The organism is Vibrio sp. Vb1018 (genome assembly GCF_033338775.1).
Taxonomy (GTDB): Bacteria; Pseudomonadota; Gammaproteobacteria; order Enterobacterales; family Vibrionaceae; genus Vibrio; species Vibrio alginolyticus.
In genome coordinates this window covers 1-57,671 of sequence record NZ_JAWOTI010000010.1, presented here as the reverse complement: position 1 = coordinate 57,671, position 57,671 = coordinate 1, and the positions used below count along the sequence as shown (strand labels likewise).

The window sequence follows — 57,671 nt, the reverse complement described above, 5'->3', positions numbered from 1 at the left end:
ACTTGTTTAGTTATGCCGCTAACATTCTCGATTGCAGAAGGTATCACGTTAGGCTTTATCGCATACGCGGCGATCAAGTTATTCAGCGGTAAGGGCCGTGAAGTGTCGATGAGTGTATGGGTGATGTCAGCCATCTTCATCGTTAAATACCTCGTCGGTTAATTTCTCGAGCAAAAAGCCAGTGTGGATTTATTCACGCTGGCTTTTTCTTTTTTACGTTGTTCACAGAAGACGGTTTTTCTGCGGAATAGGCAGAGAATTTTGATATCACCGTTGGTATTAGCGGTGTGTTTCGGTAGAATAATCGTTTGCGCAGCTTGAAATCCTCGTCTCCAAACATTTTGGAGAAGTTAGTGAGCATTCCGCTTTTGAGTGACTTCGCTAGATTTTGAGGATGCATATTTTCAAATTATTAGGTTATTACAATGAGTAAAAAATTCATTATCACTTGGGATGCAATGCAGACTTACTGCCGTGAACTGGCTGAGAAACAAATGCCAGCTGAGCAATGGAAAGGAATTTGGGCGGTAAGCCGCGGCGGTTTGGTTCCTGGCGCTATTTTAGCTCGTGAACTGGGTATTCGTTACGTTGATACAATCTGTATTTCAAGCTACGACCATGATCATCAGCGCGATATGACGGTACTAAAAGCACCTGAAGGTGATGGCGAAGGTTACCTAATCGTTGAAGACCTAGTAGACAGTGGTGATACAGCGCGCAAACTACGTGAGATGTATCCAAAAGCGAAAATGATCGCTGTGTGTGCGAAACCATCAGGCAAAGAGCTGCTGGATGATTACGTTGTAGATATTGCTCAAGACACTTGGATCGAGCAGCCTTGGGATATGTCAATCCAGTATGCTGAGCCAGTAAACCGCAAGCAAAAATAAGCGCGGTTAAAGAATATTGAGAAATGCCCCTTTATAGGGGCATTTTTTTTATTATGATATTAAATCATGCTAATAGCCTAGGGTTCTTCCTATGTCTGAAGACGTCAGTAAAAATCTTTCCGAAACTTTGTTCGTGAAACATAAGCAAGCAAAAGAAACCTCCGCGCTTACCCAGTACATGCCGACCAGTAAAAAAATACTTGATGAACGAGAAGCGCAGGGTGATCGTGCTTGGTATCGTCATTTGCGTCGCTTGCAATGGGCTTGGCAAGGATTGTCTCCGATCGAAATGGAAGGCGTACTGTCCAAAATTGCTTCATCATCTCACTCGCGAACCAATGATGATTGGTTAGACACTGTAATGGGTTATCACAGTGGTAACTGGACATTTGAGTGGATCAAGCTTGGTATGGATCATCAGAAGCGAGCAAATGAAATGCAAGGAGAAGAGGCAGCGGATGAACTCTTCACTGCTTCTTTGTGTTTTAGTATTGCAGGCTACCCACATTTAAAAAATGATAACTTGGCATCGCAGGCTCAAGTACTGGCAAACAAAGCGTATTCTGACGGCGCAGAAAAAACTAAGTACACCATCAAGCAAATTGAAGTGCCTTACCAAAATCGCAAAATCATCGCGAACCTCCATTTACCAAGAACGGATAAACAGTTGCCTGTGGTCATGGTGAGCGCTGGTTTGGATACTCTACAAACCGACATGTGGCGTTTGTTCCGTAATCGTCTTGCACCGCGAGATATTGCGATGTTAACCGTAGACATGCCTTCGGTAGGGCATAGCTCTCATTGGCCCTTGACCGAGAATTCAAGTTGCCTACATCAAGCGGTATTGAATGAGCTTTACTCGCTACCTTGGGTTGATCATCACAAAGTGGGGTTAGTTGGGTTTCGTTTTGGTGGTAATGCCATGATCAGACTCTCTTTTGTCGAGCAGGAAAAGATCAAAGCTTGTGTCGCTCTAGGCGCGCCCGTACATGATATTTTTACTTCCCCTCAGAAGTTACAAAAAATGCCGAAGATGTATTTAGATCTTTTGGCTTCCCGTTTGGGGAAAAATGCGGTTGATATTAATAGCATGGCTGGTCAGATGATGGCGTGGTCATTGAAGGTTCAGGGCTTCCTGAGCAGTCGAAAAACCAAAGTGCCTATTTTGGCTTTGAGTCTTGAAGGCGATCCAGTGTCGCCACACAGTGATAATCAACTTGTTGCTCTATTTAGCCAGTATGGTAGAGCGAAAAAAATCAGTTCCAAAACAATTACAAAAGGATATGAGCAATCCCTCGATTTAGCCATAAAGTGGCTAGAAGATGAATTATTAGGGTGACAATTCTCCTAAATTAGTTAAGAGTGATATATCTGAGCAAAAAATAAGCTCATGATAATTAAAAATAATAATCATTCTTGGGTGTTTACTTTTAACTATGAAAACGGAGATTCATATGTCAGAGACGACTCAGGGCCCGACTCACTTTCGCTTGATGTCAAAGTTGAAGGCGATAGGGCCTTACCTGCGCGAACCACAATCGCAAGAAGGGCGCTATTATTTTGATTGTTTATCTGTATGTGTAGACGACAAAAAATCGCCTGAGAAGCGTGAATTTTGGGGCTGGTGGATGGATTTGGAATCCATCGAGGGAGGCTTTACTGCTAAATATCATATTGGCAAGTACAACAAAGAAGGGCAATGGGTATCTGAAGCCCTTCCCAAAAAAGTGGTAGAGGAAGTGTATCTCACGCAGAGCACATTCCATCAAAAGCTGGTTGATACTTTAGAAGAACACTTCAAATTAGAAGTCGAATATCACACGGAGTCTTTCGATTTCGCTTAATTTGGTTGTTTTCATTTAATACCAAACAAAAAGGTGCGAAAACGCACCTTTTCTCTTGTTAATTCCCTATTTGATTGTTAAAACATCCTCTCTTTATTTGTTTTTCACTTCAGAAGACATCATGACAACGAATCAACAAAATGCAGTTGTTTCACAACCACAAACTGTCGTTGTGAAACTGGGTACAAGTGTGCTGACAGGCGGCACTCTGGCACTCGACCGTGCACACATGGTTGAGTTAGCACGCCAGTGTGCTGAGCTTAAAAAACAAGGCCATTCAATCGTAATGGTTTCGTCTGGTGCGATTGCAGCAGGCCGTGAGCATCTTGGTTACCCCGCATTGCCCAACGAGATGGCGAGTAAGCAGTTACTTGCCGCGGTGGGGCAGAGTCGCTTGATTCAAACATGGGAGTCTTTGTTTGGTATTTATGGTATCAAGATTGGCCAAATGCTACTAACCCGTGCCGATTTAGAAGATCGTGAGCGATTCCTTAACGCGCGTGACACTATTAATGCGCTCGTTGCGAACGATATTGTTCCTATCGTAAACGAAAATGATGCCGTTGCGACTAGCGAGATTAAAGTTGGCGATAACGACAACCTTTCCGCTTTGGTAGGCATTTTATGTGGTGCAGATAAGCTCTTGCTTTTAACGGACCAAAAAGGTCTGTTTACTGCTGACCCTCGTAAAGATCCGAACGCAGAGCTTATCAAGGAAGTAAAAACCATCGACGATACGCTGCGTAAAATCGCAGGTGGAAGCGGTACAACATTGGGTACTGGTGGTATGGCAACGAAGCTGCAAGCCGCAGACATCGCTCGCCGCGCAGGTATAGAGGTTATTATTGCTGCTGGTAGTGCGCCGAATGTTATCTTTGACTCTTTAAGTGCTGAACCTCAGGGCACGCGCTTCCTACCTTGCGCTGAAGCCTTAGAGAACCGTAAACGCTGGATTCTAGCGGGACCTGCGGCATCGGGCGACATCATTATTGATGATGGTGCAGTCAATGCTGTGGTCGGCAAGGGCAGTAGCCTACTTGCTAAAGGGGTCATCAAAGTTAGTGGTGACTTCGCACGAGGCGAAGTGGCGCGTGTAACAAACGCTCACGGTAAGTTGGTGGCTCGTGGCATCAGCGCCTACTCAAGTGATGACCTAACTAAAATTACGGGTAAGCACAGTAAAGATATCATCTCTATTTTGGGTCATGATTATGGCTCTGAGGTGATTCACCGCGATGATTTGGTCGTCATTCAGGAATAGAATTAGAGGGAAGCAAAGTGGATTTAACGAATATGGGTAAAGCTGCTAAAGATGCAGCTTTCGAATTAGCGACAGCGTCAACTGCGCAAAAGAACCAAGCATTAGCCATCATTGCTGATGAGCTAGAAGCAAACTCTGCTGCTATTTTGGCGGCAAACGCTAAAGACATCGAACTTGGTCGTGAAGCGGGTTTAACCGATGCGCTGCTCGATCGCCTTTTGCTTAATGAAGAACGACTGACTGCAATTGCGAATGATGTTCGCAACGTCATTAGCTTGAACGATCCTGTAGGCAGCGAAATAGACAGTAAGGTACTGGAAAATGGGATGTCACTGTCTCGTCGTCGTGTGCCGCTTGGTGTCGTGGGCGTAATTTATGAAGCGCGTCCAAACGTAACCATTGATATCGCAGCGTTGTGCTTGAAAACCGGCAACGCAAGCATTTTACGTGGTGGCAAAGAGACCTTTTTCTCGAATATGGAATTAGTGAAGGTTATTCAGTCTGCGCTCGCAAAGGCGAACCTTCCAGCCGCTTCTGTGCAGTACATTGAAAAAACAGATCGTGAGCTTGTTTCTCAATTGCTTAAGTTGGACGATTACGTCGACATGATCATTCCACGCGGTGGTGCTGGCCTACACAAAATGTGTAAAGAAAACAGCACGATTCCGGTGATTATTGGTGGCTTTGGTATCAGCCATATCTTTGTCGACGAATCCGCTGATCTAGAGAAATCCCTGAATGTGGTTGAGAACTCTAAAGTTCAACGTCCATCTGCGTGTAACTCATTAGATACGCTGCTCGTGCATGAAAAAATTGCAGCGCAATTCCTACCAATGATCGTAGAGCGCATGAACGATAAAGTGACCTTCGTGACAGAGCCTAAGGCAAAAGCACTGATGGCTCAAGCAACACAAATTCGCGATGCTGTTGAAGGTGACTTTGATACGGAATGGTTGAGCTACACTCTTGGTGTAAAAGTTGTGTCTGATGTGAAAGATGCCATTGATCATATGCGTGTCCATAACGCGAGCCACTCAGATGCGATCATGACCAATAGTTTGGAAAATTCAGAACTGTTCATCAATTCTGTCGGTTCGGCGGCGGTTTATGTGAATGCTTCAACGCGCTTTACAGACGGTGCGCAATTTGGCCTTGGCGCAGAAGTCGCAGTATCTACGCAAAAGCTACATGCACGCGGTCCGATGGGCTTAGAAGAGCTAACTAGCTACAAGTGGGTTGGTAAAGCGAACTACTTAGCACGCAGTTAACACATTCGACGAGATATTGAGTGAAAAAGGGGCCTTTGCGCCCCTTTTTGTTTTGTCTAACATACCAATTCCGCTACACTACATGAGCTTTTATTTCGGTTTGAAAGCGTTATACCCAAATAGCTTTAATAGAGTCCGTATAACCATGAACGCGTGGTTTCCGTGATTGCTCATGAGGTTATTTTGGTATAGATATGGAGGTGATATGCATTGTCCTTTTTGTTCCGAGAACGATACCAAAGTTATTGATTCCCGCTTAGTGGCTGATGGCCATCAAGTTCGACGTCGCCGTCAGTGCTTGGCGTGTAGCGAGCGTTTCACTACGTTTGAAAGCGCAGAGTTAGTGATGCCTAAAGTGATCAAATCGAATGGCAACCGTGAACCATTTGATGAAGATAAAATGGTTGGCGGTATTCAACGCGCTTTAGAGAAACGCCCAGTGAGTGCCGATTCTATAGAGTTAGCGATCAGTATGATCAAATCACAACTGCGTGCGACGGGTGAGCGAGAGGTTCCGAGTGAAATGATTGGTAATTTAGTCATGGACCAGCTCAAAGAGCTCGATAAGGTGGCTTACATTCGTTTCGCTTCCGTTTACCGCAGCTTTGAAGATATTCGCGAGTTTGGCGAAGAGATTGCCCGCCTAGAAGACTGAGTAGCTCATGACTCAACACACTCCTGAAAGAGCGTTTTCTGATTTAGATTTCGCCATGATGTCACGAGCTATTAAGTTAGCGAAACGTGGCATTTATACCACCGCCCCTAATCCAAATGTAGGGTGTGTCATCGTTCGTGATGAAGAAATTGTCGGTGAAGGCTATCACCATCGTGCTGGTGAGCCGCATGCCGAAGTGCACGCGATGCGCATGGCGGGTGAAAAAGCAGTTGGTGCAACCGCTTATGTGACGCTAGAACCTTGCTCTCATTACGGCCGTACACCGCCATGTGCCGAAGGGCTGATTAAAGCCAAAGTGGCACGTGTGGTTTGCGCCATGGTAGACCCAAACCCGAAAGTTGCAGGTCGCGGCATCCAGATGTTACGTGATGCCGGAATTGAAGTACAAATCGGCTTGTTAGAGCAAGATGCCCTTGCCCTTAACCCTGGTTTTATAAAGTACATGCGTACAGGCATGCCGTTTGTTCAATTAAAAATGGCAGCCAGTTTGGATGGGCAAAGCGCACTCAGTAATGGTCAGAGCCAATGGATCACCTCCCCAGCGGCCCGCCAAGATGTGCAGCGTTATCGAGCGATAAGTGGTGGCATTCTTTCTACTAGCAAAACGGTGATTGATGATAATGCATCACTCAATGTGCGCTGGGATGACTTACCTAATAGTGTTCAAGCGCATTATTTACAAGAAGAGCTTCGTCAACCAGTACGTGTAATCTTAGACCGTCAGAACCATTTAACTGATGCGCTCAAGCTGTTCCATACCGATGGAGAACGAGTTATTGTTCGCTCTGATGGAGACTGTATCCCTCTATTGGACAGCGCTGACCAAATTGACTTATCAACGACATTAAAACGTATCTCTGATGAGCACCATATCAATCACTTATGGGTTGAAGCTGGAGCTACGCTAGCGAGTGCGATGATAAAGGCTAATCTTGTAGATGAGCTCATTGTTTACCTTGCGCCAAAACTCATGGGCAGCGATGGTCGGGGGCTTATAGGTGCTTTAGGGTTAAGCGCTATGGCTGACGTCATAGATTTAAACATTACAGACGTTCGTATGGTTGGGGTAGACATTCGCATCACCGCCACCATAAAACGTAATGAAATTAGATAAGAAATAGTATGTTTACAGGAATAGTAGAAGCAGTTGGCAAGTTAGCTGCGATTACGCCGAAGGGCGAAGACATCACCGTCACGGTTGAAACGGGTACGCTTGATATGTCAGACGTTAAGTTAGGCGATAGCATTGCGACCAATGGTGTTTGCTTAACGGTAGTTGACTTCGGAAGCCACTATTACAGTGCTGATCTGTCATTAGAAACCTTGAAGAAAACTGGGTTTTCTGAATACCAAGTAGGCGATAAGGTGAATCTAGAAAAAGCCATGCTGCCAACAACGCGATTGGGTGGACATATCGTTTCTGGCCATGTCGATGGGGTTGGTGAAATTGTCGAACGCAATTCAGTTGGCCGTGCGATAGAATTTTGGGTTGCAATGCCTGCGGAAATTAGCAAGTACGTTGCAGAGAAAGGCTCGATTACTGTTGATGGTATTAGCCTAACCGTCAACGACTTACGTAAAAATGCTTTTAAGCTGACGATCGTTCCTCATACGAGTGAAGAAACTACGATTGACCAGTTTCAAGTGGGGCGCAAAGTCAACTTGGAAGTTGATGTACTTGCGCGTTATATGGAGCGTTTACTGCAAGGACAACAAGAAGATAAGGCCGAGTCTCGTATCACGATGGACTTTTTACAGCAAAACGGTTTTGCATAAGTCTTGGGAGTGGCTGCGTGAGGCATGCAATAAAGAGCAGACTCACAGAACACCGCGAGATTCATTGACTTGCTTAATGCAAAGCTCAAACTATTGACCTAACTAGCATTCACTGCAACGTGATTTTTCATTGCTGTCGCAATAACAAATTTAGAATAACGGGATAACAGACTATGCCAATCAGTACGCCACAAGAAATTATTGATGATATTCGCGCAGGCAAAATGGTCATCCTAATGGATGATGAAGACCGCGAGAATGAAGGTGACTTGATCATGGCTGCCGAGCATATTACGCCGGAAGCCATCAACTTTATGGCAACCTATGGCCGTGGCCTGATTTGTTTAACCATGACCAAAGATCGTTGCGAAAGTCTAGGTCTGCCACCAATGGTGCAAGACAATAATGCGCAATACACCACCAACTTTACTGTTTCGATTGAGGCAGCAGAAGGGGTAACGACTGGTATTTCAGCCGCAGATCGCGCACGTACCGTTCAAGCAGCAGTCGCGCCAAACGCTAAAGCTGCGGATTTAGTGCAGCCTGGTCACATCTTCCCTCTCGCAGCTCAAGACGGCGGTGTACTGACTCGTGCAGGTCACACTGAAGCTGGCTGTGATTTGGCTCGTCTTGCTGGTTTAGAGCCAGCATCGGTGATTGTTGAGATCTTAAATGACGACGGCACGATGGCTCGTCGCCCAGATCTAGAGATCTTTGCAGAGAAGCACGGTATTAAATTGGGCACTATTGCCGACCTAATTGAGTACCGCAATAACACTGAGACAACGATTGAACGTGTGGCAGAGTGCAAGTTACCGACAGAGTTTGGCGAGTTCACGTTAGTCACGTACAAAGACACCATTGATAATCAAGTGCACTACGCAATGTGCAAGGGCGATTTGAAAGAAAAAGCGCCACTGGTTCGCGTTCATCTTCAAGACGTTTTTACCGACTTACTACGTAGCGATCGTAATGCAGAGCGCAGCTGGACACTAGATAAGGCAATGAAACGCATTGGTGAAGAAGGCGGTGTGCTGGTTGTTCTTGGCCATGAAGAATCGACCGATCTACTTATTCATCGCGTGAAGATGTTCGAAGCGCAAGACAAAGGTGAAGCCCCAACGCTTGCTAAAAAACAAGGCACGTCTCGCCGTGTTGGCGTTGGTTCACAGATTCTTGCGGATCTCGGTGTACATGATATGCGCCTTCTGTCATCGACCAACAAAAAGTACCACGCGTTAGGTGGTTTTGGTCTGAACGTTGTTGAGTACGTCTGCGAGTAACAACCGAACAATAAGTTCCTAGTCTTTGACGTGCTTAACTCGTCAATGGCTAGGAACCGGTGATTTGCCTCCAATTTCCATTAGATATTGCTCACAAATTTGTGCTAGAATCCGGCGATTCTCACTTGATGAACATATTTCACTTATAAATAGAGTTAAAGGAAAGCTTATGAAAGTGATCGAGGGTGGCTTCCCAGCGCCAAATGCAAAAATTGCTATCGTTATTTCTCGTTTCAACAGTTTTATTAACGAAAGCCTACTTTCTGGTGCGATCGATACACTAAAGCGTCACGGACAAGTAAGCGAAGACAACATCACGGTTGTGCGTTGTCCAGGTGCCGTAGAACTACCTCTAGTAGCTCAGCGTGTTGCTAAAACTGGCAAATTCGACGCTATTGTTTCTCTAGGGTCTGTTATTCGCGGTGGAACGCCTCACTTTGACTATGTTTGTAGTGAAATGAACAAAGGTCTAGCACAAGTGTCTATGGAATTCAGCATTCCAGTAGCATTTGGTGTTTTGACTGTTGATACGATCGATCAAGCGATTGAACGCGCAGGAACCAAGGCTGGTAATAAAGGTGCAGAGGCTGCACTAAGCGCACTTGAAATGATTAATGTACTATCTGAAATTGATTCCTAATGGGGGCCAGTGTGAAACCAGCCGCACGTCGTAACGCACGTCAATTCGCTCTACAGGCGATCTACTCATGGCAAATTACTAAAGAGAATGTTGCCAAGATTGAAGAACAGTTTTTGTCTGGCGACAAATACGATGAAGAAGAACTTCATGCATCTGAGCCAGCGCTTGCTGCTCCAGAGACAGACGTAGCTTACTTCCGTGAACTATTAAGCGGTGTTGTACTTAGCCACGCTGAGCTAGATAGCAAAATTCGTCCATACATCTCTCGTCCTATGCAGGATTTAGATATGATGGAACTTGCTCTTCTTCGCCTTGCTATGTACGAGATGACTCGTCGCGAAGATGTTCCTTACAAAGTTGTTATCAATGAAGCGATTGAACTTGCAAAAGTTTTCGCAGCAGAAGATAGCCACAAGTTTGTGAATGGTGTACTTGATAAAGCAGCACCTCACATTCGTAAGAAATAACGATTTCTTCAATGAAAAGGTCAGCACATGCTGACCTTTTTTGTATCAAAAGCTTTTACATCAAAAAGTAAGTGAATTATGTCTGGTGAATTTAATCTGATAGACAAATACTTCGTCGGTCGTCAGAGCCAACGTAAAGATGTCCATCTAGCCGCTGGTGATGATTGCGCTTTGGTCAAAGCGCCAGCTAATGTTCAGATTGCGATTAGCACGGATACATTGGTAGCTGGAACGCATTTCTTAGCCGACGCGAACCCAGCATGGGTCGCACACAAAGCATTGGCTTCTAACATCAGTGATTTGGCAGCGATGGGCGCAACGCCTGCATGGGTGAGCTTTGCATTAACGATGCCCGAGCCAGATGAAGAATGGCTTGCACCTTTCTGTGATGCATTTTTCGAACTGGCTGATTACTATGGTATTCAGTTAATTGGCGGTGATACCACCAAAGGGCCATTGTGTCTGACACTCACGGTGCAAGGTTTTGTACCTGAAGACAAAGCGCTCACGCGATCCGGCGCAAAGCCTGGGGATTGGGTATACGTAACGGGAAACCTTGGCGATGCAAAAGCTGGCTTGGATGTGATTCTAGATGACTCTCTGCGCAGCAGAGCCGGCGCGGAAGCTCTAGAGCGAGCTCATTACCTTAGTTCTCCGCGTGTGCTTGCTGGACAAGCTCTTGTTGGCTTAGCCTCTTCTGCGATAGATATTTCAGATGGTTTAATCTCTGATATTAAGCACATTTTACAGCGATCTCAGGTTGGGGTGAGTATTGATGTCTCTCAGCTACCGATCTCTTCAGAATTAGTCCAGTTTTTAGATGATAAGATCAGCGCGCAGCAGTATGCTTTAGCAAGTGGCGAAGAATACGAGTTGTGTTTTACCGTGCCGGAGCAAAATCGAGGCTCGTTACAAAGCGCTTTATCTCATACTGGCTGTAAGGTCACATGTATTGGTCAAATCCGACCAAATGGAACCTTCGAGCTGCATGATAACAATCAACCACTTGATTGGGACTTAAGTGGCTTCGACCACTTTAAATGATCTAAGCTAAGCTCTAGCCAAGAGCCTGTTATTATTGAGCAACTCACAGGCATGACGATTGAAACCAAACTAGCAGTATAGGTTTAAGGATATGACCAACCCTCTTTCTCTGATTTCATTAAAGAACCCGTGGCATCTATTGGCGACGGGTTTTGGCAGTGGATTATCCCCGTTTATCCCTGGAACAATGGGCACACTGGCGGCCGTGCCTTTCTTTTTGTTGTTGGCACAATTACCATTTACGGCGTATGTCATTGTTGTTCTGATTTCGTGTGTGATCGGCATTCAAATATGCCAAGTGACCTCTGCAGACATGAAGGTACATGATCATGGTTCAATCGTATGGGATGAGTTTGCAGGCTTTTGGATTACGATGAGCATTGTACCTGCACTGAATATTCCACTCACTGAATGGAAGTGGTTGATCACTGGCTTCATCTTATTTCGTTTTTTCGATATGGTAAAACCTTGGCCAATTGGGTGGCTAGATAAGCGAGTTCACGGTGGGCTGGGTATTATGGTTGATGATATCGTGGCGGGAGTTATGGCCGGTGTTGCCCTGTTTCTAGTCGCAAAATATGCGGGCTGGATGAATTAAACGTTGACCGTAAAAAAAGGGATGCTATGAGCATCCCTTTTTACATTCTATTTTGCTAAATAATCCAAGATGGATTTTTCAATTCCTTTTGCATCAAGACCAAGCTCTTCATGCAGTTCATCTTGTGTTCCCTGATGAATAAACTCATCTGGTAAACCTAGGTTCAACACAGGTTTAATGATTTTATCTTTCATCATGAACTCAACGACACCAGCACCAGCACCACCCGCGATAACATTTTCTTCTAACGTCACGAGCACGTCATGATCTGCGGCTAGTTGACGAATCAATGCCTCATCGAGCGGCTTCACAAAGCGCATATCAGCAACAGTGGCGTTAAGGTATTCTGCCGCTTCTAGCGCGTTACCCAAGAAAGTACCAAAGTTCAGAATAGCAACTTTTTCACCTTGGCGAACCATGCGTCCTTTACCGATTTCTAAAGCCGTAAACTCAGTTTCGATTTCTACGCCCATTCCGCTACCACGAGGGTATCGAACCGCACTAGGGCCAGTATGTTTATGGCCAGTGTAAAGCATTTGTCGACATTCGTTTTCGTCACTTGGCGCCATGATCACCATGTTCGGAATACAGCGCATAAAGCTCAAATCGAACGCACCTTGGTGAGTTTGACCATCTGCGCCAACGAGACCTGCGCGGTCGATCGCAAACATCACTGGTAAGTCCATGATCGCGATGTCGTGGATCAATTGGTCATAACCACGTTGCAAGAAAGTCGAATAGATAGCAACGATTGGATGATCGCCCGCAATTGCCATGCCTGTTGCCAGTGTCACTGCGTGCTGCTCAGCAATCGCCACATCAAAGTATTGGTCTGGGTACTCTTTTGAGAAACGCACCATACCTGATCCTTCGCGCATTGCTGGCGTAATTGCCATTAGCTTAGGATCTTGGGCCGCCATGTCACATAAAAAGTCACCAAAGATCTTTGAGTAAGTTGGCTTACCGCCACTGCTTTTCGGTAGACAGTTATGTGTTGGATCGAATTTAGGAACACCATGGTAGCCGATAGGATCTTTCTCGGCAGGCTCATAACCTTTGCCTTTCTTGGTCATGATGTGCAGGAATTGAGGGCCTTTGAGCTCACGCATATTTTTCAGCGTTTTGACGAGTTCGTTGACGTCGTGCCCATCAATCGGACCTATGTAATTAAAGCCGAACTCTTCGAACAGAGTACCAGGTACTACCATGCCTTTTAGGTGCTCTTCCGTACGGCGAACCAACTCTTTAATAGGTGGAACACCAGACAGCACTTTCTTGCCGCCTTCACGGATAGAAGTGTATAAGCTACCAGAAAGTACCTTTGCAAGGTGGTTATTCAGGGCGCCGACGTTTTCTGAAATCGACATTTCGTTGTCGTTCAAAATCACCAACATATCAGGATGAACGTCGCCAGCGTGGTTCATGGCTTCGAATGCCATGCCTGCTGTAATTGCGCCATCACCAATCACACTGACGATTTTGCGACCTTTACCTTCTTTTTGTGCGCTGATGGCCATGCCAAGACCTGCACTAATCGATGTCGAAGAGTGGCCGACAGATAAGGTGTCATATTCACTTTCTTCACGCCAAGGGAAAGGGTGTAGACCATCCTTTTGGCGAATTGTTGGCATTTTATCGCGACGTCCGGTGAGGATTTTGTGCGGGTAAGCCTGATGACCAACATCCCAGATCAATTTGTCGATAGGGGTGTTGTAAACATAATGCAGAGCGACAGTTAGCTCTACGGTGCCTAAGCCAGACGCTAAGTGTCCGCTAGATTGGCTCACTGAATTTAGCAGATACGTTCGCAGTTCATCACACAGATTTGGTAATGTTTCTTTCGGAAGAAGACGTAATTCTTCCGGTGTATTTGCTAACGCCAGTGTTGGGTACTTTGAAATATCAAGAGTCATATAAATGCGCGCTTATAGTGTTAATTTTTGCGCTCGATGACATATCGGGCGAACTCTTCGAGTAACTGAGTATTGTATGGGATAGCTTCCAATGCTTGAAGTGCTTCCTGTAACAGAGTGTGAGCTTTCTCTATGGCTCCCTCTAAACCCAGCAGGGAAGGATAAGTGCTCTTATTCAGACCTTGGTCGGAACCTTGAGGCTTACCCAGTGTTTCTGTGTCACTGATGATATCAAGAATATCGTCTTGAACCTGAAACGCCAAACCAATTGCTTTTGAGTAGCGCTCCAAGTGAGGTAGAACCTCGATACCTTTCTCACCAGCAGCTAATGCACCTAATTTTACCGCACAATCAATCAGAGCTCCGGTTTTTTTACGGTGTATCTCTTCCATTTCTTCAAGAGAAACTTGGCGATTTTCCGCGCCTAAATCTAAGGCTTGCCCTACACACATGCCGCTGGCACCAGAGGAATGCGCTAAGGCTTTGATCATGTTGATGCGTTGAGCTTCTGCCGCCGAGCTTAATTGACCATCAGCAATAATAGTGAAGGCAAGGGTTTGTAGTGCATCACCTGTCAGTATTGCGGTTGCTTCATCAAACTTAATATGACAAGTTGGTTGACCTCGACGCAGTTCATCATCGTCCATGGCTGGCAGATCATCATGAATGAGTGAGTAGGCATGTATACATTCGATAGCAGCGGCGGGGGTGTCTAAGTCTTCAGGTTTACAGCCGAGCATTTGACCTGTGATGTAAACAAGAAAAGGGCGAACGCGTTTTCCACCTAGCAAAAGGCCGTATTTCATTGCTTGAATCAATGGCTGCTCTTGATATGGAAGCTGATCGAGCCACAAATTCAATTGCTGATTGTTTCTTTGTTGAAAAGACGTCAATGTCTGTTGCATCACATTGCTCACTACTGATTGTTATTCTGAATCTGGTTTGAAGTCACTCAGTTGTGCTTCATCATCTTCACTAAGAAGAATGCTCACGCGCTGTTCGGCGTCGCTTAATTTAGTTTGGCCTGCACGAGCTAAGGCAATGCCTCGTTCAAACTTACGCAGGGCATCATCTAGAGCAAGATCGCCATTTTCTAATTGATCAACCAAGCTATCAAGCTCTTCAATGGTTGCTTCAAAGGTCATGTTTTCTGGTTTCTTGACCGCCATCTTTTTTCTGCCTTAATCAAGCCTCGGGTAAGATGCACGAAAGTTACCTTAGCCTAGTAACTTGGTCAAATTTAACCTCATATAATTGTCACAAAATTAGCGTTCAACGAGTCTAAGCGGTGAAACCCCATATTTTGGTTGAGGTTGTTAGGTGTAATTTGTGATCCATTAGCTAAGATTTTTCTAAAAATTCTGCGCGAGTTGTCGATACAGGTAATAATCCGCCCAATGGCAGTATTTGAGTATAGCGTGAGGAGTGCTTTGTGGATTTAGCAACCCTATTAGGTTTGATTGGTGGTTTTGCATTCGTCATTATGGCGATGGTGCTTGGTGGCAGCATCGGCATGTTTGTCGATGTCACGTCGATCCTTATTGTCGTTGGTGGCTCAATATTCGTCGTGTTGATGAAGTTCACAATGGGACAGTTTTTTGGTGCGACAAAGATTGCTGGCAAAGCCTTCATGTTTAAAGCGGATGAACCCGAAGACCTGATCGCAAAAATTGTGGAAATGGCCGACGCGGCGCGTAAAGGTGGTTTTCTTGCTCTTGAAGAGATGGAAATAAACAACACATTCATGCAGAAAGGCATTGATCTACTGGTTGATGGCCATGATGCCGACGTTGTGAGAGCGGCACTCAAAAAAGACATCGCGCTTACGGATGAACGACATACGCAAGGTACTGGCGTATTTCGCGCCTTTGGCGACGTTGCTCCTGCGATGGGAATGATTGGCACCTTGGTTGGTCTTGTTGCGATGCTTTCAAACATGGATGACCCTAAAGCGATTGGACCAGCAATGGCCGTTGCACTCTTGACCACATTGTATGGCGCGATCCTGTCCAATATGGTGTTTTTCCCTATTGCGGATAAGCTTTCTCTTCGCCGTGACCAAGAAACGCTAAATCGCCGTTTGATCATGGATGGCGTATTAGCGATTCAAGATGGCCAAAACCCGCGAGTGATCGATAGTTACTTGAAGAACTACCTCAATGAAGGTAAACGTGCCCTTGAGATTGACGAGTAACTTGGAGAGTCGTGATGGATGATGAAGATAACAAATGCGATTGTCCGCCACCTGGCCTCCCGTTATGGATGGGGACATTCGCAGATTTGATGTCGCTACTGATGTGTTTCTTTGTTCTTCTGCTCTCGTTTTCTGAGATGGATGTACTGAAGTTCAAACAAATTGCAGGATCAATGAAATTTGCCTTCGGTGTGCAAAATCAGCTTGAAGTGAAAGACATTCCCAAAGGTACTAGCATTATTGCACAAGAGTTTCGACCGGGTCGGCCGGAACCAACTCCGATTGATGTCATCATGCAGCAAACCATGGACATTACTCAGCAGACGCTCGAATTTCATGAAGGGGAGTCTGATCGAGCTGGTGGCACAAAACGTGATGAAGGCAAGTTAACGGGTGGGCAATCGCCAGAAACGTCAACTCAAAACAATGAGTCTGCCGAAGCGGACATGCAACAACAGCAATCTAAAGAGATGTCGCAAGAGATGGAGACCTTGATGGAAAGCATCAAGAAAGCCTTAGAGCGAGAGATTGAGCAAGGCGCCATTGAAGTTGAAAACCTCGGTCAGCAGATTGTTATACGTATGCGTGAAAAAGGTGCATTCCCAGAAGGTTCGGCCTTCTTGCAGCCTAAGTTTCGTCCTTTAGTTCGTCAGATTGCAGAGCTAGTAAAAGACGTGCCAGGCATTGTTCGAGTATCTGGCCATACAGACAATCGACCGCTAGACTCGGAACTTTATCGTTCTAACTGGGATCTCTCTTCTCAGCGTGCAGTATCAGTCGCGCAAGAGATGGAGAAAGTGAGAGGCTTCTCTCATCAACGTTTGAGAGTGCGGGGTATGGCGGATACGGAGCCCTTGTTACCGAATGATTCTGATGAAAATCGTGCGCTTAACCGACGGGTTGAAATCAGCATTATGCAAGGCGAGCCTCTCTACAGTGAAGAAGTGCCAGTAATTCAATAACTAGGCTTTAGTTTTAAGTCAGTAAAGAGATAAGAAAGCGAGCAGATTGCTCGCTTTTTTTGTTTTTCCAATCCGCTTGGGTGTATAATCTTGCGCCTTAAAAGTGAGCTCAGACTACTTTTTGTGACTGAAACGCGGTTTTACTGCGTATGAAGTATTGAAGTTGAGTGTCACTCTTTGTTGATTGCGAAACTAACCTGCGAATTAGACTATGAAATTTATTGTAAAGCCCCATCCAGAAATTTTTGTAAAAAGTGAATCTGTGCGTAAGCGCTTCACAAAGATTTTAGAGTGCAACATTCGTAACATCATTAAGAGCCGCACGGAGTCTGTCGCGGTATTTAACCGTCGTGATCACATTGAAGTGACCTCTGAGAGTAACGAATTCCACGCTGAAGTTCTTGAGGTTTTGACTCATACACCAGGCATTCACCACGTACTGGAAGTGAAGCAAACTGAATTTAAAGACTTGCACGATATCTTCGAGCAAGTGCTAGAACTCAACCGTGCTGCACTCGAAAATAAAACCTTTGTTGTACGTGCGAAGCGTCGTGGCAAGCATGACTTTACCTCTATTGAACTAGAGCGTTATGTAGGCGGTGGTTTAAATCAAGCGATTGAAAGCGCTAGTGTTAAGCTACGAAACCCAGACGTGACGATCAAGGTAGAAGTCTCGAACGACAAGCTAAACCAAGTATTGTCTCGTCATAAAGGCCTAGGTGGTTTCCCTCTGGGTACGCAAGAAGACGTGTTAAGCCTGATCTCGGGTGGTTTCGATTCTGGTGTTTCAAGCTATCTTCATATCAAGCGTGGTTCAAAAGTACATTACTGCTTCTTTAACTTAGGTGGTCCAGCACACGAAATCGGCGTTAAGCAGGTTTCTCACTACCTATGGAACAAATACGGTTCTTCAGCAAAAGTACGTTTTATCTCAGTTGATTTCGAGCCTGTGGTTGCGGAAATCCTAGAGAAAGTCGATGACGGCCAAATGGGCGTGATCTTGAAGCGTATGTTTATGCGTGCAGCAGGCATGATCGCTCAGAAGATGAAGATCGAAGCATTGGTAACAGGTGAAGCACTAGGTCAAGTATCGAGCCAAACGCTAACCAATCTACGCCACATCGATAACGTAACTGACACGCTGATTCTGCGTCCACTTATCAACTGGGATAAAGAAGACATCATCAATCTAGCACGTGAAATCGGCACAGAAGATTTCGCCAAGACAATGCCAGAATACTGTGGTGTTATCTCTAAGAAGCCAACCGTGAAAGCGGTGAAAGGCAAGCTAGAAGCTGAAGAAGAGAAATTCGACTTTAGTATCCTTGAGCAAGTGGTTCAAGAAGCTCGCATGATGGACATTCGTGATATCGCGAAAGAGTCTGAGCAAGCCGCACCAGAAGTAGAGCAAGTTCAAGCGGTAGAAGAGCACGCGGTTGTGCTAGATATTCGTAGTCCTGAAGAGGAAGACGATAACCCACTTGAAATCGAAGGTGTGGATGTGAAACATATCCCTTTCTACAAGCTGGGTACACAGTTTGGTGACTTAGACCAGTCTAAGACATACTTACTTTACTGTGACCGCGGTGTGATGAGCCGTCTGCAAGCGCTTTACTTGCAAGAGCAAGGCTTCAGCAACGTAAAAGTTTACCGTCCATAGCTGACTGATAAAATACGTTAAAAGGCGCAAATTGAGACATCAATTTGCGCCTTTTTTGTTTTTGATCGCGTTACAGACAACCATTACTTAGCATAATGTTGAGGCTTATCGCAAAGCCATACACTTTGTGTTGATATAACGATAATTAATCCGAAAGAAGAGTAATAAAGTGATATTGCTGCCAGATATGCGGATGAGATTTTTGATAGATAAAAAAACACCGCCTAATTTAGGCGGTGTAACAAATTTGACAGACAGGTCAAAAATAAATACAGGAAGTATATGTTTTGTCACAGGGAGTGTGGACAAAACATTATGGTAGAAATCTACCTAACTCGAAATACGAGTTTGCAAACACAACATCGCAACAACGAAGCCAATTGATTTCCAAAGAAATCAAGCCGTTCAGGCCCGTGTTGCGGGGTGAAATATAGAATTTATCTGGCTGTTCGACAACGGACATTTTATAATGTTTCAGATTAAAAAAACTAATCCTATTAGAGGTCCCATATGTCTCGCAGATTGCCTCCATTAAATTCGCTTCGAGTCTTCGAAGCGGCTGCTCGTCATCTCAGTTTTACACGAGCAGCAGAAGAGTTATTTGTTACTCAAGCCGCGGTCAGTCACCAGATTAAAGCGCTTGAAGAGTTCTTATCATTGAAGCTCTTCCGTCGACGTAATCGTTCTTTGTTGTTAACAGAAGAAGGCCAAAGTTACTTTCTCGATATCAAAGATATTTTCACCTCGATTGCGGAAGCGACAGATAAGGTGTTGGAACGTAGCGAAAAAGGGGCATTGACGATTAGCCTACCGCCGAGTTTTGCTATCCAATGGCTTGTACCTCGTTTGGCCGATTTTAATGCTCAAGAGCCCGATATCGATGTACGTATTAAAGCCGTAGATATGGATGAAGGCTCACTGACTGATGATGTTGATGTGGCGATCTACTATGGCCGTGGGAACTGGCCAGGTTTGCGAGCAGATAAATTGTACCAAGAGTTTTTGATCCCACTTTGTTCACCTTCATTACTTTTGGGTAACAAACCATTAGAATCTTTAAGTGACCTCAAATTACATACTTTGTTACACGATACTTCGCGTAAAGACTGGAAGCAGTTTGCTCGTCATTACAACATTGAAGGCATCAACGTAAACCACGGTCCTATTTTTAGTCACTCAACGATGGTGCTACAGGCTGCTGCGCACGGTCAGGGGGTCGCGCTCGGTAACAACGTACTCGCCAAACCTGAAATGGAAGCCGGACGACTCATTGCACCATTCGACGAGGTGTTGATATCTAAGAATGCATTCTATGTGGTGTGTCATGAACAGCAGGCAGATATGGGCCGAATCGCAACGTTTAGAGACTGGATGTTAGCAACCGCGAGAAAAGAACAAGAGGAAGTATTGGATGAATCACTGGATAGCTGAGGGGCCTGAAAACGGACCGCTGTTTATTTTTGCTCACGGCGCAGGTGCGGGGATGGAGCATGACTTCATGACAGCTGTCGCCAAAGGATTAGTGGAGCAAGGTATTCGTGTAGTGCGTTTTAATTTCCCTTACATGGTGAAACGTTCGGAAGATGGCAAAAAGCGTCCGCCCGATCGCGCGCCAAAGTTGCTCGAAGCATACAGCGAAGTGATCGCTCACTTTACTTCTTCTCCCGTGGTTATTGGTGGTAAGTCAATGGGCGGTCGTATGTCGAGCTTGTTGGCTGAAAATGAGCTGGTGGCGGGCATTGCCTGTTTAGGGTTTCCATTTCACCCACCAGGAAAGCCAGAGAAATACAAAGGCGAGCACTTAGCAACCATTGAGAAACCTACGCTGATTCTGCAAGGGGAACGAGACACCTTTGGTAAGCGTGAGGAATTCGATGATTTCGTCCTTTCGTCACAAGTAACGGTGAGCTTTTTACCTGATGGTGACCACAGCTTCAAACCGCGCAAGATCTCAGGTCATACTGAAGTGGGTAACATTGCACTCGCGATAGAGCAGTTAGCGGCGTTTATAAAAGAGGTGTACAGTGAAAAGTAAGTGGTTACTCTCATTCTCTGGATTGTCTGGGCTGATTTCGGTCGCTCTTGGAGCATTTGCTGCTCATGGGCTAAAAGCGACACTGGCCCCTTATTTGCTCGGTGTATTTGAGACCGGAGTTCTGTATCAATTTATTCACACGTTGGCGATTGTGTTTTGTGCCATTCTGCTTCTGCTCAATTTGGGACAAAAAGCACAAAAATATTTTTTCATTGCGGCGATTTGCTTTATTATCGGCATCTTTTGTTTTAGCGGCAGTCTTTACGCGCTGGCGCTGACGGGCATTAAGTGGTTTGGGCCAATTACTCCTGTGGGAGGATTACTGTTCATGATTGGTTGGTGTCTGTTCTTTTTTGCTGCGTTCAATATCAAAGAGGTCTCCAAGTGAAACAACTAATGCTCTATTGCCGTTCTGGCTTTGAGAAAGAGTGTGCTGGTGAAATTCAGGACAAAGCGACACAGTTGGAAGTGTATGGCTTCCCTCGTGTGAAGAGAAACTCAGGTTATGTTGTCTTCGAGTGCTACCAAGATGGAGATGCCGACAAACTTGCGAGAGGTTTAGACTTTAAGTCTTTAATTTTTGCTCGACAAATGTTTGCGGTAGCAGCTGAGTTTCAATCGTTGCCAAGTGATGACCGAATTAGTCCAATTCTGAATGAACTAGCAGACATCGAAGCATTCCCTCGTTGTGGTGATTTGAGAATTGAAACGCCAGATACAAATGAAGCGAAAGAGCTACTGAAATTCTGCCGTAAGTTTACCGTCCCAATGCGTCAAGCGTTGCGCGGCAAAGGCTTAATGCTGAACAAAGATAACGCGAAAAAACCAGTACTGCACATTTGCTTTGTTGAGCCTGGCCACTGTTACGTTGGTTACTCTTACACTGACAACAACTCACAGTTCTTCATGGGTATCCCTCGCCTTAAATTCCCAGCAGACGCCCCAAGTCGTTCAACACTTAAACTGGAAGAAGCATTTCATGTCTTTATTCCACGTGAAGAGTGGGATGAGCGTTTGGCACCAGGTATGTGGGGTGTGGATTTAGGTGCATGTCCAGGCGGTTGGACGTACCAATTAGTGAAGCGCTCAATGTTCGTTCACTGCGTTGATAACGGCATGATGGCAGACAGTTTGATGGAAACTGGCCAGATCAAGCACCATATGGTGGATGGTTTTAAGTTCGAACCAGACCGCAAGAACGTAACATGGATTGTTTGTGACATGGTGGAAAAGCCAGCTCGTGTTGCTCACCTGATGGGACAGTGGCTGTTAAAAGGTTGGGCAAAAGAGGCCATCTTTAACCTTAAGCTGCCAATGAAAGGGCGTTATGACGAAGTGCTGCAAGACCTTGAAAATCTGAAGCAGTTCCTCATTGATAATAAGGTAAAGTTCAAGCTACAAGCTAAACATTTGTATCATGATCGTGAAGAAATCACGATTCATATCCAATGTCTGTCGAATATTTCACCTTACTAACTTTATTCCCCGAGTCTTTTGGGAATAGTGATTAGAATAGAAAAAGCGCCTTCAAATGGCGCTTTTTTAATATCTGAGGGTTTCATGGTGTGAAACTACCATCGGACACTACTCCGCTTTGTTTGGCCCTAAAAAGCGAATATCTTGCAAGTTAAAGCCTAGTTCGATGTCGCACTTTAAAGCGGCGACGCGTTTACATAAACGAGCAGACTCAATGTGCTCATCCAATTTTATACGGTATTTCGGTACGAGATCTTCACTAGCGTAGGCAGCTTCAATACTCTCAAACTGAGTGAGAATCTCTTTCGCTGTTTTCGGGCCAATTCCAGGTACGCCCGGAACCTGGCTAGAGCTTATCCCTGTTAATCCCCAGTAATCCGCTAGTTGATTTGGTTTTACGCCGAACTCTTTTTCGATAAATGGTTCATCTAACCAACGATGTTGGAAATAATCACGGATTTGTAGGGTAGGGGAAAGTAGCTGGCAGTAACCTTTGTCTGTGGAAACGATGGTGACTTTTTCACCATGGCTGGCCACTTTCGTTGCGAGTGTAGCAACCAAATCATCTGCTTCATCGCCTTCAGAAAGCAATGAATCAATACCTTGCTCCCACCACGCTTGTTGAATCGCATCTAACCCTTGCAGTAGTGGCTGAGGCATTGGTTTTCGGTTTTGCTTATAGTCAGGGAGAATTTCAGCGCGCCAACCTCTGTCTTGTTCGTGGTGATCAAAAACCGCGATGATGTGTGTCGGGTTGGCCTCTGACAGAATGCGAGTGAGGGTTCTTTGCGTTGTGGTTATGGTTCTTGCTATGTCGGTTGGATCTGGTTGTGCTGAGTGCACTCGGCGGATCAGGTTTAGGGCATCAATGATAACAAGATGAATAGACATAGTGACTTAGCAATAAAAAGGGGCGTAATGCCCCTAGTGTAACGAATGCTAGCCTGACTATCGACCACCAATTTCCGGGTGAGCGATTCGATAACACGGTTCGTAGTCTGAACCGCCAGGTAATTTCATTCGGTGCTGTTCGACAAAGTCTTTTAGCAACTTATCGAGTTTTTTCATGAGGACTGCGTCGCCATGAATGGTGAAAGGCCCTCTACGTTCTATTTCTCGAATGCCTTCAGCCTTTACGTTACCTGCCACTATGCCAGAGAAGGCTTGACGCAAGTTGGCCGCTAAAACTTGCGGTTCTTGATCTAGGCTTAAATCCAATTGTTCCATCGACTCATGAGTAGGCTCGAATGGCAGTTGGAAGTTTGGCTCAATTTTCAATGACCAGTTAAAGCTGTACGCATCGCCTTTCTCTTTTCGGTGAAGGCGTACCGAGTCCATGGAGCGTTTCATAATACGAGCGACTTCTGCCGGGTCGTCAATGATGATCTCGTAGTGCTTTTGCCCTTCCTCACCAAGTGTGTCGCGAATGAACTCATCAATAGAGCGGAAGTACTCTTCACTCTCTTTTGGTCCTGTTAATACGATAGGCATTGGTTGATCGGCGTTATCCGGGTGCATCATGATGCCAAGAATGTACAGTAGCTCTTCCGCTGTGCCCGGGCCTCCTGGGAAAATAACGATACCATGAGCCATACGGACGAAAGCTTCCAAGCGCTTTTCGATGTCGGGCATGATGACCAGTTCATTTACTATTGGGTTTGGTGGCTCGGCCGCAATAATCGAGGGTTCGGTTAAACCAAGATAACGTTGCTGAGTATAACGTTGCTTTGCGTGCCCAATTGCTGCACCTTTCATCGGCCCTTCCATTGCGCCAGGGCCGCAACCTGTACAGATGTTAAGTTCACGCAGGCCCAGTTCGTTACCCACTTCACGTGTGTACTGATACTCCACTCCATTGATAGAGTGACCACCCCAACATACGACAAGATTCGGTGCGATACCTGGAGTTAATGCTCTGGCATTACGAAGAATGCCGAACACGAGGTTCGTAATGTGAATTGGGTTAGTAAGGTTGAGCCGTTGGGCGTCTGCCAAATGCATGTTTACGTAAACGATATCACGCAATACGGAGAACAGATGCTCTTGGATACCTTTAATTATTTCGCCGTCAACAAAAGCGTGCTCTGGCGGATTAGTCAGCTCAAGCTTAATACCACGCTCACGACGCACGACGTTGACATCAAACGATTGGTATTTATCGAGCAGTTCTTTCGAGTTATCGGTATGGCTACCGGAGTTCAACACCGCTAATGTGCAATTACGGTACAGCTGATAAAGTTCACTCGAGGCTGTGTTCTTTAAGCGCTCTACTTCTAGTTGAGATAGCAAGTCCATGCTACCAGCGGGGCTTATATGGGTAATCATAACGCCTCCTTGTGTTGCATTAATTTGAGGGAAAGTACCAACTTACCTTTTTGGTGTTATACGTATGGTTTGATGAAAGGTAGTTGGCCGATTTGGTTTTATGGTTATCAACTCCCAAGCAACCTCAAGATGATACATTTGCCTTTTATAAATACATCATCTTGAAGTGACTTGGGTTTTTACAGCTTAGCAGACTAAAAGGGAAGAAATGTGATAACTCGTTGAAAATGGGTGGTTATAAAGCGCAGATTGCACCAAACTTGGTTTGTTTGCTCGCTTTTTGTACGAATCTTAGCTCCAGTTAAGCTGGTTTGTTCCACGTTTTTTAGCGTCCGCAAGCATCTTGCCAAGACGATCGAGCACATACTCTGGCGTATCGGACTCTTTGAAAGACGTCGATACAGCAGCTAAGGTAATCATGATATTTTGCTCACGGAACTTAAAGGGTAATTGGCTAATATCACGCTGGATATGCTTAATCAGATCCAGTGTGTATTCTTCAGATTGTTCCGGGACGAGTAGAATGAACTCCTCGCCACCAAAGCGAGCCACTGTTTCCGTTTCTGATACGCGCTTGTTAATAGTACGAGCGATAATCTTCAGCGCTTTATCGCCAGCCGTATAACCATAGCTATCATTCACCGCTTTGAAATTGTCTACATCAAACAGCACAACACGAAGGTTTTGCTGAGAGCGAATCCAACGGCGATACTCTAGCTCTAGTCGATCGTTAAATGCAGTGCGGTTATAAACTTTAGTCAGCGGGTCGAGCAACATACGCTGAGCTTGGTCATCTAAGCGTCGACGATAATCTTGCGTAGTTTCAAATACCTCTTCGAGTTGGTTCTTACTGTAACTTAACCGTTCTTGCAGCGCTTGCTCTCGCTCTTCCGTCATTTTCAGTCGCTCTGTCAGCGACGCCATTTTTTCGAGAAGAGGCGTGATTTCTTTTTTCACAACCGCGATATCTTGAGCTTGATTAAGTGACTTTTGGCTTAATTCAACCAAGCTGTTCATTTCTGTGTTGAGCTCTTGGCGGTGTTCAAAGTAGGTATGATGCTGGTCGACGTTCTGATGAACGGTTTTTAGGTTACTTGCGAGAGAAGTGTTCAGCTGATCAAGGAATTGGCTAGACGCCTCGCGCTCGAACTTTGTTGCTTCGACAACCAATTTCAGCGTTGAGAGCGTAAGCTCAATGAGAGACTCGGCACTCACGCCAAGGAGCAACTTAGCGCGAATATCCAGCAATCTATCGCCTGATTCTCCCTCGAAATCCAGCTCTGTAATAGTATGTTGGAGGTCGCTGGCTAAGCACTCAAGCTGAGATCTGTCGGGATTGTTTTCAAATTCACTAAGATGTAGACGTGAATTAGACGTGATGATTTTCAGAGCGCGTTCGTAAATACTCAGTAGCTTAGTGGCTTGATCAGCTTTATTGCTGGCGTGAACTTCAGAGAAACTCATCAGGTTCCGTAGTTCACGTTTTAACTGCGCAGGTAAGCCCGTGACACGTTGCAGTGTTTCACCACTGTGCTTGATTTGTTCGTTAAGGTAACCGTTCTGTTTATCCATCGTCTTCGACTGCTGTTTGAGCATCCTCTCTAATACCGCTAAACGCGGGATAAGAGTGCTGATATCTTTTTGATGTTGCAGCTCTTGTTGGATTTCAAATAGGTAGTTGGATACCTGAGTATTCGAACCCTGGCAAGCTGAAGACAATGATGCCACAACGCGTTTAAGAACTTGTTGTTCACGTTTGAATTTGAGTGAAGTATCACGATGAGTCAGTCTGAGTTGGTCAAGTTGACAACTCAGCTGATGCAGCTGCGACTGAATATCGGATTCCAAGATTCCCATGAAGTGACTACGGTTAAGTCCATGTACTACTGACAATTATCTGATAATAACAAAAAACTTTATAGCGTCATTAGTTATTACGTTCAACAGGCGTTTAATTATCCATTTTTTAATATTTTCTTGATGTCGTCCTCATTCTTGTAGGACGAATGGATCTTGATCAGGCCTTGGCTAATGGCATGTTGACAAGCAGTTCTTATGTTACCTGTTGCAAAGCTAGCAGCAGGCGCATTATCGATGGCTTTTAAGAACACCCAGTGGCTTTGCTTATCCTTCAAGCTGACTTCTCGTGCGATGTGAGTAGCAAGCAATAACAGATCGAGTAATTCCTCATCGTTAATTGCAGTGTAGGCTCGGGGTAAGAACGGATAATCGCTGATGCCCATACGAATAATACGATTGACGTTGTGCTGCTGTGCGAACTCATCCACCCAAGTCTGGAATTTTTCGAACATGACTTCGGCAGAAGCATCACGGTCAGCGTTCGGTTCTATGTAGAGTAAGTTCGCATCTGAGAAATGATAAAGACGCGACGGTTTTTCTATTTTTTCCGCAAGGAAGTCGCCAAATGCACGTTCTAGTTCTAGACCTGCCTTATAGCCGTTATGGACGTACATGCTTCGTAAGAATGGCAAATCGATCATAACAAAGCGTAGGCGATCATTAAGTGGTTCGTGGATCAATTCACCCATTTGCCATTGCTCGAAAGTTTCGCTCGACTTTTTCAATGAGCGAGACAGCTTAACGTTCAGCATACGCAAGTTACGTAAACGAGAGCGAGAGTGGGTGAAGAGGTCGTTACGCAGTTTTTCGATTTCACTTGCTTGGCGCTGCATAATAACACCGCGGCGCATAATGAACAAAAACATGACCAATACAGTAATAAACAATGCAAATGAGATTTTTTGGAATTTACGATGCTCTCTTTCCACTTGCTCTAAGCGTTCTGATTGACCGATGTAATGGATGGTTTGTTCGGCAAATTCTTTTTGCTGACGGAACGCATCTTCACTGATTTGGTTAAGCTGCTTTTGTTCTAGACGAACGAGGTTGGTGTATTTTTTATAAGCTTGCAGAGAAAGTTTGTATTCGCCTGCCTGCTCGTAACCTAACCCAAGTAAACGGTATGATTGCTGCTTAATGAAGTTGTTATTTTCAGGTGACTTTTCAGCAAGCGCTAACGCCAGCTTTGCATTAGTAATGACGTCTTTACTGTCATTTTGATGATAAGCCAGACCTGACTGAAGCAGGGCAGCCTTTGCTTCAAGCTTAGGAATATTAGTGTATTCTAAAAGCTCTTTAGAGCGGTCTAAGTACTGCTCTGCTAGCGCGTAGTTATAGAGTTGTAGGTAGGTAGCCGCCAAGCTTAAGCGAATTTTAATGATTCTATTGATGTTCTTACTGGTACTTTCATGGTCAAGTACGTTGAAGTAATGCACTAATGCAAGGTTAAACTTACCCTGATAAAAGTAGATGTCGCCCATTTGCTCTAGGACGTCCGCTAGGATCGGAGAGCTAGGGTAAGAGTCATAAAAATCTGCGGCTTGAGATAAGTATTCGATCGCTTTGTCGTACACTCGTCGCTCCTGGAAGAGCCTAGCCAAAAGGCGATTCACTTTTGCTAATCTTGCACCACTGTTACTTTCAATAGATTGCCAATAACCGTATAGCAGTTCTGACAAAGCCAAATTGTATTTCTTGCTATTGAGGTAAAACTCGCCGACGGCTGTGTAGTAGTCGATCAAGGCTAACTCAGAGCGGCTATCGTCAAGCATGGTCTTTGCTTCAGAGTACAAGTTTTCCGCTTTAATGATATCGCCACTATGTGAAGCGAGGAGTGCTCTTTGCATCACTAGTCGGTAGCGAACACTGTCGGTGCGTTGTAATACGGCATCGGCTTCATCGAGCTGTTGTTCAATTTGGTTAAGCGTATCTTCCGCTTTTGAGTAGTTTTCGTCGTACATCCAAATCATTTGGTTGCGCATCAGCTGGAGATCTAAGTCCATGTACGGCAATTGATATTCTTGCGCTAAGCGTTCCGCTTTATTTAGGTGCTCGATAGCCGAACGAACATTACCCATGGCGTAATCTGCCTGAGCGATAATCTTGTGCGCTTCGATGGTGCTGCTTGGTGTGCGAACGCTACGATCTGTTTCGTCGCGAGACATGGCTGAAGGGCTGTCACTTTCTTTGCGTTCTGTTAGTTCACGCTGTGACAAATAGTTGGTTGCCGCTTGTTTTGCTTGTGATGGCTCTATTTCCGCCAATTGTTGTGCTTCGTTGAGTAACGCGGACGATAAAATGGTTGCATGAAGTGGCTGTACAAACAGCAAGCAAAGAAAGCCAATCAATTTGAATAGACGCGAACTGTCCCAAAACATCCTTTCGTTCCCTCGAACTGTTTTTAGATATGGCGATAACGGCGAAAAGCCTCAGTTAGCCGTTTAAATGCGGGTTGAAGCCATTTGATATAGTAACATGCTTGGACAATAAAAACGTCCGGCAACCCTTTAGATTGCCGAACTTATTTCTGTTGCCTATGCGTTTACTGACGAGCCATACGGTGATTGTGAGCTGGCTTATCTTGTTCCGTTGAGCGGTAAGGGTTGATATCCAAGCCTCCACGGCGCGTATAGCGGGCAAATACGGTCAGTTTGCTTGGTTGGCAGTATTTCATTAGATCCGTAAAAATACGCTCTACACACTGCTCGTGGAACTCATTGTGCTCGCGGAAAGACACTAAGTAACGTAACAGCTTCTCACGATCTATTTTTGCGCCTTGGTAGCGAATTTCTACACTGCCCCAGTCGGGTTGGTTAGTGATCAAACAGTTTGATTTCAATAGGTGGCTATGTAGCACCTCTTCAACTTGTGCTTCACCTGCCGCACCTCCAAGCAAATCGGCATCAAAATCGTAACTGGTGATGTCAATGTCTTGGTCATCTATACATTCACCGTCCATTGTTACGATAGGTTGATTGGTATAGTGGGTCACTGGATTCACCTCAACCAGCACCTTTTCACCTGCGCATTCAGACAGGTCTTGTGTTAAACGCTCAGTCACTTCTTCCCAGCTTGCAAAGCGGGTTTGGTTATAGCTGTTTAAGTACAGTTTGAAAGACTTCGATTCAATCAAGTTTGCGCTGGTGGCTGGAATGTATACTTCGCCAACGGCCACTTGTGGTAAACCTTTACTATTTAACCAAGACAGTTCATACAGCGTCCAAATGTCGTGCCCCATGAAAGGCAGAGTATCGCCTAACTGAAGGTCATCTCGGTTCAGGCTGCGAGGGACTGGTTGCAGCAAGCTTGGGTCATACTGGTTCGCATACTCGGTCGTTTTACCTAGTGTTAGGCCAGCAAGCTCTTTAGCGTCAGAATATTTGCTCATACTTTGTGGTCGTTTTCGATTAGAATGGCGAGAATTTTACTGAATCCGCTGGTCAATTGCCATCCGGCAAGTACGGCTATCTGATAAATAAGGAATGAGGAGATCTTCATGACCCAAAACGTTACTCAGGCGCTACAAGAGTTCAGCCTGCGCTACCAACAAGCTTGGCAAGCTAAGCACAATGAGTTGCCAAGCAGTGAAGAGCTTGCAGAGCTTGTTTCTCCTTGTGTCGAAGAGAAGCGTGATGGAAAGGTGCTTTGGAAAGCGGTCGCACGTGATGAAATGGCCGATTTCACCAATGTGGAAAATGCGATTGAGTTGTCACTGCAAGATGATGTTAAAGCCTTTTATGGTTCTCAATACTGCGCCGATATGGAGGCAACTTGGCAAGGTAATTCGTTGACGCTGCTGCAAGTGTGGAGCGATGACGATTTCGTGCGCCTACAAGAAAATATTCTTGGTCATTTGGTGACGCAGCGCCGCTTGAAACTTAAACCAACGGTATTTATCGCAGCGACAGATGAGGAAATGGATGTGATTTCTATTTGTAACCTAACTGGCAATGTGATTCTAGAGCGTTTGGGCACCTCTAAACGTGATGTATTGGCAGATTCATTGGTTGAGTTCTTGAATAAGTTAGAGGCTGCCGTCTAAGTATGTATGTTGTTGAGTTGCAGTTTGAGTGTTTTGATAACACCACCGTCAGCGCGGTAGACAAAGCCATTAATGGCTTGATGGATGCTCTGCGTTACAACGGCCAAGTATTAGGTCGTGAATTCCCAATAGTGATGGGAGAAGGTGAATTTTTCGTTCGTGTTGTTTGCCCAGAACAAGACAGCTTGCATCCACGTTATCACTCAGATTTCGTCAAAGTGTGCATGAACCGTTTGTCGGATGCGTCTTTGCTTGCACCGAAAATGCGCATGCTGGGGCGTGATTTGAATTCAGAACAAGCAGCCGAAGAAGAGACACCTAGCTGGCAAGTGTTGTACACGACTTATGTTCATACGTGTTCGCCTTTGCGAAGTGGTGAAACCCTGTTGCCAATTCCTTTGTATCGTAATGAGCCAACACTTAATGGAGACCATAAAGCCGTCATTAAGTGGCAGACTGAGTGGCAAGCGTGTGATGAAATCCAAATGGCAGGGGGTTGCCGAGCGGAACATGCGGCGCTGCACGAAATTTGCGATGTGGATAGTGTGCTGTTTCGCCGAGGTTGGGACTTACGTGGCCGTATCGAATACATCACGAAGATCCCTACGTACTATTACCAGTATCGTGTCGGTGGTCAGTCGCTGGAGAGCGAGAAAGCGCGCAAGTGTCCAAAATGCGATGGCGAGTGGCTACTCGATGAGCCACTACATGACATATTTCATTTTAAGTGTGATGACTGCCGAATCGTGTCGAATATCTCTTGGGACCATCTTAAGTAGCGAATTGAAGCTACTTAAATGGGTAGATAGACAAATAGAAAGGGCTGATGTTTTCACATCAGCCCTTTTGTGTTTAGAACGTTTATGTTTAGAACGTTGTTTTCAGTCATGTTTTGAAAAGTGGGATTACCAACCTTTCACAACACCGCCTTTGAACAGCTCTTTTGCCGCTTCGTAAACTTCTTCCGTTTGGTAAGCTTTTACGAAGTTTTGTACGTTTTGCGCATTAACATTTTCTTCGCGAGCGACAATTAGGTTTACGTATGGTGAGTCTTTATCTTCAACGAACACGCCGTCACGCTCTGGCGATAGGTCGATAGAGCTTGCGTAAGTGGTGTTGATGATAGATAGCGTTACGTCATCCAGTGAACGCGGAAGCTGTGGGGCTTCTAGTTCAATGATTTCGATATTTTTAGGGTTGCCTACGATGTCACGTACTGTAGCGAGTAGACCAACGCCATCACGTAGCGTAATCAAACCTTGTTGCTCAAGAAGCAGTAGTGAGCGACCTAGGTTAGTTGGGTCGTTTGGTACTGCGATGCGTGCGCCATCTTGAATTTCATCAATTGATTTTACTTGCTTTGAGTAACCAGCAATAGGGTAAACGAATGAGTTACCCGCGATAGCCAGTTTGTAGCCGCGGTCTTTCACTTGTTGATCTAGGTATGGTTTGTGTTGGAACGCATTCGCGTCTACTGAACCATCATCCAGAGCGGCGTTTGGTGTTACGTAATCGGTAAATGTTACTAGCTCAACGTCTAGGTTGTATTTCTCTTTTGCTACTTTAGCGGCAACTTCGGCTACTTGTGCTTCAGCACCAGCAATAACGCCAACTTTTACTTTGTTTACGTCTACTTCTTTGTCGCCGCAACCCGCTAGAGCAAGAGCAGAGGCAGCCGTTGCTACAGTCAAAAGACCTTTAAGGCTAAATTTCATCTTTATCTCCTTATAATTTGTATTTTTGATACTTATCTGTGGTCTACACGGCGCACCACTGCGTCACCGATAGACTGAATAATCTGTACTAGAACAATCAACATCACGACAGTCACGGCCATGATAGTTACATCGTAGCGGTGGAAACCGTAACGAATGGCTACGTCGCCTAGGCCGCCGCCGCCTACCGTACCCGCCATAGCTGAGTAGCTAACGAGAGTGACCAAGGTAATCGTTACTGAGTTAACAATAGTCGGCATTGCTTCAGGTAGTAGAACTTTTGTGATGATCTGTGTTGGTGTCGCCCCCATTGACTGCGCTGCTTCCACCAAGCCTGTCGGTACTTCTAATAAAGCACCTTCAATAAGACGAGCGACAAAAGGAATGGCGCCAATAGTCAGTGGGACGATTGCTGCGGTTGTACCGATAAAGGTTCCAACTAGCATTTTTGTCACTGGAATAATCGCAACCATCAGTACGAGGAATGGCACAGAACGACCAATGTTAACGATAGCGCCTAAGCCGCTATTTAGTTTGGTGTTTTCAAGTAGGCCGCCTTTCTTAGTAATATGGAGGATTACGCCTAATGGAATACCCACAGCAAAGCCGACTAATCCGGCAACCGCAACCATGTAAAGCGTTTCCCACGTTGCACCTAAAAGTAGTTTGCTGTTTAAGCTCAGCCATTCAGAAATCGTATTAAAGGACATAACCAAGTACCTCTACTTTTACGTTGTGCTTACGCAGGTATTCAAGAGCTGCGTTGTCATCTTCTTCGTTACCAAATAGCTCTGCGACCATCATGCCGAATTTCACGCCACCAGCGTAATCAAGGTCGGAACTCAAAATACTCACATCAATATTGTATTTACGAGAAATTTGCGACATTAACGGTGCATCGACGGTTGCGCCAGTAAACTCTAAGCGAACCAACGGGTAGCTGCCATCAACACGCTCTGCTTGCAGACGAGCTTGGTAATCTTCAGGAATGGAAAGATCCAGCGTTGAGCGAATGAATTGGTGTGCCAGCTCTGTCTTAGGGTGCGCAAAAATATCGCCAACGGTGCCTTTTTCCACCAGCTCACCACCACCGATGATTGCTACTTCGTGACAGATACTTTTTACGACTTCCATTTCGTGAGTGATAAGTAAAATCGTGATGTTGAGTTTGCGGTTGATCTCTTTCAATAACTCAAGGATAGATTGAGTTGTTGCCGGGTCTAGCGCACTAGTGGCCTCATCACAAAGCAGCACGCTAGGATCGGATGCCAATGCACGAGCAATTGCCACACGCTGTTTTTGGCCGCCACTTAAGTTAGATGGGTAGCTCTCGTGTTTGTCGGCTAAGCCTACAAGCTTTAGCAACTCAGTTACTTTTGTTGTGATTTGCGATTTGTCTTTACCTGCCAGTTCTAGTGGCAGTGCTACATTATCAAACACAGTACGAGACGAAAGCAGGTTAAAGTGCTGGAAGATCATGCCAATGTTACGGCGTGTTTCGACTAGTTGTTTTTTGCTGAGTTTGGTTAGATCCACACCATCAACGATGATGGAACCAGAGGTCGGCGCTTCTAACATGTTTACGCAGCGAATCAGCGTACTTTTACCAGCACCTGATGAACCGATAACACCAAAGATGGTGCCTTTGTCGATGTGTAGGTTAATGTCTTTCAGGGCAAGGATTTCCTTACTGCCTTGGTAGAACACTTTATTGACGTTTTTTATTTCTATCATGTTTCAACCTGCCCAAAGATACGGGGAACTTCGCTGTCAAAAACGGCCTTTGACAGAACTTAATGTTGAGCTTTATCTCAATTTTCAGTTGATGCTATGGGTTAAGCAGAATGAAGTCAATAGATATTTTTACGTCTAGACGTCTAAATGTATGGATGTTCTGTTTCGAAACGGAGATGTATAGATAGAAAGGAGGAGGTAGACGGCAGGGCACCCTCAGATTTACCGATTCTTGCCCAACAAATCAACCGTTTTGTCGAGGCCTAGAATGAATTAGATAGTGTTGAAGTTTATAAGGTATGTAATAATCTGATTAAACCGAGTTAATAGAGAAATACGTTTTGGCAAAACCTGCTGTTTTTATCGATCGTGATGGCGTGATAAACGTTGACCACGGCTACGTTCATGACGAACATGATTTTGAGTACATTGATGGTGTATTTGAAGCGACGAAAGCGCTAAAAGATAAAGGCTACCTTCTAGTGTTAGTGACGAATCAATCGGGCATCGCACGCGGTAAATTCAGTGAAGACCGTTTCTTGTCTCTGACTCAATGGATGGATTGGAACTTTGCTGATAATGGTGTTGAGTTCGATGGTATCTATTACTGTCCACATCATCCAGAACATGGCATTGGCGAGTACAAGCAAGATTGTGAGTGCCGTAAGCCAAAACCAGGTATGTTCATTTCTGCGCGTGACTTCTTGAAGATCGACATGGAGAAATCTGTGATGATCGGCGATAAAGCTGAAGACATGATGGCAGCAGAAGCGGCAGGCGTTGGCACTAAGATTTTGGTTCGCACTGGTAAGCCAGTAACGGAACAGGGCGAAGCCATTGCAACGGTAGTATTGGATAGCATTGCAGATGTGCCTGCGTACTTAAACAAGTAATATTCATTACTGACTGAGATAAGGGAAGCCACTGCTTCCCTTTTGTTTGATTCCTTCTTTTAATCTGAACACTTATGAGCAAAAAACTCACCATTCTTGATATCGCAAAATTGGCAGGCGTGGGCAAATCGACAGTAAGCCGTGTGCTTACTAACGATCCAAAAGTGAAACCCCAAACGCGAGAGAAGGTAGAGCAAATCATTCGTGAATCAGGCTACGTCCCATCAAAGTCGGCGCAGTCGATGCGTGGTGGCAGCCAAAAAGTTATTGGGGTTATCATCTCCCGTTTAGACTCACCATCAGAAAATCGCGCCGTTGGTACCATGCTCAATGCTTTGTATTCCGCTGGTTATGATGCGGTGATCATGGAGAGCCAATTCGATCGCGATAAAACCAATGAGCATTTGGATGTGCTTAGACGTCGCAACGTCGATGGGGTGATCGTGTTTGGTTTTACTGGATGTGATGAGCGAGCATTGGCGGAGTGGGGTAATCGTATCGTCGTGATCGCGATGGACACGCAAATGGTTTCTTCGATCAACTACGACAACCAAGGTGTGATAGACATGGCTTTGTCTCATCTTGAGCAGCAATCTTTATCTCGCATTGCTTATATTGGTGTTGACCCTGAAGACAAAACCACTGGCTTAGCTCGTCTAAATGCTTATAAAGCTTGGTGTCAACGCAAACAAATTACACCTTGTTTCCAGACGGGTAAGTTGAGCCATGAAAGTGCTTATCAGTTGGTAGACAAAGTCCTTCAATCTGACACTCAGGCCATCGTGTGCGCCAGTGACACCATCGCGTTGGGCGTGATTAAGCGTCTTCAAGAGTTAGGCCGTGAAGATGTGGTTGTGACAGGTGTTGGTGGTAATGAATTGCTCTCTTTCCTTTTCCCTAAAGTATTTAGTGTCGACCCCGGTTATACCCTTGCAGGTGAGAAGTCCGCTAACATGCTGATCAATCAATTAAATGGCGATGAGGAAGTGGTTCACTTTACTCAACAGCCTATCGTTTATTGACCCACACTAAAACGATCTGCTCTAAAATTATACTGTGATCACTCTCAATTAATGGGACTGTTCCCATTTTGTTTTTTGCCTCCGGATGGCAATATTAAAATTAAGAAATGGGAATGTTCCCATTTATAAAAACAAAATGATGAATCGAATGTATCCAATACAGGGTGGACAAAGTTATGAGTAAGATTGCGCGTAAAGACGTGGAGCGTCTTATTGAGCTGGTCGGGGGGCCGGACAACATTGCCAGTGTAAGTCACTGTTTAACTCGCTTGCGTTTTGTTCTAAATGATACGGACAAAGCAGATACGAAACAGTTAGAAGCATTACCGATGGTGAAGGGCTGTTTTACCAACGCAGGCCAGTTCCAAGTGGTTATCGGTACTGAAGTGGATGAAGTTTACAAGGTACTGATCGGACTGACGGGTAAAAGTGAAGCCAGCAAAGACGAAGCGAAGAACGCTGCTCGTCAAAACATGAATATCGTTGAGCGTGGTATTTCCCACCTTGCAGAAATCTTTGTACCACTGCTACCAGCGATCATCACCGGTGGTCTGATCCTTGGTTTCCGTAACGTGATTGGCGACATCAAGATGTTTGATGGTCAAACGCTAACGGAAATCAGCCAGTTTTGGGCAACGGTACACTCTTTCTTATGGCTGATTGGTGAGGCGATCTTCTTCTTCCTACCGGTTGGCGTGTGTTGGTCGACAGTGAAAAAGCTCGGCGGTACTCCGATTCTGGGTATCACGCTTGGTGTAACATTGGTTTCGCCACAGTTGATGAACGCCTACCTGATTGGTAAGCAAGTACCCGAAGTGTGGGACTTTGGCTTATTTGCCATCGAGAAAGTGGGCTATCAGGCGCAAGTGATTCCAGCAATGCTTGCTGGTATGGCTCTGGCGTTTATTGAAACCAACTTAAAACGCATCATTCCGTCTTACCTTTACCTAGTGGTCGTGCCGTTTGTCTCAATCATTGTGTCTGTGATTCTTGCGCACTCTATCATTGGTCCATTCGGTCGTATGTTGGGTGACGGCGTGGCATTCGCAGCAAAAGCAGCCATGACGGGTGACTTCGCAATGATTGGCTCAACCATCTTCGGCTTCCTATACGCGCCATTGGTCATTACTGGTATTCACCACACCACCAACGCGGTTGACCTTCAATTAATGCAAGAGCTAGGCGGCACGCCAATTTGGCCTCTGATTGCGCTTTCAAATATTGCTCAAGCGTCTGCGGTCGTCGGCATCATTATCATCAGTAAAAAACACGGCGAGCGTGATATCTCAGTGCCTGCGGCTATCTCTGCTTACCTTGGCGTGACTGAACCGGCGATGTACGGCATCAACTTGAAATACAAGTTCCCAATGTTGAGCGCGATGATCGGTAGTGCGTGTGCTGCTGCTATTTGTGGTAGTGCGGGCGTAATGGCGAACGGTATCGGTGTGGGCGGTTTGCCGGGCATCTTGTCTATCCAACCGCAGTTCTGGGGCATTTTTGCTTTGGCTATGTTAGTCGCAATGCTGGTACCTGCTGCATTAACGTTAATTCTTTATAAGCGTGCACAAGCCAAAGGTGAGCTTGAGCCTGCAAACGCGTAATTCTATTTGAGGCAGTGACTTGGCTGCCTCCTCCTATTTTTCTTTTCAAATTTTAAGTTTCCGATTACTGGTAAGTGAGTGTTAGAAATGGCTATGACCAAGCATGATGAGAGCTGGTGGAAAACCGCAACCATCTATCAAATTTACCCAAAAAGCTTTTGTGACAGTGGCAGTAAAGGCACGGGCGACATCAAAGGGATCATTTCTAAGCTGGATTATCTTAAGCATCTTGGTGTGGATGCGATTTGGCTGACGCCGGTTTACCAATCGCCAATGATCGACAACGGTTATGACATCTCCGATTACTACTCGATCAATCCACAGTTCGGCACTATGGAAGATTTCGATACTTTGCTAGCAGAAGCGCATCAGTTGGGCATTCGTATCATCATGGACATTGTAGTGAACCACACGTCGACAGAACACAAGTGGTTCCAATCCGCACTGGGTGATAAAAACAGCCCATACCGTGATTACTACATCTGGAAAGATCCGGTAGATGGTGCTGAACCAAACAACTGGCAATCAAAGTTTGGTGGCAACGCTTGGGCGCTGGATGAAAAAACAGGCCAGTACTATTTGCACCTTTTTGCTAAAGAGCAAGCGGACTTAAACTGGGAAAACCCAGTAGTGCGTGAAGAAGTGAAAGAAGTCATCAGCTTCTGGGCAGAAAAAGGAGTGGATGGTTTCCGTCTCGACGTTATCAACCTGATTTCCAAGCAGCAAGATTTTCCAAGTGATGATATTGGTGATGGTCGCCGCTTCTACACCGACGGCCCACGCGTGCACGAATACCTTCAAGAGATTAGCGAATCTGTGTTTCAAAAATACGGCAGCGTGACGGTGGGTGAAATGTCTTCCACCACACTAGAGCACTGCCAGCAATATTCTTCGCTAGACGGCAAAGAGCTATCCATGGTGTTCAACTTCCATCATCTGAAAGTCGATTATCCAAATGGTGAAAAATGGACCAAAGCGCCGTTTGATTTCATTCAGTTAAAACAGATCTTCAATCATTGGCAAACGGGCTTAAATGGCAAAGGGTGGGGGGCGCTGTTCTGGTGTAACCACGACCAGCCACGCGTTGTGAGCCGATTAGGTAACGACGAGCAATACCGTGTTGAATCTGCCAAGATGCTTGCGGCATCAGTGCACATGATGCAAGGCACACCTTATGTTTACCAGGGGGAAGAGATCGGCATGACCAACCCGGGTTATACCGAAATCAGCCAATATCGTGATGTTGAAAGTACTAACATGTACGACATCATGGTCAACCGTGATGGTGTATCTCATGACGATATGATGGCGATCTTGGCACAGAAGTCGCGTGATAATTCACGTACACCAATGCAATGGAACAGTGCAAAACACGCGGGCTTTACTGAGGGAACGCCGTGGCTTGAAGTGGCGCAGAATTACTCTGAAATCAATGCTGAAGCTGCGGTTGCCGATTTGAACTCGGTGTTCTACTTTTACAAGCGTCTGATTGAACTGCGTAAACAGGTTCCAGTCATCACCGATGGCCGTTACGAGGACCTGCTGCCAGAGCACAAACGTATTTTCGCTTACGCTCGTCAGAACGATAAGCAAACGCTGCTGTGTATCAATAACTACTACGCTGAAGAGGTGGAATGCGTTCTGCCAGAACGTTTTGATATGAGTAAGGCGAAAAACTTGCTATCTAACTATCAAAACTCAGCGAGCGCAGTCGCGTCAAACCATCAAGTGTTACGACCTTACGAAACTCGTATTTTATTGATAGAAGAATAAACTCGGGTGTCATCACCCCTAAGATTGATGTTCGAGATGAAGGCTTTGGTGTGCTCCCCAAAGCCTTTTTTATTGAGATGCGAGATACTTGTGGAGTACAGGCTTATTTTGTTTCAATTGCTGTTAGCTGCACTTTCTCTTCGTTGATTTGTACTTGTTGTACTTTCAGCAGTTCAATTTGTTCAATCAGACCTAAGCTCGGGTTAAACCAACGTTCTGCCGAAGTGGCGAACTCCATTGAGTCCATGTCATCACAGTTCAGGTTGTAGATGTTTTCTTCCATCAGGTATGCCGCTTCAATTTTCTTGCCTGAGATCGAGAACGCTTTACGCACGCCAGTCTCTCGGATTTGCTGTTGCCAAACCACTTGGCAAGATGCTGTCATAGGAAGGTTTTGTACCCACTCATGCTCTTCAAAACGGTCTAGTAGGTTGTGAACTGAGTAGCCTGTAAGAGTGGTTTGCAGAGATATAGTTTCTTCACCGATGTCAATATTCGGGCTTTTCTCTTTTACGTCGTCACCGTTTAGGCGGAAAATCGGACCGCTGCGCATAAGCATGGCAATAAACTGATGACCAATGAAATAAGCGTCAGTGATTTCATGGAGTGCACCATCTGATCCTGCAAAGTAAAGCGTATTGCTCTCTTCGTCGTCGTTGTACTGCTCGTCTGAATAGTAGAACTGTTCGGCGCCGTAGTTCACCAAGTCATTAACCAACTGGACCATTGCCTCGCTGTTTGGGATTTGTGCCAATGCTGCCAATATTTGCTCGCGACCCATCGCTTGGAAGCTCAGTTTTATGTCGCCTTCTGGTTGGCCATCCAAGCTAAATGCGTAGTTTAGCTGTGTGCTTGGCGTGGGAGCGAAGATTGAGTTGTGAATCGAGACGTCGAAACTTTCTTGAGGCACTTTGTTTGGATTCGCACTGCCAGAAGACGAACCTCCGCCACAGCCGTAAAGAGCCAGAGTTGCTGCTGCGATAAGCGTCATTTTGTTTAGCATGGTTTACATTCCTGATTGATAAGGCCGCTTCATGTTGGGCCGTTGCTTGAATGCGAGCATGCTAAGTTCAGTGAGAGAAAAAGGGCAAAAAACAAAAGATAATAGGGGTTAATGAAAGCTTAATTTTATATTTAGGTCTTTGTTTTATTTGGGGTTATTTCGTTGGCTACGTTAATGCAATACTCGTTAATGAGCGCTTTCCATCGGCTTATGATTTCTTGATCGGTCACACTAACATGCAACGTTTTCCACGGTTGGAGGCAAGTCTCTTTTGATTCAGATTGAGAAAGACGCTCAAACAAGGTTTCGGAAGGTAAAACGCGCAGCAGCGCCACCAGTGATTCCATGTAGTTGAGACGGAACTGTTCAAGTTTGTTCTGCTTGTAAGCAATGTGAGACACAAAGGTATAAATCAGTGCGTTTTGGATACGTGAGTCGCCATCTGGTGTCGTTAACAGAGCTTTTGCCCTGTCTAAGTTACCTAATTTGAAATGCAATAGACCTAACCAGAGGCTCAGCTCATCTGGCAAAACATCAAACGACGATTGTACTTGAGTTAAATACGCTTCCAGCTTTTGATGTTCGTGCTCGTATAAGGCGAGATGTCTTGCTGTTGTTATAGCCGCAAACTCATCAGATTGTCGGAGAGGTTGGCTAGAAAAGGCATTCTCGAATAACATTTTTTTGTGAATATTCGAAAGCTGCCACGAACTTGCCGAAGGTGCAGGCAGATTGAAGTATTGCGCGACATCCGAGTGCATTTGGAAAATATCCGATTGTAAGGCAGATAAACGCAGTGTGTACTCATTGCGAAACGCCAGCTTGCCCGTCGCAGGATAAATAAGGTTCATCTGCGCTTTCAAGATGCCCTGTTTTGTGCCGTCTTTTAACTCGATATTGAGCTCGTAGTCGCTGGTCTGCATGTTTCGTGCGCCAGGGAAATATGGCGTATGACCGATAGGATCAAGAAAGTAACTGGGAGCATCTTGGTTGGCGATGTCGGTGTATGGATATTCGACCTGTTGTTGCAGCAAGATGGCTTTGACCAGTATGCGGTATTTTCGCGCCTGGGAGCCGATTGAATCGACACGGTTGAGTAGTAGCTCGACTTTGGGAATCAGTAGTTGATGACGTGTTTGTTGTGTTGAGATTTCTTGGCGTTGCCATAACAAGCTTGCGAGTGTCATGCTACATACCGCAAGTATGGCACATAAGCTGTAAGCAAAAATCAGCTTGAAGTTCTTATTCCTCGCAACCTGAGTTGGGATAACGCGTCGATGGCTTTTCGCTGGTGGCACCAAACGAATATTGGCAGGGTTAAGAAAGTAGCCTTTGCGGGGGTAAGTGACTAAAAGCTTAGCGGCATCGTATTCGGGTAAGTACTGCTGTAGCAGGGCACGTAAGGTGCTAATGCGGTTCGTGAGCACATTCTTAGAGATGAACTTGCTCTGCCAAATGGTTTCAATAATGGTGTCAGCAGAGAGTGGGTGGCCAACGCTTGTTAACAGCAGTTCTAATAATTCAATGGTGCGAGGTTCAAGATCAATCGCGATAACATCTTGATGAAGGGTCTGTGTCTTCGGGTTATAGATCAGCTCTCCAATCGCAATACAACTGTGAGTCTGTTTAGCTTGTTGCAGAAAGTCGCGCATACCGTACCGATCTATTTGGAAATCGCGAAGTATTATATAGCGATTGGAGCGCGAAATCTTATAAATCGCGCTTCAATCATTATCAAAAATTTATGAACCGTAGGTCACGGAATAGCGGTGCGGTTTGTGGTTCATCGCTAACACGAGATTGAGTGCAAACGCCCCCAAAATTGAAAGGCCAATCACTTCTGGTGTGACAAAGAAGAATGAAGCAAACAGGATACATGCATCGATTGCCATTTGGCTTTTGCCAACTGAAATGCCAAATTTGTCTTGGATAAACAAACACAGCACGTTAAAGCCACCCAAGCTGGAGCGATGTCGGAATAGGATCAGCATACCGAGCCCCATTAAAAGCCCGCCTGCGACGGCGCAATAAACTTCATTTACCGATTCGAGCGAGATTAGCAAATAAAGATGATCGGCAAAGATAGAAACCAACGCGCCAGAAATGGCACTATTAATGGCGAAATGACGGCCGAAGCGTTTCCATGCTAGTAAGTAAAAAGGACTGTTTGCTAAAAAGTACAGCACACCAAAGGTAAAAGGTGTAAATTGGCTAATAAGCAGAGCCAATCCAGTCGTGCCTCCCGTTAGAAGGTTCGCGGATTGGAGAAAGAAAACGCCTTGAGCTACTAAAAAGGTACCCGTGAGAATCGCTATCCAGTCTTCTTTTAATGAGTGTTTTTCCATCAATATTGCAGTCATTAGTGATAAATAAGGCGTGCATAGTAGTAAAAAGATGATCTTTTCGGTAGCTAGAGGGTAAAATTTACGGTAAACCTATGTAATTGCTGTTTTACAGGGTGTAAAGCACAAATTTGACAGGCAATAGATTGTCGTTATGCGATTGCAATGCTGGCATGATAAACATTGCTTGTCATCATGAAAAAACTGCATGAGAAAAATTGTAAATTTCTCTTTATGACCTAAATCAAATTATGTAGAATGCGCGCCATTAGGGTGACGAAAACGTTTGCGTCGGGTCATTCAACAGTTTTTTTGCAACTTTCAGTACTAATCTGAGTCAGGAGATACAGATGCTTAAGCGTGATATGAACATCGCAGATTACGATGCGGAACTGTTCGCAGCTATCCAGGAAGAAACTCTTCGCCAGGAAGAACACATTGAACTTATCGCTTCTGAAAACTACACAAGCCCACGTGTAATGGAAGCGCAAGGTTCTCAGCTAACGAACAAATACGCTGAAGGCTACCCAGGTAAGCGTTACTACGGCGGTTGTGAGTACGTAGATAAAGCTGAAGCACTAGCAATTGAGCGTGCATGCCAACTATTTGGTTGTGAGTACGCTAACGTACAGCCTCACTCAGGTTCTCAAGCAAACAGCGCAGTTTACATGGCGCTTCTTAACCCTGGCGATACAGTTTTAGGCATGAGCCTAGCGCACGGTGGTCACCTAACTCACGGTTCACCAGTAAACTTCTCGGGTAAGCACTACAACGTTATCCCTTACGGTATCGATGAAGCTGGTCAAATCAACTACGACGAGATGGAACAGCTAGCACTTGAACACAAACCTAAGATGATCATCGGTGGTTTCTCTGCTTACTCGCAAATCGTTGATTGGAAACGCATGCGTGAAATTGCTGACAAAGCAGGTGCTTACTTATTTGTTGATATGGCGCACGTAGCTGGTCTTATCGCTGCCGGTGAATACCCAACACCAGTACCGCATGCTCACGTGGTAACAACAACGACGCACAAAACACTAGCAGGTCCTCGCGGTGGTCTTATCTTGTCAAATGCTGGCGAAGATATGTACAAGAAATTGAACTCAGCAGTGTTCCCTGGTGGTCAAGGTGGCCCTCTAATGCACGTTATCGCTGGTAAAGCAGTAGCGTTCAAAGAAGCGATGGAGCCAGAGTTCAAAGCTTATCAAGCTCGCGTAGTGAAAAACGCAAAAGCAATGGTTGGTCAGTTCCAAGAGCGTGGCTACAAAATCGTATCTAACGGTACAGAAAACCACTTGTTCCTTGTTGACCTAATCGACAAAGATATCACTGGTAAAGACGCAGACGCGGCACTAGGTGCTGCAAACATCACTGTAAACAAGAACTCAGTACCAAATGACCCACGCAGCCCATTCGTAACGTCTGGTATCCGTGTAGGTACGCCAGCGATCACTCGCCGTGGCTTCACTGAAGAAGATGCAAAAGAGCTAGCAAACTGGATGTGTGACGTTCTAGATAACATCGGCAACGAAGAAGTTATCGAAGCGACTAAACAGAAAGTGCTAGAAATTTGTAAGCGTCTACCGGTTTACGCCTAACTGTTCTTCATAGAATGAGTCGATTTCGGTGTCGAACATACTCATTTGCTCGCGTAAACTCCGTGTGTTCTCCTAGAACTCGACTCGTCTATTTTGAACATTGATATACTAAAGGTCCTCAATTGAGGGCCTTTTTTGTTTGTCTGGCGTTTGGAATGAGATATAGCGAGAGTGTGTGATAAGGGGGTGGCTACCAACACTGTCCCTTTTCAATATATCCAAACCACGTCATTCCGACGAGCCTAGGCGAGATCAGGAATCTTGTTGAGGCACACTCTTTTACTCAGAGTTTCCCTAAAAATCATCAGTATTCTGAAAACAGATTCTGAATCACGCTCGTTCCTCGCTGTTCAGAATGACGGTGGTAGAATGGCTTTTTATCATCATTTGCCAGATGCAAAAAAGGTTGGCACTGAGCCAACCTTTCTTTTCAAAACAAGCTTTTCAAAACAAGCGAGAGCTTATTTAATCTCGATACCTTGAGCCTGCATATCGGCATGGTAAGAAGAGCGAACAAATGGACCACACGCTGCATGCGTGAAGCCAAGTTCTAGTGCAACTTCTTTTAGCTCGTCAAACTCTGATGGTGGAACGTAACGTTCTACTGGCAAGTGGTGACGGCTTGGCGCTAGGTACTGGCCTAGAGTCAGCATCGTTACGCCGTGTGCGCGTAGATCTTTCAGTACTTCGATGATTTCTTCTTTGGTTTCACCAAGGCCCATCATCAAACCAGACTTGGTCGGTACATCGGGATGCTGCTCTTTGAACTTCTTAAGGAGCTCAAGTGACCATTTGTAGTTCGCACCTGGGCGAGCTTTACGGTAAAGACGTGGCGCGGTTTCTAAGTTGTGGTTGAAGACATCTGGCGGATTGTCTTTCATTAGATCAAGCGCTACATCCATGCGACCACGGAAGTCAGGAACCAGTGTTTCAATCTTAATATGCGGGTTTAACGCACGGATCTCGCGGTTACAATCGGCAAAGTGTTGTGCACCGCCGTCACGCAGATCGTCACGGTCGACAGAAGTGATTACTACGTATTTCAGCTTCATATCGGCAATGGTTTTCGCCAGTTTTTGAGGCTCTTCTGCTTCCGGTGGTAATGGGCGGCCATGAGCAACGTCACAGAAAGGACAACGACGAGTACAAATAGCACCTAAGATCATGAAGGTTGCTGTACCGTGGTTAAAACATTCCGCTAGGTTCGGGCAAGATGCTTCTTCACATACGGAGTGAAGTTTATTCTTACGCATCGCCGCTTTGATGTCTTGAATTCGTTGGCTGTCGGCTGGTAGCTTGATCTTCATCCAATCAGGCTTACGTAGCACTTCTTTCTGCTCTGTAGGCATGTTCTTTACGGGAATCAATGCCATTTTATCGGCGTCACGATATTTAACGCCTTTTTCCATCTGGATTGGTTTGCTCATGCTTTATTACCTTGAGAAGGTGCTTCTGTGCTGAATTCTACTTGCTCATAATCGAGCAAAGTAACGAGTTCTTCTATTAATTGTTTTTCTACGGCTTCTACATTGTCTGGGCCGCCAAATTGGCTGACCTGAACCATTTCCATACCTTCATAACCACAAGGGTTAATACGCAGAAACGGTGTTAAATCCATATTTACGTTCAAGGCTAAGCCATGAAACGAGCATCCTTTACGAATGCGTAAACCGAGAGAGCATATTTTCTTACCGGCAACGTAGACACCTGGTGCGTCAGGTCGCGCGGCTGAGTCAATATTGTATGCTTTTAGCGTATTGATCACGAGGTTCTCGATTGTGGTAACGAGATCTCGTACACCTAATTTTTTACGGCGTAGGTTGATCAAGAAGTAGGCGACCAACTGACCAGGGCCATGATACGTAACCTGGCCTCCGCGATCACTTTGTACAACAGGAATATCGCCAGTGTTAATCAAGTGCTCAGCTTTACCTGCCTGTCCTTGCGTAAATACTGGGTTATGTTCTACCAACCAGACTTCATCACGGGTTTCTTCTGTGCGTTGGTCGGTGAACTCATGCATCGCCTTCCATACAGGCTCATAGTCTTGGCGGCCAAGTCGTTTTACAACAAGTTGGTGTTGCATGGGAATTCCTGTTGCTAATATATAAAGTTTTTGGATTATAAACCGGATAACCCTGATGCTCTACCGCTGCGTAACAGATTTTTAACTGAAAGCGATGTAAAGCCTCGTTATCTCTTTGATAAATAAAAAGAAAGCAGCCAAGGCTGCTTTCAAAAAAAATTTAATATATCAAAAAATTATAGAACCATGCGTACGATGTCAATTTCACCTAACTCTTTGTACAGTGTCTCAACCTGCTCGATAGAGGTTGCAGTAATGTTGATTGACACAGAGTGGTAGTTGCCCTTAGCACTTGGTTTAACGGTAGGGCTGTAGTCACCTGGAGCATGGCGCTGAATAACTTCAAGAACAAGCTCTGGAAGTTCAGGCTTTGCATGACCCATTACCTTGTAAGTAAATGAACAAGGGAACTCAAGCAGGTCTTTTAATTTTGCATCAGAGTTGATGGTTAGCATATCGATAACTCCAGTAGATATTCGTTGCGGTGCGAAATAGTACAGTCAAATTAGGGGGAACTCAAGACGAGGAGCTCAAACTTAAAAAGCCGCCCATTCAGGCGGCTTTGCGAATAAGTTTGCTACTCTAACGTTCTTTTTAGAAGAAGCTCTTGAATAACAATACGATGTAATCCCACATGCGGCTAAATAGACTACCTTGCTCTACGGTTTCTAGTGCCATTAGTGGGTACTCGGCAATATCTTCACCATCGATCTGATAGTATAGCTTACCAACTACATCACCTTTATTAATTGGGGCTTCTAGCTCTTTTTCAAGGACGAAGCTTGCTTTTAAGTTTTTCGCTTCACCACGCGGTAGTGTTACGTAAGTATCTTGGTCAAGACCCAGTGCTACGGTGTCTTTGTTACCCATCCACACTTTTTCTTCTACGAACGTTTCACCTGCTTTGTGCGGTGCCACTGTTTCGAAGAAACGGAAGCCGTAGCTTAGCAGCTTTTTGCTTTCTGACTTACGAGCATTGGCATCTTTAGTACCCATAACGACCGCAACCAAGCGCATTTGACCTTCAGTTGCTGAACTTACTAGGCTGTAACCCGCATTACTTGTGTGACCCGTTTTGATGCCGTCAACGTTCATGCTCTTATCCCAAAGTAGACCGTTACGGTTGTATTGGGTGATGCCGTTGTAAGTAAATTTCTTCTCTGAGTACACTCGGTACTCATTTGGTACGTCACGGATAAGTGCTTTACCTAGCAGTGCCATGTCGTATGGTGTTGAGTACAATTCTGCGTTATCTAAGCCATGAACGTTGGCAAAGTGCGAGTTAGTCATACCCAATGTGTTGGCCCAAGCGTTCATTAGGTCAACAAACGCATCTTCTGAACCTGCAATATGTTCTGCCATCGCAACACAGGCATCGTTACCTGACTGGACGATGATACCTCGGTTCAGGTCACGTACTTTAACTGTTGTGCCTACTTCAATGAACATCTTTGATGAATCAGGGAAGTTTTTCGCCCACGCATTTTTACTGATGGTGACATCATCATCTTCTGAGATATTACCACGCGCTAGCTCTTGGCCGATTACATAGCTGGTCATCATCTTAGTCAGACTAGCTGGAGACAATTTTGTGTTCATCTCTTTCTCTGCCAGTACTTTACCTGAATGGTAATCCATCAGCACGTAGCCCTTCGCCGCGATTTGAGGGGCATCTGGAACAACGATAGGTGATGCAAGAGCAGATTGAGCGAAAGTTGCAGAAAGGGCAACCGAAGAAACGAGAATAGATTTCACAAACTTATTTTTATTCATGGTAATTCAAATTTTTGGGTTAACTGCAGACATCTTATCAGAATCCCTAGTTATGTAAGAGGGGGATCAAAGAGAAATTCATGACACGAGGTCATTTGGCAGTGTTGTGTTTTTTAATAAATGCAGACGAATAGCCGAGCAACTTTACTTTATCTAATGTGGCTTGCGTCAGGGAATAGTCAGTAAATGGCCCTAACAACAAGCGATAAGACTCTTTCGCACTCTCTAGGAAAGTTTCTGTATCCAATTTTTGACCAAGCTCGGTACCTAAAGTTCGCGCGCGTTCTTCATTTTTTGATGATGCCACTTGAATAACGTACCTAGGGTGCGCTTCTAATGACTTTTTGTCCGTGGGCTGATTGATACTGATCACTTCAATTTCCACGTTCGCGGTGCCTGTTTTTATGACATCTAACTTGTGCGCGGCGGCATAGCTTAAATCAATGATACGACCATCGTGAAAAGGACCTCGGTCATTAACTCGTACTACGGTGGTTTTGCCGTTGTCAGTATTGGTAACTTTTACGTAACTTGGTAACGGTAGCGTTTTATGCGCTGCCGTCATTGAGTACATGTCATAGATTTCGCCATTAGAAGTCAAATGACCTTGGAATTTTTTCCCATACCAAGATGCGCGGCCTTTTTCTTTAAAGCCTTTCGCATTGCGAACTATTTTGTAGTCTTTGCCACGCAAGTGGTAATCTTTGTTCCCACCTAGGCTGTACGGTTCATATTTAGGATGCGCATCCTCGATGTGTTCGACTGAAAGCGGTGTATCCGGTGCAACATCGGATTCGAGTTCGTAACGGCCTTCTTGTTCTTTTTGGCTAGTTGATGAACAGCCTGCCAAAATAAGAGCAGAGAAAACCAAGGAATATAAAGCGCGTTTTTGCATGTCTAGGTCGCCTTAGAGAATGCTTTTCGGTGCGTATGAATCGACATCAGAATACCAAAACCAGCCATCAAGGTTACCATTGATGTGCCGCCATAACTGATGAGTGGCAACGGTACACCTACTACAGGTAGGATGCCACTTACCATGCCAATATTTACAAAAATATACACGAAGAAGCTGAGTACAATACTGCCTGCCATCATTCGTCCAAATGCGGTTTGCGCTTGGCTGGCGAGATATAAACCTCGTCCAATAATAAATAGATAGATGGCTAAAAGGCAAAGGAAGCCAATCATACCCCATTCTTCAGCAATTACTGCAAAGATAAAGTCAGTGTGTCGTTCAGGAAGAAATTCTAGTTGTGACTGCGTACCTTGCAACCAACCTTTGCCGGAAATACCGCCGGAGCCAATCGCAATTTTACTCTGAATAATGTGGTAGCCCGCTCCTAGCGGATCAGACTCCGGGTTAAATAGAGTACGAACTCGCACTTTTTGATACTCTCGCATCAAGAAAAACCACAGAATTGGAATGAAACCACCTAATGCAATCGCAGCACCAGCAATTATTTTCCAGCTAATGCCGGCGAGGAAGATAACAAAAATACCGGAAGCCGCGATCAGGATTGAGGTACCTAAGTCAGGCTGTTTTGCAATGAGAATGGTTGGTAAGCAGACCATAATCAGTGCAACAATGAGTGTTCTTAGCGTTGGTGGGAGGGGCTGTCTACCAACATAGCGAGCTACCATTAATGGCACCGCGAGCTTCAATAGCTCTGACGGTTGAAAGCGCACAAAACCGAGGTTAAGCCAACGCTGCGCGCCTTTCGATGCTTCACCGAAAAACAGCACGCCGAAAAGCAGTATAACGCCACCAACGAACATCAAAGGTGCCAAGCTTTCGTAAGTTCGTGGAGAAAGCTGTGCAAGGACGAGCATCACAACGAGTGAAAGCACCATTCGCATGGCTTGGCGATCCATCATCAGTAAACTTTGGCCACTGGCGCTGTACATGATCACCAGGCCAAACCCCATCAGGGCCAGTATGCCAAGTAGGAGTGGTAAGTCGATATGGAAGCGTTCAAACAGGGCGCGATTTTTACCTGTAGAGGGATCCATCTTCATTACTGTTTTACCTCTTTCTTCGCATTGTTTTCAGGCTCAATTTCTTCTGGACCAAGAACGACTCGGTCAAAAATTTTCCTTACTACTGGGGCACCGTTACTAGAACCACCACCGGCATTTTCTAGTACTACAGTGACGACCACTTTAGGATCATCAAATGGTGCAAAGCCAGTAAATAACGCATGGTCACGTAAGTGCTCGGCGATCTCATCGGCGTTGTACTCTTCGTTTTCACCCAGACCGAAGACCTGTGCAGTACCTGATTTACCCGCTGTTTCATAATTCATTTTGTAGAATGAGCGACGAGCTGTTCCGCGCGTGCCATGGTTTACCCGACGCATGCCTTCTTTCGCCATATCCCAGTACTTTTTAGGCACATTCTTGATTGGTGGGTAAGTCACGTATTCTGTCGTTTGCTGCTCTTCGAAGTCGTTACCATTTTCTATCGTCGCTTTGAGCAAGTGAGGTGCGATCACTTCTCCCTCGTTTACTAATACGGAGGTTGCTTTGGCGATTTGCATTGGTGTTGCTGTCCAATATCCTTGGCCGATACCTACAGGGATCGTATCACCTTTATACCATGGGGTTTTATGGCGAGACATTTTCCAGTCACGAGTCGGCATATTCGCCTTACTTTCTTCGTAGATATCAATGCCAGTGTAATCACCAAAACCGAACATCATCATCCAATTCGAAATACGGTCAATACCCATGTCATAAGCGATTTGATAGTAGAAGGTATCAACAGACTCTTCGATCGACTTAATGATATCGACGCGCCCGTGCCCCCAACGCAACCAGTCACGAAACGGGCGTGTGTTGGAGTTTGGTATGCGCCAATAACCAGGGTCATTTCGTGTGGTGTTAGGTGTGACGACACCTTCTTGCAGCGCGGCTACCGCCATAAATGGTTTGATGGTAGACGCAGGAGGGTAAATGCCAAGTGTAGTGCGGTTGACCAAAGGACGGTTTTTATCGTTCAAAAGGGCGCGATAGTCTTTACCTGAGATTCCGTGCACGAACGAGTTAGGATCGTAGCTAGGGCTCGAAACCATAGCCAGTACGCCGTTGTCTCTAGGATCGATTACTACAGCACTGCCTCGGCGGCCGTCCAATAATTGGTGTACGTACAACTGCAAGTTGATATCAAGGTTTAAAACGATGTCTTTTCCGGGTACAGGTGGAACGTACTTTAAGGTACGAATTACTCGGCCGCGGCTGTTTACCTCGACTTCTTGATATCCGGCTGTACCGTGTAAGAGGTCTTCGTAGTATTTTTCAATACCCAGCTTACCAATGTCGCGAGTGGCTTGATAGTTTGCGTCTTTTTCTTCTCGGATCAGGCGCTGCATGTCGCGATCATTGATTCGAGAAACATACCCAATCACGTGGGTTAAGACTTCGCTGAAAGGGTAGTAGCGCTTTAAGGTCGCACTTATTTCCACACCTGGAAAGCGGTACTGATTGACGGAGAATACCGCTACTTGTTTTTCGTTCAGTTGGGTAAGCAGTGGGACCGATTTAAATCGACGAGTCCGTTTACGCTCGTGGTGGAAACGTTCAATCTGGTCTGGTGTAATTTCCAGAATAGTCTGTAATTCTTGGATGGTTGCATCAATGTCTTTAATTTTTTCTGGGGTCAGTTCTAAGTTAAAGACGGGACGGTTCTCTGCCAGTAAAACGCCATTTCGGTCATAAATTAGACCTCGGTTAGGCGCGATAGGCACTACTTTGATGCGGTTATCGTTCGAGCGGGTTTGATAGTCTTGAAACTGGTTCACCTGAATGTTGTACATGTTGGCAACCAGAGCTCCCATCAAGACAACAATGCCGATAAAAGCAACAATAGCGCGGCTGGCAAACAGACGCGCTTCGGCTTGATAATCTCGGATTTGACTGCGTCGTTTACGAATCATTAACGCTTGGCTCTAAAGTTAAACAACGATTATTCGCGATGATAAGGGTGGTTAGCGGTGATGCTCCACGCTCGGTACAAGCTTTCTGCCATTACGATACGCACTAGAGGGTGGGGTAGCGTTAAGGCAGACAATGACCAGCTTTGGTCTGCTGCAGCTTTGCATGCAGGAGCGAGTCCTTCAGGACCGCCGATTAATATTGATACATCACGGCCATCTAATTTCCAAGCTTCTAACTGCTCAGCGAGTTGAGGAGTGTCCCATTTTTTACCTGGGATATCTAACGTGACGATACGGTTGCCTTTTGGTACCGCCGCGAGCATCGCTTCTCCTTCTTTTTGCAGGATGCGAGCGATATCGGCATTCTTACCACGCTTACCAGCAGAGATTTCAATCAACTCCAACGGCATATCATGCGGGAAACGGCGACGATATTCTTGAAAGCCTTCCTCAACCCATTTTGGCATTTTTGTGCCAACAGCAATTAGTTGAATTTTCAAAAGATTAACCCCAGAGTTTTTCTAGCTGGTAGAGTTCGCGGTGCTCTTCTTGCATCACGTGAAGCATGGCGTCGCCCATATCTAGGACTACCCATTCACCTTCGTTTTCACCTTCCATTCCTAGTGGCTCAAGACCGGCTTTTTTCACTTCTGTTGCAACATGGTCAGCGATGGATGAAACGTGGCGTTTGGATGTACCAGTACAGATGATCATGTAATCTGTCACGCTTGATTTATCTTCCACATTTAGGACGATAATGTCTTCCGCTTTCATGTCGTCGGCTTTATCAGCTAAAAAGTCTTTCAGTTCTTCGCGAAGCACTCGGTTTTCCTCGGTTTGTCTCTTATCTCTAAAGTGTTTTACATTCTTGCTTGCAAAACAGGTCGCGCACTATATCACGCTTTGATTTTTAAATTGCCAGCTTAATATCAGGAGAGCAGGTTTCTAAGCTCAACTGATGAATAGTTGGCCATACAGACTCGTCATACTGAGTTTTGGCTTTTATCTCGGCTTGAGCCAACAAGGAGAGCAATGCACAAATACGACTCGCTGATAAGCGGGTCAGTGCTGCGTTATAGAGTGGACGCTTGTTTTGCCAAACTCGATATTTCTCAAATACCTGGTTCATTCCCATTTGAGTTAAGTCTTGATGCATATTTAAAAGTTGGCTCAACTCTTTTTGTACACTTCGAATCAAGATCACGGTCTCAACCCCTTCCGCCTCAAGTTGGCGAAGAATACGTTGTGCACGGTTTGCTTTACCTGCCAGTAAGGCGTCGATCCAGTTAAAGGTAGTGAAGTGATTATGGCGACTTAGGGCTTCCTCTAAACGTATGATGGTCAGCTCACCATCCGGATAGAGTAGGGCCAATTTCTCTAAGCTTTGTGTCAATGCAAATAGGTTACCTTCATGCCATTGAGCCAACATTTGCAGTGATTGCTGATCGGGTTTTAGTCCCAACGTGCGGCAACGTGTCTGAATGAACATAGGTAGGCGTTGAAGGTCTGGCGACAAGCAGCTTACCCAATCGCCTTTTGAGCTTAATGCTTTGAACCATTTCGCATTTTCTTGGGCTTTGGTCAGTTTGCTACCAACAATGACGAGCATGATGTCATCATGAAGCATATCACACAGTGTTTGCAGCTCTTTGCTGACGGCGGTTGTTACGCCACTTTCAGGAATTTCAAGCTCAATCAATTGACGGTTTGAAAACAGGCTCATCGCTTGGAAACAGTCGTAAACTTGGTTCCAGTCGATGCTAGCATCCACCGCAAAACGGTGTTTTTCCTCAAAACCTTGCTGAAACGCTGCCTTTTGGATTGCTTGGCGGCTTTCTTGAATCAGTAACGGCTCATTACCAAAGATTAAGTAAACCTGTTTAACTTGTTTAGTTAAATGATCCGTTAGCTTATCGGCATAAATTCGCATAGTGACTAAGAGTTTTTGTTCGCTGGCTCAGAGATTTGTCCTGCTTCATATTCGGCACGAATACGGCCCAACTGGCGCATCATCTGTTTTGCAGCTTGCAAGCGCATCTCGTCTTCAATTACGTCACGCTCAACAGATTTTGCAAGTGCGGTCAACGGGTTGTCTAGGTAGTTGCGGTTTACTGTTGTCGTAAAGTTTTTAGAACCATAGCCAGGAATTGTCACACGGTATTTTACTACGTATGTCAGCTCTTTTTCTGCTGCACGGCTATTTTGATAAAGCGATAGTGTACGCTCATCGATTGTCGCTTCCGTCAAATGAAGGTTGGGTACCGTCGATGATGGTTGAACAAGTTCAACTTTGTTCAGTTCGAGTTGAGAGCGAACATAGCGAGTTAATTCACTGTATTCATCGTAGCTGGAGAAAGACATAGTGTGCAGCTCTTCCGGTACGGAATACTCGCCGCGAAGGTGAAAACCACAGGCAGAAAGAAGCCCCGCTAATACCAATACCACTGGTAGTTTAATCAAAGAGAAAAAGCGCATTGATTGTATTCATCCTAAATTGAAGGGGTTATTTACCTTAAACCACTCATGTGAATGGTTTGAGGTAAATAAACAGGGTAGAAAACTACCCTGTTTAATGACTCTTGGTTAACAAATAAGTTCGCTAAACAGAGACAAATTGACAGCTGCGATTAGTTTGCAACGATGTTCAGCAGTTTACCTGGAACGTAAATAACTTTACGAATAGTCAGGCCATCAGTGAACTTAACCACGTTTTCGTCGTTTAGACCAAGCTGTTCGATATCGTCTTTAGAGATATCAGCTGGGACTGTTAGCTTCGCACGTAGCTTACCGTTAACTTGAACAACGATAGTTTTTTCGTCTTCAACTAGCGCTTTTTCGTCAAACGTCGGCCATGCCGCGTTATCAATGTCTGTTTCACCTAGTGCTGCCCATAGCTCGTATGAGATATGCGGAGTGATAGGGTAAAGCATGACAACAATAGCTTTCAGTGCTTCGTCAAGGATTGCACGATCTTGCGCAGATTCTTGAGGCGCTTTCGCTAGTTTGTTCATCAGCTCCATGATCGCTGCGATCGCGGTGTTGAATGTTTGACGACGAGCGATATCGTCCGTCACTTTCGCGATAGTCTTGTGAACGTCGCGGCGAAGTGCTTTTTGATCACCAGAAAGCGCTGAGGTATCTACTGCTTCTGCTGCACCTTTCGCTGTGTGCTCTTTCACTAGTTTCCAAACACGTTTTAGGAAGCGGTTCGCACCTTCTACGCCAGACTCTTGCCATTCAAGTGTCATGTCCGCTGGAGACGCGAACATCATGAATAGACGTACTGTGTCAGCGCCGTACTTGTCTACCATTTCTTGAGGGTCGATACCGTTGTTCTTAGACTTAGACATCTTGATCATGCCTGAGTGCGTTACATCACGACCTTCAGTGTCTTTAGCAGAAGTAATGCGGCCTTTACCATCACGTTCAACGGCTACGTCTGTTGGAGCTACCCACTCTTTGCCGCCTTTCTCGTTCTCGAAGTAGAACGCATCAGCCAGTACCATGCCTTGACACAGTAGTTGCTTGAACGGTTCGTCAGAAGTTACGTAACCCGCATCGCGCAGTAGTTTGTGGAAGAAGCGTGAGTACAGTAGGTGCATACAAGCGTGCTCGATACCACCGATGTATTGATCTACTGGTAGCCAGTAGTTTGCTTTTTCTGGGTCTAGGATGTCGTCCGCTTGTGGTGAACAGTAACGCGCGTAGTACCAAGAAGATTCCATGAACGTATCGAACGTATCTGTCTCACGTAGAGCAGGTTCGCCGTTAAAGGTTGTCTTCGCCCACTCTTTGTCTGCTTTGATTGGGCTAGTGACGCCGTCCATTACCACGTCTTCTGGAAGAATCACTGGTAGTTGGTCAGCAGGTACTGGGTGAACTTCACCGTCTTCAGTCGTTACCATTGGGATTGGTGCGCCCCAGTAACGTTGACGAGATACACCCCAGTCGCGTAGACGGAAGTTTACAGTCTTAGTGCCTTTGCCCTCTGCTTTTAGCTTCGCTGCGATTGCGTCGAATGCCGCTTGGAATTCTAGGCCATCGAATTCACCTGAATCGAACAGCACACCTTTCTCAGTGTATGCTGCTTCAGAGATGTCTAGCTCGCTGCCATCAGCAGGCTTGATAACTGGCACGATGTCTAGACCGTACTTCGTTGCGAACTCGTAGTCACGTTGGTCGTGCGCAGGTACAGCCATTACCGCGCCTGTACCGTAGTCCATCAGAACGAAGTTTGCTACGTATACTGGTACTTCGCGGCCGTTCAATGGATGAATAGCAGTAAGGCCAGTTGCCATACCTTTCTTCTCCATTGTCGCTAGCTCAGCTTCTGCAACCTTGTTGTTCTTACATTCGTCGATAAACGCTGCAAGCTCTGGATTGTTCTCTGCTGCAAGAGCTGCAAGAGGGTGGCCGGCTGCGATACCCACGTAAGTCACACCCATTAGCGTATCTGGACGTGTTGTGTAAACTTCTAGGTCTTGTTGACCCTTAACTTCAAACTTCAGTTCAACACCTTCAGAACGACCAATCCAGTTGCGCTGCATGGTTTTCACCATTTCAGGCCAACCTTCAAGCTTGTCTAAGTCGTCTAGTAGCTCTTGAGCGTACTCAGTGATTTTGATGAACCATTGAGGGATTTCTTTTTGCTCTACAGGCGTATCACAACGCCAGCAACAACCGTCTTCAACCTGCTCGTTTGCAAGAACAGTTTGGTCGTTAGGACACCAGTTAACAGAAGAAGTCTTTTTGTAAACTAAACCTTTCTCGTAAAGTTTAGTGAAGAACTCTTGTTCCCAGCGGTAGTACTCCGGTGTACATGTTGCGAATTCACGGTTCCAATCGTAACCAAAGCCTAGAAGCTTAAGTTGGTTCTTCATGTATTCGATGTTTTCGTAAGTCCAAGGTGCTGGCGCAGTTTTGTTTTTTACTGCTGCGTTTTCTGCAGGTAGACCGAATGCGTCCCAACCGATTGGTTGCATCACGTTTTTGCCTTGTAGGCGTTGGAAACGAGATACTACATCACCGATAGTGTAGTTGCGCACGTGACCCATGTGCAGTCGACCACTTGGGTATGGGAACATGGACAGACAGTAGAATTTTTCTTTATTTGGGTCTTCACTTACAACAAAGGTTTTGTTGTCATCCCAGTGCTTTTGAACTTTTTGTTCAATATCTTGTGGGTTGTATTGTTCTTGCATCGATGGTATCCGTTATCTTGGAATTTGTGAGTTCGGTTAGAACAGACTTAAATAGATCGTCATAGAATACCTAAAGCTAGGGATCACAACAATAGCCAATCTGTACCCATGCGCCCTTAAGTGACGCAGGTAGGAGAAAGATGGAGGTCAGTTATGCCTAAACGTAAAACAGGTTATGAGGAAATGCTCGAGGATGTGATTGAAACCTTGAAGCACAGTCCGGAAGAAGTTAACAAAGCGATTGAGACGTCGGGCAAAGTGGTGGATGCTGCTAATGACTTGACCAAAGATGAATTGGCTTTAATCAAAGCGTACCTTAAAGCAGACTTAAAAGAGTTTTCAGAGAGTTACGAGGATAGCAAAAGCGGTCCGTTTTACTTAACGATTGCGGATTCGATATGGCAAGGGCTGTTAGAGATTACAGACCGAACTAAAGTTGAGTGGGTTGAGTTGTTCGATGACTTAGAGCATCAAGGGCTATATGAAGCAGGAGAGGTGATAGGCTTAGGCACTTTAGTCTGTGATGAGTGTGGTCACAAGACAACGTATAACCACCCAACAGTAATCATTCCGTGTATTAAGTGTAGTCACAAAGGCTTTACTCGTCAGTCATTAAAGCCATAAATGGCGAGTAACGACTGTATAATGCAATGAATAAAAAAGAGGCTTAGTCGCCTCTTTTTTGTCTTTTCTACTTGTGCCGTCCTAAATAAGGTTGACACTTTCCACCCCAAAATTGGAGAGTGTTATGAAATCAACAACTAAAAGAACTCAGCGC

Annotated in this window: 55 protein-coding genes (1 of these 55 running past the window's edge); 29 read left to right on the top strand and 26 right to left on the bottom strand. The window is 45.3% G+C overall.

Translation table 11 applies throughout. The annotated features are described in order from the left end of the window. From R7Z10_RS12400 to pgpA, 14 genes are all read left to right on the top strand, one after another. On the top strand, window positions 1-162 hold the end of the coding sequence (locus R7Z10_RS12400; RefSeq protein WP_005381592.1) for an NCS2 family permease. 1,128 nt of this gene lie to the left of the window's left edge; only the last 162 of its 1,290 coding nucleotides appear in the window; its start codon lies off the left edge, out of view; the stop codon is at window positions 160-162. A 263-nt stretch (window positions 163-425) separates the two neighbouring features. After that, on the top strand, window positions 426-890 hold the full coding sequence (gene tet(34) / locus R7Z10_RS12395; protein WP_005381590.1) for an oxytetracycline resistance phosphoribosyltransferase domain-containing protein Tet(34): 465 nt from the start codon (window positions 426-428) through the stop codon (window positions 888-890). A 91-nt stretch (window positions 891-981) separates the two neighbouring features. Further along, window positions 982-2,229: an esterase FrsA gene (gene frsA / locus R7Z10_RS12390; protein WP_005381586.1), complete on the top strand. Its 1,248-nt coding sequence runs from the start codon at window positions 982-984 to the stop codon at window positions 2,227-2,229. Between the two features lie 115 nt (window positions 2,230-2,344). Then, a complete protein-coding gene (gene crl, locus R7Z10_RS12385; RefSeq protein ID WP_005381584.1) occupies window positions 2,345-2,734 on the top strand; it encodes a sigma factor-binding protein Crl in 390 nt (129 codons plus the stop codon). Window positions 2,735-2,855: 121 nt separating this feature from the next. After that, window positions 2,856-3,995, top strand: coding sequence for a glutamate 5-kinase (gene proB, locus R7Z10_RS12380; protein ID WP_054576937.1), 1,140 nt, complete (start codon window positions 2,856-2,858; stop codon window positions 3,993-3,995). Window positions 3,996-4,012: 17 nt separating this feature from the next. Next, entirely contained in the window at window positions 4,013-5,263 is a 1,251-nt protein-coding gene (locus R7Z10_RS12375) for a glutamate-5-semialdehyde dehydrogenase (protein WP_318104963.1), read from the top strand. A 205-nt stretch (window positions 5,264-5,468) separates the two neighbouring features. Continuing rightward, window positions 5,469-5,918, top strand: coding sequence for a transcriptional regulator NrdR (nrdR, locus tag R7Z10_RS12370; protein WP_005381578.1), 450 nt, complete (start codon window positions 5,469-5,471; stop codon window positions 5,916-5,918). Window positions 5,919-5,925: 7 nt separating this feature from the next. Then, window positions 5,926-7,053, top strand: a complete 1,128-nt coding sequence (gene ribD, locus R7Z10_RS12365; protein WP_053306529.1) for a bifunctional diaminohydroxyphosphoribosylaminopyrimidine deaminase/5-amino-6-(5-phosphoribosylamino)uracil reductase RibD — start codon at window positions 5,926-5,928, stop codon at window positions 7,051-7,053. Window positions 7,054-7,061: 8 nt separating this feature from the next. Further along, window positions 7,062-7,715 (top strand): riboflavin synthase, encoded by a 654-nt coding sequence (locus tag R7Z10_RS12360; protein WP_053306528.1) that lies wholly within the window; start codon window positions 7,062-7,064, stop codon window positions 7,713-7,715. A gap of 173 nt (window positions 7,716-7,888) precedes the next feature. Continuing rightward, the gene (gene ribBA / locus R7Z10_RS12355; RefSeq protein WP_005381573.1) at window positions 7,889-8,998 is read left to right on the top strand and encodes a bifunctional 3,4-dihydroxy-2-butanone-4-phosphate synthase/GTP cyclohydrolase II; all 1,110 of its coding nucleotides are present in this window, start codon (window positions 7,889-7,891) and stop codon (window positions 8,996-8,998) included. Between the two features lie 169 nt (window positions 8,999-9,167). Next, window positions 9,168-9,638, top strand: coding sequence for a 6,7-dimethyl-8-ribityllumazine synthase (gene ribE, locus R7Z10_RS12350; protein WP_005381572.1), 471 nt, complete (start codon window positions 9,168-9,170; stop codon window positions 9,636-9,638). After that, complete coding sequence (gene nusB / locus R7Z10_RS12345) at window positions 9,638-10,105, top strand: transcription antitermination factor NusB (RefSeq protein ID WP_005381571.1); 468 nt, start codon at window positions 9,638-9,640, stop codon at window positions 10,103-10,105. The genes ribE and nusB overlap by 1 nt, the downstream gene beginning before the upstream one ends. Before the next feature lie 78 nt (window positions 10,106-10,183). Next, entirely contained in the window at window positions 10,184-11,149 is a 966-nt protein-coding gene (thiL, locus tag R7Z10_RS12340) for a thiamine-phosphate kinase (RefSeq protein ID WP_005381570.1), read from the top strand. A 91-nt stretch (window positions 11,150-11,240) separates the two neighbouring features. After that, entirely contained in the window at window positions 11,241-11,747 is a 507-nt protein-coding gene (gene pgpA / locus R7Z10_RS12335; protein WP_031780838.1) for a phosphatidylglycerophosphatase A, read from the top strand. Between the two features lie 47 nt (window positions 11,748-11,794). On the opposite strand, the gene dxs is transcribed toward pgpA, so the two are convergent. From dxs to xseB, 3 genes are read right to left on the bottom strand one after another with little or no spacing between them, the layout of a single operon-like run. After that, a complete protein-coding gene (dxs, locus tag R7Z10_RS12330) occupies window positions 11,795-13,660 on the bottom strand; it encodes a 1-deoxy-D-xylulose-5-phosphate synthase (RefSeq protein ID WP_047010153.1) in 1,866 nt (621 codons plus the stop codon). A gap of 20 nt (window positions 13,661-13,680) precedes the next feature. After that, window positions 13,681-14,565 carry a (2E,6E)-farnesyl diphosphate synthase gene (gene ispA, locus R7Z10_RS12325; RefSeq protein WP_258453172.1) on the bottom strand — a complete coding sequence of 295 codons (885 nt, stop codon included), beginning with the start codon at window positions 14,563-14,565 and terminating at the stop codon, window positions 13,681-13,683. 21 nt (window positions 14,566-14,586) lie between these two features. Beyond that, a complete protein-coding gene (xseB, locus tag R7Z10_RS12320; protein ID WP_213965670.1) occupies window positions 14,587-14,829 on the bottom strand; it encodes an exodeoxyribonuclease VII small subunit in 243 nt (80 codons plus the stop codon). Window positions 14,830-15,092: 263 nt separating this feature from the next. Here xseB and pomA point away from each other — a divergent pair, with 263 nt between their 5' ends. From pomA to rlmM, 7 genes are all read left to right on the top strand, one after another. After that, on the top strand, window positions 15,093-15,854 hold the full coding sequence (gene pomA, locus R7Z10_RS12315) for a flagellar motor protein PomA (protein ID WP_005381564.1): 762 nt from the start codon (window positions 15,093-15,095) through the stop codon (window positions 15,852-15,854). A 14-nt stretch (window positions 15,855-15,868) separates the two neighbouring features. Further along, window positions 15,869-16,816: a flagellar motor protein MotB gene (locus R7Z10_RS12310; RefSeq protein WP_042521210.1), complete on the top strand. Its 948-nt coding sequence runs from the start codon at window positions 15,869-15,871 to the stop codon at window positions 16,814-16,816. Window positions 16,817-17,027: 211 nt separating this feature from the next. Beyond that, a complete protein-coding gene (gene thiI / locus R7Z10_RS12305) occupies window positions 17,028-18,476 on the top strand; it encodes a tRNA uracil 4-sulfurtransferase ThiI (protein ID WP_005383617.1) in 1,449 nt (482 codons plus the stop codon). Window positions 18,477-18,986: 510 nt separating this feature from the next. Next, the gene (locus R7Z10_RS12300) at window positions 18,987-19,907 is read left to right on the top strand and encodes a transcriptional regulator GcvA (protein ID WP_005383616.1); all 921 of its coding nucleotides are present in this window, start codon (window positions 18,987-18,989) and stop codon (window positions 19,905-19,907) included. After that, window positions 19,888-20,511 (top strand): alpha/beta fold hydrolase, encoded by a 624-nt coding sequence (locus R7Z10_RS12295; RefSeq protein WP_005383614.1) that lies wholly within the window; start codon window positions 19,888-19,890, stop codon window positions 20,509-20,511. The genes R7Z10_RS12300 and R7Z10_RS12295 overlap by 20 nt, the downstream gene beginning before the upstream one ends. Beyond that, entirely contained in the window at window positions 20,501-20,899 is a 399-nt protein-coding gene (locus R7Z10_RS12290) for a DUF423 domain-containing protein (protein WP_025768894.1), read from the top strand. Before R7Z10_RS12295 ends, R7Z10_RS12290 begins: the two co-directional genes overlap by 11 nt. Continuing rightward, entirely contained in the window at window positions 20,896-21,987 is a 1,092-nt protein-coding gene (gene rlmM / locus R7Z10_RS12285) for a 23S rRNA (cytidine(2498)-2'-O)-methyltransferase RlmM (RefSeq protein WP_017820611.1), read from the top strand. Before R7Z10_RS12290 ends, rlmM begins: the two co-directional genes overlap by 4 nt. Before the next feature lie 108 nt (window positions 21,988-22,095). Here the strand turns inward: rlmM and xni are convergent, their stop codons facing one another. The 5 genes from xni to queF form a co-directional block, all read right to left on the bottom strand. After that, complete coding sequence (gene xni / locus R7Z10_RS12280; RefSeq protein ID WP_169628724.1) at window positions 22,096-22,878, bottom strand: flap endonuclease Xni; 783 nt, start codon at window positions 22,876-22,878, stop codon at window positions 22,096-22,098. Window positions 22,879-22,935: 57 nt separating this feature from the next. Further along, a complete protein-coding gene (gene ppnN / locus R7Z10_RS12275) occupies window positions 22,936-24,312 on the bottom strand; it encodes a nucleotide 5'-monophosphate nucleosidase PpnN (protein ID WP_005383611.1) in 1,377 nt (458 codons plus the stop codon). Between the two features lie 291 nt (window positions 24,313-24,603). Beyond that, the gene (locus R7Z10_RS12270; RefSeq protein WP_318104961.1) at window positions 24,604-26,169 is read right to left on the bottom strand and encodes a diguanylate cyclase; all 1,566 of its coding nucleotides are present in this window, start codon (window positions 26,167-26,169) and stop codon (window positions 24,604-24,606) included. 98 nt (window positions 26,170-26,267) lie between these two features. Continuing rightward, window positions 26,268-28,550, bottom strand: a complete 2,283-nt coding sequence (locus tag R7Z10_RS12265) for a hypothetical protein (RefSeq protein WP_017635678.1) — start codon at window positions 28,548-28,550, stop codon at window positions 26,268-26,270. Window positions 28,551-28,714: 164 nt separating this feature from the next. After that, on the bottom strand, window positions 28,715-29,560 hold the full coding sequence (gene queF, locus R7Z10_RS12260) for an NADPH-dependent 7-cyano-7-deazaguanine reductase QueF (protein WP_017821755.1): 846 nt from the start codon (window positions 29,558-29,560) through the stop codon (window positions 28,715-28,717). A 108-nt stretch (window positions 29,561-29,668) separates the two neighbouring features. Between queF and syd the strand changes: the two genes are divergently transcribed. Both syd and R7Z10_RS12250 read left to right on the top strand, forming a co-directional pair. Beyond that, window positions 29,669-30,214: a SecY-interacting protein gene (syd, locus tag R7Z10_RS12255; RefSeq protein WP_005381970.1), complete on the top strand. Its 546-nt coding sequence runs from the start codon at window positions 29,669-29,671 to the stop codon at window positions 30,212-30,214. 2 nt (window positions 30,215-30,216) lie between these two features. Beyond that, window positions 30,217-30,993 carry a Zn-ribbon-containing protein gene (locus R7Z10_RS12250; protein ID WP_005383605.1) on the top strand — a complete coding sequence of 259 codons (777 nt, stop codon included), beginning with the start codon at window positions 30,217-30,219 and terminating at the stop codon, window positions 30,991-30,993. 126 nt (window positions 30,994-31,119) lie between these two features. On the opposite strand, the gene R7Z10_RS12245 is transcribed toward R7Z10_RS12250, so the two are convergent. Genes R7Z10_RS12245 through metN form a run of 3 tightly spaced genes read right to left on the bottom strand, consistent with a single transcriptional unit; the run spans window position 31,120 to window position 33,663 of the window. Then, complete coding sequence (locus R7Z10_RS12245) at window positions 31,120-31,929, bottom strand: MetQ/NlpA family lipoprotein (RefSeq protein ID WP_005381966.1); 810 nt, start codon at window positions 31,927-31,929, stop codon at window positions 31,120-31,122. A 32-nt stretch (window positions 31,930-31,961) separates the two neighbouring features. Then, window positions 31,962-32,639, bottom strand: coding sequence for a methionine ABC transporter permease (locus R7Z10_RS12240; protein ID WP_005383604.1), 678 nt, complete (start codon window positions 32,637-32,639; stop codon window positions 31,962-31,964). Next, the gene (metN, locus tag R7Z10_RS12235; RefSeq protein WP_005381962.1) at window positions 32,629-33,663 is read right to left on the bottom strand and encodes a methionine ABC transporter ATP-binding protein MetN; all 1,035 of its coding nucleotides are present in this window, start codon (window positions 33,661-33,663) and stop codon (window positions 32,629-32,631) included. Before metN ends, R7Z10_RS12240 begins: the two co-directional genes overlap by 11 nt. Window positions 33,664-34,004: 341 nt before the next feature. On the opposite strand from metN, the gene gmhB reads away from it, so the two are divergent. From gmhB to treC, 4 genes are all read left to right on the top strand, one after another. Beyond that, a complete protein-coding gene (gene gmhB, locus R7Z10_RS12230) occupies window positions 34,005-34,556 on the top strand; it encodes a D-glycero-beta-D-manno-heptose 1,7-bisphosphate 7-phosphatase (RefSeq protein ID WP_005381961.1) in 552 nt (183 codons plus the stop codon). Between the two features lie 74 nt (window positions 34,557-34,630). Next, complete coding sequence (gene treR / locus R7Z10_RS12225) at window positions 34,631-35,578, top strand: trehalose operon repressor TreR (protein ID WP_085569903.1); 948 nt, start codon at window positions 34,631-34,633, stop codon at window positions 35,576-35,578. A 176-nt stretch (window positions 35,579-35,754) separates the two neighbouring features. Next, on the top strand, window positions 35,755-37,179 hold the full coding sequence (gene treB, locus R7Z10_RS12220) for a PTS trehalose transporter subunit IIBC (protein ID WP_005381959.1): 1,425 nt from the start codon (window positions 35,755-35,757) through the stop codon (window positions 37,177-37,179). Window positions 37,180-37,266: 87 nt separating this feature from the next. After that, window positions 37,267-38,952: an alpha,alpha-phosphotrehalase gene (treC, locus tag R7Z10_RS12215; protein WP_033905856.1), complete on the top strand. Its 1,686-nt coding sequence runs from the start codon at window positions 37,267-37,269 to the stop codon at window positions 38,950-38,952. A 103-nt stretch (window positions 38,953-39,055) separates the two neighbouring features. Here the strand turns inward: treC and R7Z10_RS12210 are convergent, their stop codons facing one another. The 3 genes from R7Z10_RS12210 to R7Z10_RS12200 all read right to left on the bottom strand — a co-directional run bounded on the left by R7Z10_RS12210 (window position 39,056) and on the right by R7Z10_RS12200 (window position 42,300). After that, a complete protein-coding gene (locus R7Z10_RS12210; RefSeq protein ID WP_033905857.1) occupies window positions 39,056-39,955 on the bottom strand; it encodes a hypothetical protein in 900 nt (299 codons plus the stop codon). 131 nt (window positions 39,956-40,086) lie between these two features. Beyond that, window positions 40,087-41,607: a winged helix-turn-helix domain-containing protein gene (locus R7Z10_RS12205; protein ID WP_318104957.1), complete on the bottom strand. Its 1,521-nt coding sequence runs from the start codon at window positions 41,605-41,607 to the stop codon at window positions 40,087-40,089. A gap of 90 nt (window positions 41,608-41,697) precedes the next feature. Next, window positions 41,698-42,300, bottom strand: coding sequence for a YitT family protein (locus R7Z10_RS12200; RefSeq protein ID WP_017635671.1), 603 nt, complete (start codon window positions 42,298-42,300; stop codon window positions 41,698-41,700). Between the two features lie 347 nt (window positions 42,301-42,647). Here R7Z10_RS12200 and glyA point away from each other — a divergent pair, with 347 nt between their 5' ends. Beyond that, entirely contained in the window at window positions 42,648-43,898 is a 1,251-nt protein-coding gene (glyA, locus tag R7Z10_RS12195; RefSeq protein ID WP_005381985.1) for a serine hydroxymethyltransferase, read from the top strand. A 461-nt stretch (window positions 43,899-44,359) separates the two neighbouring features. Here the strand turns inward: glyA and lipA are convergent, their stop codons facing one another. The 12 genes from lipA to leuS form a co-directional block, all read right to left on the bottom strand. Beyond that, on the bottom strand, window positions 44,360-45,325 hold the full coding sequence (lipA, locus tag R7Z10_RS12190; RefSeq protein WP_005391329.1) for a lipoyl synthase: 966 nt from the start codon (window positions 45,323-45,325) through the stop codon (window positions 44,360-44,362). Next, window positions 45,322-45,984 carry a lipoyl(octanoyl) transferase LipB gene (lipB, locus tag R7Z10_RS12185; protein ID WP_005384137.1) on the bottom strand — a complete coding sequence of 221 codons (663 nt, stop codon included), beginning with the start codon at window positions 45,982-45,984 and terminating at the stop codon, window positions 45,322-45,324. Before lipB ends, lipA begins: the two co-directional genes overlap by 4 nt. A 176-nt stretch (window positions 45,985-46,160) precedes the next feature. Further along, on the bottom strand, window positions 46,161-46,439 hold the full coding sequence (ybeD, locus tag R7Z10_RS12180; RefSeq protein WP_005384135.1) for a DUF493 family protein YbeD: 279 nt from the start codon (window positions 46,437-46,439) through the stop codon (window positions 46,161-46,163). 139 nt (window positions 46,440-46,578) lie between these two features. Then, window positions 46,579-47,757 carry a serine hydrolase gene (locus R7Z10_RS12175; RefSeq protein WP_005384132.1) on the bottom strand — a complete coding sequence of 393 codons (1,179 nt, stop codon included), beginning with the start codon at window positions 47,755-47,757 and terminating at the stop codon, window positions 46,579-46,581. Between the two features lie 91 nt (window positions 47,758-47,848). Continuing rightward, on the bottom strand, window positions 47,849-48,652 hold the full coding sequence (locus R7Z10_RS12170; protein WP_005384131.1) for a septal ring lytic transglycosylase RlpA family protein: 804 nt from the start codon (window positions 48,650-48,652) through the stop codon (window positions 47,849-47,851). A gap of 2 nt (window positions 48,653-48,654) precedes the next feature. Further along, the gene (rodA, locus tag R7Z10_RS12165) at window positions 48,655-49,776 is read right to left on the bottom strand and encodes a rod shape-determining protein RodA (RefSeq protein ID WP_005384128.1); all 1,122 of its coding nucleotides are present in this window, start codon (window positions 49,774-49,776) and stop codon (window positions 48,655-48,657) included. Then, window positions 49,776-51,692: a penicillin-binding protein 2 gene (gene mrdA, locus R7Z10_RS12160; RefSeq protein WP_005384126.1), complete on the bottom strand. Its 1,917-nt coding sequence runs from the start codon at window positions 51,690-51,692 to the stop codon at window positions 49,776-49,778. The genes rodA and mrdA overlap by 1 nt, the downstream gene beginning before the upstream one ends. Window positions 51,693-51,721: 29 nt before the next feature. Continuing rightward, complete coding sequence (gene rlmH, locus R7Z10_RS12155; protein ID WP_017821762.1) at window positions 51,722-52,192, bottom strand: 23S rRNA (pseudouridine(1915)-N(3))-methyltransferase RlmH; 471 nt, start codon at window positions 52,190-52,192, stop codon at window positions 51,722-51,724. Between the two features lie 4 nt (window positions 52,193-52,196). Then, the gene (gene rsfS, locus R7Z10_RS12150; protein WP_005373015.1) at window positions 52,197-52,514 is read right to left on the bottom strand and encodes a ribosome silencing factor; all 318 of its coding nucleotides are present in this window, start codon (window positions 52,512-52,514) and stop codon (window positions 52,197-52,199) included. An 88-nt stretch (window positions 52,515-52,602) separates the two neighbouring features. Further along, window positions 52,603-53,622 carry a DNA polymerase III subunit delta gene (gene holA / locus R7Z10_RS12145; RefSeq protein ID WP_005384123.1) on the bottom strand — a complete coding sequence of 340 codons (1,020 nt, stop codon included), beginning with the start codon at window positions 53,620-53,622 and terminating at the stop codon, window positions 52,603-52,605. Between the two features lie 5 nt (window positions 53,623-53,627). Then, entirely contained in the window at window positions 53,628-54,167 is a 540-nt protein-coding gene (gene lptE / locus R7Z10_RS12140; RefSeq protein WP_005384122.1) for an LPS assembly lipoprotein LptE, read from the bottom strand. Window positions 54,168-54,319: 152 nt separating this feature from the next. After that, window positions 54,320-56,893 carry a leucine--tRNA ligase gene (leuS, locus tag R7Z10_RS12135; protein ID WP_318104954.1) on the bottom strand — a complete coding sequence of 858 codons (2,574 nt, stop codon included), beginning with the start codon at window positions 56,891-56,893 and terminating at the stop codon, window positions 54,320-54,322. A 153-nt stretch (window positions 56,894-57,046) separates the two neighbouring features. On the opposite strand from leuS, the gene R7Z10_RS12130 reads away from it, so the two are divergent. Continuing rightward, entirely contained in the window at window positions 57,047-57,517 is a 471-nt protein-coding gene (locus tag R7Z10_RS12130) for a zinc ribbon-containing protein (protein ID WP_005384120.1), read from the top strand. Window positions 57,518-57,671: the final 154 nt, after the last annotated feature.

Bases quoted from the DNA above. Each gene is read 5' to 3' on its own strand.
- pgpA (WP_031780838.1), top strand. From the start codon at position 11,241: ATGACCAACCCTCTTTCTCTGATTTCATTAAAGAACCCGTGGCATCTA.
- ribD (WP_053306529.1), top strand. From the start codon at position 5,926: ATGACTCAACACACTCCTGAAAGAGCGTTTTCTGATTTAGATTTCGCC.
- ppnN (WP_005383611.1), bottom strand. From the start codon at position 24,312: ATGATTACCCATATAAGCCCCGCTGGTAGCATGGACTTGCTATCTCAA.
- xni (WP_169628724.1), bottom strand. From the start codon at position 22,878: ATGTCTATTCATCTTGTTATCATTGATGCCCTAAACCTGATCCGCCGA.
- rodA (WP_005384128.1), bottom strand. From the start codon at position 49,776: ATGAAGATGGATCCCTCTACAGGTAAAAATCGCGCCCTGTTTGAACGC.
- holA (WP_005384123.1), bottom strand. From the start codon at position 53,622: ATGCGAATTTATGCCGATAAGCTAACGGATCATTTAACTAAACAAGTT.
- leuS (WP_318104954.1), bottom strand. From the start codon at position 56,893: ATGCAAGAACAATACAACCCACAAGATATTGAACAAAAAGTTCAAAAG.
- R7Z10_RS12240 (WP_005383604.1), bottom strand. From the start codon at position 32,639: ATGTCCTTTAATACGATTTCTGAATGGCTGAGCTTAAACAGCAAACTA.
- R7Z10_RS12205 (WP_318104957.1), bottom strand. From the start codon at position 41,607: ATGCGCGACTTTCTGCAACAAGCTAAACAGACTCACAGTTGTATTGCG.
- R7Z10_RS12210 (WP_033905857.1), bottom strand. From the start codon at position 39,955: ATGCTAAACAAAATGACGCTTATCGCAGCAGCAACTCTGGCTCTTTAC.
- R7Z10_RS12130 (WP_005384120.1), top strand. From the start codon at position 57,047: ATGCCTAAACGTAAAACAGGTTATGAGGAAATGCTCGAGGATGTGATT.
- xseB (WP_213965670.1), bottom strand. From the start codon at position 14,829: ATGGCGGTCAAGAAACCAGAAAACATGACCTTTGAAGCAACCATTGAA.
- R7Z10_RS12170 (WP_005384131.1), bottom strand. From the start codon at position 48,652: ATGCAAAAACGCGCTTTATATTCCTTGGTTTTCTCTGCTCTTATTTTG.
- treC (WP_033905856.1), top strand. From the start codon at position 37,267: ATGGCTATGACCAAGCATGATGAGAGCTGGTGGAAAACCGCAACCATC.
- ribBA (WP_005381573.1), top strand. From the start codon at position 7,889: ATGCCAATCAGTACGCCACAAGAAATTATTGATGATATTCGCGCAGGC.
- frsA (WP_005381586.1), top strand. From the start codon at position 982: ATGTCTGAAGACGTCAGTAAAAATCTTTCCGAAACTTTGTTCGTGAAA.
- R7Z10_RS12295 (WP_005383614.1), top strand. From the start codon at position 19,888: ATGAATCACTGGATAGCTGAGGGGCCTGAAAACGGACCGCTGTTTATT.
- ispA (WP_258453172.1), bottom strand. From the start codon at position 14,565: ATGCAACAGACATTGACGTCTTTTCAACAAAGAAACAATCAGCAATTG.
- queF (WP_017821755.1), bottom strand. From the start codon at position 29,560: ATGAGCAAATATTCTGACGCTAAAGAGCTTGCTGGCCTAACACTAGGT.
- thiL (WP_005381570.1), top strand. From the start codon at position 10,184: ATGTCTGGTGAATTTAATCTGATAGACAAATACTTCGTCGGTCGTCAG.
- R7Z10_RS12265 (WP_017635678.1), bottom strand. From the start codon at position 28,550: ATGTTTTGGGACAGTTCGCGTCTATTCAAATTGATTGGCTTTCTTTGC.
- glyA (WP_005381985.1), top strand. From the start codon at position 42,648: ATGCTTAAGCGTGATATGAACATCGCAGATTACGATGCGGAACTGTTC.
- thiI (WP_005383617.1), top strand. From the start codon at position 17,028: ATGAAATTTATTGTAAAGCCCCATCCAGAAATTTTTGTAAAAAGTGAA.
- crl (WP_005381584.1), top strand. From the start codon at position 2,345: ATGTCAGAGACGACTCAGGGCCCGACTCACTTTCGCTTGATGTCAAAG.
- R7Z10_RS12245 (WP_005381966.1), bottom strand. From the start codon at position 31,929: ATGAAATTTAGCCTTAAAGGTCTTTTGACTGTAGCAACGGCTGCCTCT.
- nusB (WP_005381571.1), top strand. From the start codon at position 9,638: ATGGGGGCCAGTGTGAAACCAGCCGCACGTCGTAACGCACGTCAATTC.
- syd (WP_005381970.1), top strand. From the start codon at position 29,669: ATGACCCAAAACGTTACTCAGGCGCTACAAGAGTTCAGCCTGCGCTAC.
- lptE (WP_005384122.1), bottom strand. From the start codon at position 54,167: ATGCGCTTTTTCTCTTTGATTAAACTACCAGTGGTATTGGTATTAGCG.
- nrdR (WP_005381578.1), top strand. From the start codon at position 5,469: ATGCATTGTCCTTTTTGTTCCGAGAACGATACCAAAGTTATTGATTCC.
- R7Z10_RS12250 (WP_005383605.1), top strand. From the start codon at position 30,217: ATGTATGTTGTTGAGTTGCAGTTTGAGTGTTTTGATAACACCACCGTC.
- R7Z10_RS12200 (WP_017635671.1), bottom strand. From the start codon at position 42,300: ATGGAAAAACACTCATTAAAAGAAGACTGGATAGCGATTCTCACGGGT.
- metN (WP_005381962.1), bottom strand. From the start codon at position 33,663: ATGATAGAAATAAAAAACGTCAATAAAGTGTTCTACCAAGGCAGTAAG.
- R7Z10_RS12360 (WP_053306528.1), top strand. From the start codon at position 7,062: ATGTTTACAGGAATAGTAGAAGCAGTTGGCAAGTTAGCTGCGATTACG.
- ybeD (WP_005384135.1), bottom strand. From the start codon at position 46,439: ATGCTAACCATCAACTCTGATGCAAAATTAAAAGACCTGCTTGAGTTC.
- R7Z10_RS12310 (WP_042521210.1), top strand. From the start codon at position 15,869: ATGGATGATGAAGATAACAAATGCGATTGTCCGCCACCTGGCCTCCCG.
- treB (WP_005381959.1), top strand. From the start codon at position 35,755: ATGAGTAAGATTGCGCGTAAAGACGTGGAGCGTCTTATTGAGCTGGTC.
- treR (WP_085569903.1), top strand. From the start codon at position 34,631: ATGAGCAAAAAACTCACCATTCTTGATATCGCAAAATTGGCAGGCGTG.
- lipA (WP_005391329.1), bottom strand. From the start codon at position 45,325: ATGAGCAAACCAATCCAGATGGAAAAAGGCGTTAAATATCGTGACGCC.
- proB (WP_054576937.1), top strand. From the start codon at position 2,856: ATGACAACGAATCAACAAAATGCAGTTGTTTCACAACCACAAACTGTC.
- mrdA (WP_005384126.1), bottom strand. From the start codon at position 51,692: ATGATTCGTAAACGACGCAGTCAAATCCGAGATTATCAAGCCGAAGCG.
- lipB (WP_005384137.1), bottom strand. From the start codon at position 45,984: ATGCAACACCAACTTGTTGTAAAACGACTTGGCCGCCAAGACTATGAG.
- R7Z10_RS12270 (WP_318104961.1), bottom strand. From the start codon at position 26,169: ATGGGAATCTTGGAATCCGATATTCAGTCGCAGCTGCATCAGCTGAGT.
- dxs (WP_047010153.1), bottom strand. From the start codon at position 13,660: ATGACTCTTGATATTTCAAAGTACCCAACACTGGCGTTAGCAAATACA.
- R7Z10_RS12175 (WP_005384132.1), bottom strand. From the start codon at position 47,757: ATGAATAAAAATAAGTTTGTGAAATCTATTCTCGTTTCTTCGGTTGCC.
- ribE (WP_005381572.1), top strand. From the start codon at position 9,168: ATGAAAGTGATCGAGGGTGGCTTCCCAGCGCCAAATGCAAAAATTGCT.
- R7Z10_RS12300 (WP_005383616.1), top strand. From the start codon at position 18,987: ATGTCTCGCAGATTGCCTCCATTAAATTCGCTTCGAGTCTTCGAAGCG.